At 70.5% G+C, this 57671-nt stretch carries 45 protein-coding genes and 3 pseudogenes (2 of these 48 running past the window's edge); 31 read left to right on the top strand and 17 right to left on the bottom strand.

Annotation, left to right across the window (positions count from 1 at the left end; genetic code table 11):
* The 3 genes from AC5P1C_RS22890 to AC5P1C_RS22880 form a co-directional block, all read right to left on the bottom strand.
* Window positions 1-947, bottom strand: partial view of a LacI family DNA-binding transcriptional regulator gene (locus tag AC5P1C_RS22890; protein WP_493867764.1) — the 5' portion only. It extends 73 nt beyond the left edge of the window; only the first 947 of its 1020 coding nucleotides appear in the window; the start codon lies at window positions 945-947; its stop codon lies beyond the left edge, outside the window.
* A gap of 85 nt (window positions 948-1032) precedes the next feature.
* Window positions 1033-2634 carry a GMC family oxidoreductase gene (locus AC5P1C_RS22885; RefSeq protein WP_493867763.1) on the bottom strand — a complete coding sequence of 534 codons (1602 nt, stop codon included), beginning with the start codon at window positions 2632-2634 and terminating at the stop codon, window positions 1033-1035.
* A gap of 312 nt (window positions 2635-2946) precedes the next feature.
* The gene (locus tag AC5P1C_RS22880) at window positions 2947-4011 is read right to left on the bottom strand and encodes a multicopper oxidase domain-containing protein (protein ID WP_493867762.1); all 1065 of its coding nucleotides are present in this window, start codon (window positions 4009-4011) and stop codon (window positions 2947-2949) included.
* Window positions 4012-4286: 275 nt separating this feature from the next.
* Here AC5P1C_RS22880 and AC5P1C_RS22875 point away from each other — a divergent pair, with 275 nt between their 5' ends.
* Both AC5P1C_RS22875 and AC5P1C_RS22870 read left to right on the top strand, forming a co-directional pair.
* A complete protein-coding gene (locus AC5P1C_RS22875) occupies window positions 4287-6776 on the top strand; it encodes a ThuA domain-containing protein (RefSeq protein ID WP_493867761.1) in 2490 nt (829 codons plus the stop codon).
* Window positions 6773-8980, top strand: coding sequence for an OmpL47-type beta-barrel domain-containing protein (locus tag AC5P1C_RS22870; RefSeq protein WP_493867760.1), 2208 nt, complete (start codon window positions 6773-6775; stop codon window positions 8978-8980). The genes AC5P1C_RS22875 and AC5P1C_RS22870 overlap by 4 nt, the downstream gene beginning before the upstream one ends.
* Before the next feature lie 96 nt (window positions 8981-9076).
* On the opposite strand, the gene AC5P1C_RS22865 is transcribed toward AC5P1C_RS22870, so the two are convergent.
* Entirely contained in the window at window positions 9077-9358 is a 282-nt protein-coding gene (locus tag AC5P1C_RS22865; protein ID WP_493867759.1) for a DUF6183 family protein, read from the bottom strand.
* Window positions 9359-9560: 202 nt separating this feature from the next.
* On the bottom strand, window positions 9561-10574 hold the full coding sequence (ligD, locus tag AC5P1C_RS22860; RefSeq protein ID WP_493867758.1) for a non-homologous end-joining DNA ligase: 1014 nt from the start codon (window positions 10572-10574) through the stop codon (window positions 9561-9563).
* Window positions 10575-10647: 73 nt separating this feature from the next.
* On the opposite strand from ligD, the gene AC5P1C_RS22855 reads away from it, so the two are divergent.
* The 7 genes and pseudogenes from AC5P1C_RS22855 to AC5P1C_RS22825 all read left to right on the top strand — a co-directional run bounded on the left by AC5P1C_RS22855 (window position 10648) and on the right by AC5P1C_RS22825 (window position 18126).
* Window positions 10648-11730, top strand: a complete 1083-nt coding sequence (locus tag AC5P1C_RS22855) for an ATP-dependent DNA ligase (protein ID WP_493867757.1) — start codon at window positions 10648-10650, stop codon at window positions 11728-11730.
* Between the two features lie 375 nt (window positions 11731-12105).
* Window positions 12106-12659, top strand: a pseudogene (locus tag AC5P1C_RS22850) (DUF6879 family protein).
* A gap of 769 nt (window positions 12660-13428) precedes the next feature.
* Window positions 13429-13695: pseudogene (locus AC5P1C_RS22845) on the top strand (SH3 domain-containing protein); the annotation flags it as partial.
* Between the two features lie 138 nt (window positions 13696-13833).
* Window positions 13834-14682, top strand: coding sequence for a collagen-like domain-containing protein (locus tag AC5P1C_RS22840; protein WP_493867837.1), 849 nt, complete (start codon window positions 13834-13836; stop codon window positions 14680-14682).
* A 189-nt stretch (window positions 14683-14871) separates the two neighbouring features.
* A pseudogene (locus tag AC5P1C_RS22835) lies at window positions 14872-15018 on the top strand (ATP-dependent DNA ligase); the annotation flags it as partial.
* A gap of 301 nt (window positions 15019-15319) precedes the next feature.
* Window positions 15320-17113, top strand: coding sequence for a hydroxysqualene dehydroxylase (locus tag AC5P1C_RS22830; protein ID WP_493867756.1), 1794 nt, complete (start codon window positions 15320-15322; stop codon window positions 17111-17113).
* 95 nt (window positions 17114-17208) lie between these two features.
* Window positions 17209-18126 (top strand): DUF3048 domain-containing protein, encoded by a 918-nt coding sequence (locus AC5P1C_RS22825; protein ID WP_493867755.1) that lies wholly within the window; start codon window positions 17209-17211, stop codon window positions 18124-18126.
* Window position 18127: 1 nt separating this feature from the next.
* On the opposite strand, the gene AC5P1C_RS22820 is transcribed toward AC5P1C_RS22825, so the two are convergent.
* Entirely contained in the window at window positions 18128-18595 is a 468-nt protein-coding gene (locus AC5P1C_RS22820; RefSeq protein WP_493867833.1) for a MarR family winged helix-turn-helix transcriptional regulator, read from the bottom strand.
* 168 nt (window positions 18596-18763) lie between these two features.
* Here AC5P1C_RS22820 and AC5P1C_RS22815 point away from each other — a divergent pair, with 168 nt between their 5' ends.
* The 8 genes from AC5P1C_RS22815 (at window position 18764) to AC5P1C_RS22780 (ending at window position 27125) form a co-directional block, all read left to right on the top strand.
* A complete protein-coding gene (locus AC5P1C_RS22815) occupies window positions 18764-19546 on the top strand; it encodes a CoA transferase subunit A (protein ID WP_493867754.1) in 783 nt (260 codons plus the stop codon).
* Window positions 19546-20190 carry a CoA transferase subunit B gene (locus AC5P1C_RS22810; protein WP_493867753.1) on the top strand — a complete coding sequence of 215 codons (645 nt, stop codon included), beginning with the start codon at window positions 19546-19548 and terminating at the stop codon, window positions 20188-20190. Before AC5P1C_RS22815 ends, AC5P1C_RS22810 begins: the two co-directional genes overlap by 1 nt.
* Window positions 20187-21389 carry a thiolase family protein gene (locus AC5P1C_RS22805; RefSeq protein ID WP_493867752.1) on the top strand — a complete coding sequence of 401 codons (1203 nt, stop codon included), beginning with the start codon at window positions 20187-20189 and terminating at the stop codon, window positions 21387-21389. The genes AC5P1C_RS22810 and AC5P1C_RS22805 overlap by 4 nt, the downstream gene beginning before the upstream one ends.
* Before the next feature lie 61 nt (window positions 21390-21450).
* Window positions 21451-22221: a protocatechuate 3,4-dioxygenase subunit beta gene (gene pcaH / locus AC5P1C_RS22800; protein ID WP_493867751.1), complete on the top strand. Its 771-nt coding sequence runs from the start codon at window positions 21451-21453 to the stop codon at window positions 22219-22221.
* On the top strand, window positions 22221-22775 hold the full coding sequence (pcaG, locus tag AC5P1C_RS22795; protein ID WP_493867750.1) for a protocatechuate 3,4-dioxygenase subunit alpha: 555 nt from the start codon (window positions 22221-22223) through the stop codon (window positions 22773-22775). Before pcaH ends, pcaG begins: the two co-directional genes overlap by 1 nt.
* 32 nt (window positions 22776-22807) lie before the next feature.
* Window positions 22808-24163 carry a 3-carboxy-cis,cis-muconate cycloisomerase gene (gene pcaB / locus AC5P1C_RS22790; protein ID WP_493867749.1) on the top strand — a complete coding sequence of 452 codons (1356 nt, stop codon included), beginning with the start codon at window positions 22808-22810 and terminating at the stop codon, window positions 24161-24163.
* Window positions 24160-25287, top strand: coding sequence for a bifunctional 3-oxoadipate enol-lactonase/4-carboxymuconolactone decarboxylase PcaDC (gene pcaDC / locus AC5P1C_RS22785; protein WP_493867748.1), 1128 nt, complete (start codon window positions 24160-24162; stop codon window positions 25285-25287). Before pcaB ends, pcaDC begins: the two co-directional genes overlap by 4 nt.
* Window positions 25288-25370: 83 nt before the next feature.
* A complete protein-coding gene (locus tag AC5P1C_RS22780; protein WP_493867747.1) occupies window positions 25371-27125 on the top strand; it encodes a serine/threonine-protein kinase in 1755 nt (584 codons plus the stop codon).
* 57 nt (window positions 27126-27182) lie between these two features.
* On the opposite strand, the gene AC5P1C_RS22775 is transcribed toward AC5P1C_RS22780, so the two are convergent.
* Window positions 27183-28199 (bottom strand): alpha/beta fold hydrolase, encoded by a 1017-nt coding sequence (locus tag AC5P1C_RS22775; protein ID WP_493867746.1) that lies wholly within the window; start codon window positions 28197-28199, stop codon window positions 27183-27185.
* Between the two features lie 261 nt (window positions 28200-28460).
* Between AC5P1C_RS22775 and AC5P1C_RS22770 the strand changes: the two genes are divergently transcribed.
* Window positions 28461-28835 carry a hypothetical protein gene (locus tag AC5P1C_RS22770; RefSeq protein WP_493867745.1) on the top strand — a complete coding sequence of 125 codons (375 nt, stop codon included), beginning with the start codon at window positions 28461-28463 and terminating at the stop codon, window positions 28833-28835.
* Window positions 28836-28956: 121 nt separating this feature from the next.
* On the top strand, window positions 28957-30459 hold the full coding sequence (locus AC5P1C_RS22765; RefSeq protein ID WP_493867744.1) for a SulP family inorganic anion transporter: 1503 nt from the start codon (window positions 28957-28959) through the stop codon (window positions 30457-30459).
* Window positions 30460-30595: 136 nt separating this feature from the next.
* Here AC5P1C_RS22765 and AC5P1C_RS22760 read toward each other — a convergent pair whose 3' ends face one another.
* Window positions 30596-31528, bottom strand: a complete 933-nt coding sequence (locus tag AC5P1C_RS22760; protein WP_493867743.1) for an SDR family oxidoreductase — start codon at window positions 31526-31528, stop codon at window positions 30596-30598.
* 149 nt (window positions 31529-31677) lie between these two features.
* Here AC5P1C_RS22760 and AC5P1C_RS22755 point away from each other — a divergent pair, with 149 nt between their 5' ends.
* From AC5P1C_RS22755 to AC5P1C_RS22740, 4 genes are read left to right on the top strand one after another with little or no spacing between them, the layout of a single operon-like run.
* Complete coding sequence (locus tag AC5P1C_RS22755; RefSeq protein WP_493867742.1) at window positions 31678-32445, top strand: enoyl-CoA hydratase family protein; 768 nt, start codon at window positions 31678-31680, stop codon at window positions 32443-32445.
* Window positions 32442-33305: a CoA transferase subunit A gene (locus tag AC5P1C_RS22750; protein WP_493867741.1), complete on the top strand. Its 864-nt coding sequence runs from the start codon at window positions 32442-32444 to the stop codon at window positions 33303-33305. The genes AC5P1C_RS22755 and AC5P1C_RS22750 overlap by 4 nt, the downstream gene beginning before the upstream one ends.
* Window positions 33302-34102, top strand: a complete 801-nt coding sequence (locus tag AC5P1C_RS22745; RefSeq protein ID WP_493867740.1) for a CoA-transferase subunit beta — start codon at window positions 33302-33304, stop codon at window positions 34100-34102. The genes AC5P1C_RS22750 and AC5P1C_RS22745 overlap by 4 nt, the downstream gene beginning before the upstream one ends.
* Entirely contained in the window at window positions 34099-35160 is a 1062-nt protein-coding gene (locus AC5P1C_RS22740) for an NAD(P)H-dependent flavin oxidoreductase (RefSeq protein ID WP_493867739.1), read from the top strand. Before AC5P1C_RS22745 ends, AC5P1C_RS22740 begins: the two co-directional genes overlap by 4 nt.
* A gap of 550 nt (window positions 35161-35710) precedes the next feature.
* On the opposite strand, the gene AC5P1C_RS22735 is transcribed toward AC5P1C_RS22740, so the two are convergent.
* The 4 genes from AC5P1C_RS22735 to AC5P1C_RS22720 form a co-directional block, all read right to left on the bottom strand.
* The gene (locus tag AC5P1C_RS22735; protein WP_493867738.1) at window positions 35711-38302 is read right to left on the bottom strand and encodes an ATP-binding protein; all 2592 of its coding nucleotides are present in this window, start codon (window positions 38300-38302) and stop codon (window positions 35711-35713) included.
* Window positions 38303-38431: 129 nt separating this feature from the next.
* Window positions 38432-39589 carry an acetyl-CoA C-acetyltransferase gene (locus AC5P1C_RS22730; protein WP_493867737.1) on the bottom strand — a complete coding sequence of 386 codons (1158 nt, stop codon included), beginning with the start codon at window positions 39587-39589 and terminating at the stop codon, window positions 38432-38434.
* 60 nt (window positions 39590-39649) lie between these two features.
* On the bottom strand, window positions 39650-40234 hold the full coding sequence (locus AC5P1C_RS22725) for a TetR/AcrR family transcriptional regulator (RefSeq protein WP_493867832.1): 585 nt from the start codon (window positions 40232-40234) through the stop codon (window positions 39650-39652).
* 99 nt (window positions 40235-40333) lie between these two features.
* On the bottom strand, window positions 40334-41116 hold the full coding sequence (locus AC5P1C_RS22720) for an SDR family oxidoreductase (RefSeq protein WP_493867736.1): 783 nt from the start codon (window positions 41114-41116) through the stop codon (window positions 40334-40336).
* 118 nt (window positions 41117-41234) lie between these two features.
* Here AC5P1C_RS22720 and AC5P1C_RS22715 point away from each other — a divergent pair, with 118 nt between their 5' ends.
* Both AC5P1C_RS22715 and AC5P1C_RS22710 read left to right on the top strand, forming a co-directional pair.
* A complete protein-coding gene (locus AC5P1C_RS22715) occupies window positions 41235-42467 on the top strand; it encodes an acyl-CoA dehydrogenase family protein (RefSeq protein ID WP_493867735.1) in 1233 nt (410 codons plus the stop codon).
* Window positions 42467-43462, top strand: coding sequence for an acyl-CoA dehydrogenase family protein (locus AC5P1C_RS22710; protein WP_493867734.1), 996 nt, complete (start codon window positions 42467-42469; stop codon window positions 43460-43462). The genes AC5P1C_RS22715 and AC5P1C_RS22710 overlap by 1 nt, the downstream gene beginning before the upstream one ends.
* A 28-nt stretch (window positions 43463-43490) precedes the next feature.
* Here the strand turns inward: AC5P1C_RS22710 and AC5P1C_RS22705 are convergent, their stop codons facing one another.
* Window positions 43491-43901 (bottom strand): hypothetical protein, encoded by a 411-nt coding sequence (locus tag AC5P1C_RS22705; RefSeq protein WP_493867733.1) that lies wholly within the window; start codon window positions 43899-43901, stop codon window positions 43491-43493.
* Between the two features lie 119 nt (window positions 43902-44020).
* On the opposite strand from AC5P1C_RS22705, the gene AC5P1C_RS22700 reads away from it, so the two are divergent.
* Window positions 44021-45190, top strand: a complete 1170-nt coding sequence (locus AC5P1C_RS22700) for an anhydro-N-acetylmuramic acid kinase (protein WP_493867732.1) — start codon at window positions 44021-44023, stop codon at window positions 45188-45190.
* A gap of 152 nt (window positions 45191-45342) precedes the next feature.
* The gene (locus tag AC5P1C_RS22695; protein ID WP_493867731.1) at window positions 45343-46323 is read left to right on the top strand and encodes a DUF2510 domain-containing protein; all 981 of its coding nucleotides are present in this window, start codon (window positions 45343-45345) and stop codon (window positions 46321-46323) included.
* 162 nt (window positions 46324-46485) lie between these two features.
* Here the strand turns inward: AC5P1C_RS22695 and AC5P1C_RS22690 are convergent, their stop codons facing one another.
* Window positions 46486-47133, bottom strand: coding sequence for a TetR/AcrR family transcriptional regulator (locus tag AC5P1C_RS22690; RefSeq protein ID WP_493867730.1), 648 nt, complete (start codon window positions 47131-47133; stop codon window positions 46486-46488).
* 189 nt (window positions 47134-47322) lie between these two features.
* Between AC5P1C_RS22690 and AC5P1C_RS22685 the strand changes: the two genes are divergently transcribed.
* Together AC5P1C_RS22685 and AC5P1C_RS22680 are read left to right on the top strand one after the other, a co-directional pair.
* Window positions 47323-48135, top strand: a complete 813-nt coding sequence (locus tag AC5P1C_RS22685; RefSeq protein WP_493867729.1) for a phosphatase PAP2 family protein — start codon at window positions 47323-47325, stop codon at window positions 48133-48135.
* Window positions 48132-49097 (top strand): DMT family transporter, encoded by a 966-nt coding sequence (locus tag AC5P1C_RS22680; RefSeq protein ID WP_493867728.1) that lies wholly within the window; start codon window positions 48132-48134, stop codon window positions 49095-49097. Before AC5P1C_RS22685 ends, AC5P1C_RS22680 begins: the two co-directional genes overlap by 4 nt.
* Before the next feature lie 23 nt (window positions 49098-49120).
* On the opposite strand, the gene AC5P1C_RS22675 is transcribed toward AC5P1C_RS22680, so the two are convergent.
* The gene (locus AC5P1C_RS22675; protein WP_493867727.1) at window positions 49121-50080 is read right to left on the bottom strand and encodes an LURP-one-related family protein; all 960 of its coding nucleotides are present in this window, start codon (window positions 50078-50080) and stop codon (window positions 49121-49123) included.
* Window positions 50081-50103: 23 nt separating this feature from the next.
* Here AC5P1C_RS22675 and AC5P1C_RS22670 point away from each other — a divergent pair, with 23 nt between their 5' ends.
* Entirely contained in the window at window positions 50104-50409 is a 306-nt protein-coding gene (locus tag AC5P1C_RS22670; protein WP_493867726.1) for a hypothetical protein, read from the top strand.
* Here the strand turns inward: AC5P1C_RS22670 and AC5P1C_RS22665 are convergent.
* Window positions 50396-52453 carry a phosphocholine-specific phospholipase C gene (locus tag AC5P1C_RS22665; RefSeq protein ID WP_493867725.1) on the bottom strand — a complete coding sequence of 686 codons (2058 nt, stop codon included), beginning with the start codon at window positions 52451-52453 and terminating at the stop codon, window positions 50396-50398. The genes AC5P1C_RS22670 and AC5P1C_RS22665 overlap by 14 nt on opposite strands.
* A gap of 489 nt (window positions 52454-52942) precedes the next feature.
* Here AC5P1C_RS22665 and mgtA point away from each other — a divergent pair, with 489 nt between their 5' ends.
* The gene (mgtA, locus tag AC5P1C_RS22660; protein ID WP_493867724.1) at window positions 52943-55654 is read left to right on the top strand and encodes a magnesium-translocating P-type ATPase; all 2712 of its coding nucleotides are present in this window, start codon (window positions 52943-52945) and stop codon (window positions 55652-55654) included.
* Window positions 55655-55706: 52 nt separating this feature from the next.
* Here the strand turns inward: mgtA and helR are convergent, their stop codons facing one another.
* Window positions 55707-57671 carry the 3' portion of an RNA polymerase recycling motor ATPase HelR gene (gene helR, locus AC5P1C_RS22655; RefSeq protein WP_493867723.1) on the bottom strand. Its footprint extends 201 nt past the window's final position, so the window shows 1965 of its 2166 coding nt (coding positions 202-2166); the start codon falls outside the window, past its right edge — the gene reads right to left on this strand; it ends in the stop codon at window positions 55707-55709.

Genomic DNA, 57671 nt, shown 5'->3' with positions numbered 1-57671 from the left:
AGCATCCTTGCCATCAACCGGCCCATCTCCTCGATGTCCTGACGCACTGTCGTCAGCGGTGGCTCCACCTGTTCCGCCACCGCCAGCATGTCGTCGAAGCCCACCACCGCCACGTCCTCCGGTACCCGCTTCCCCCGCTCCCGGAGCACCCGCAGCGCCCCCGACGCCGTCAGGTCGTTCGCGGCGAAGACCGCGTCCACCTCCGGTACGCGGTCGAGGAGTTCACGCATCGCGCGCTCGCCGCCCGCCGGGGTGAAGTCTCCCTGCGCGACGAACCTCTCTCCCGCATCCGGCAGGACGTCACGGAAGCCGTCAAGGCGGTCCACCGCCGACGTCTGGTCGAGCGCGCCGGTGATGTGCGCGATGTTGGTGCGGCCCAGGGAGACCAGATGGCGCACCGCGTCCCGCGCGCCGCCGCGGTTGTCGCAGTCGACGTACGGAGACGTCACCGTCCCGTCCTGCCACCCGGGACGGCCTCCGAACACCGTCGGCACCCCCGCGCCCTGGATGATGCCGGGCAGTGGGTCGTCCAGGTGCAGGGAGAAGACGAGGGCGCCGTCCACATGGCCGCCGGCCAGGTAGCGGCCGACCCGCTCGTGATCGTCACGCCCCTCCGTGAGCAGCAGTACGAGCTGCACATCACGTGACGTCAACTCCTTGCTGATGCCCCGCAGTTGCAGAGCGAAGAACGGGTCGGCGAAGACCCGCGTCTCCGGCTCGGCGATCACCACGGCGACCGCGTCGTGGCGGCGGGTCACCAGGCTGCGGGCGGCGCGGTTCGGCACGTAGCCGAGTTCGTCGACCGCCTGTCTGACCTTCTCGGCGAGCACCTCGCGCACGCCCGCGTCGCCGTTGACGACTCGGGACACCGTGGCCCGGGAGACTCCGGCGCGGGCAGCCACGGCCTCCAGGGTAGGGCGCGGGGCGGCGCTCGGCGGCTCGGTCACGTGGAGCTCCTCAGGGGCGTCTTGCGGGTGTGCGCCGGTCAGGATACGACCGGCGGGCGGGGCGGGGGCACACCCCCGCCCCGCGTCACCTCCGCGCGTCCGCCCTGATCAGCTCGGCCGCCTTCTCCGCGAGCGCCACCGTGGGAGCGTGCGTGTGGCCGCGCGTGATCCGCGGCATGACCGAGGCGTCCACGACCCGCAGGGCCGTCGTGCCCCGCACCCGCAGCGTCGGGTCGGTGACCGACCCCTCGTCGCTGCCCATCCGGCAGGTGCCGACCGGGTGGTAGAGCGTCTCCGCCGCCCCCCGGATCGTCCGGGCCAGGGTCGCGTCGTCGACCGTGCCCGGATGGGGTTCCAGCGGACCACCCGACGCGTACGGGGCGAGGGCGCGGCCCGCGAGCAGTTCCTCCGCACGGCGTACCCCGGCGACGAGCGTGCGGATGTCGGCCTCCGCCGTCAGATAGCCGGGATCGATCAGGGGCGCGGAGCCGACCCCCGGGCCTCTCGGCGTGATCCGGCCCTCGCTCTCCGGCTGGAGCAGCACCACGCCGACCGTGATGCCGTGTTCGGTGGGCGGGGTCAGACCGTGGTTGATGAACGGAACAGGGGCGTAGATCAACTCGATGTCGGGAGCGGTGAGTTCGGGACGTGTCTTGATGAAGGCGACGGCCTCGGCGACGTTCGACGTGAGCGGGCCGCGCCCGGCGAGCAGGAACCGGCCGACGTTGGCGAGGGAGTCCGCTCCGGTCAGCGTGATGGGCTGTGGGCAGCGCATGGTGACCGCGTACGCGAGATGGTCCTGGAGGTTGCGGCCCACGCCCGGGGACGCGACGCGCGTCACGATGCCGGCCTTCGAGAGGTCGTCCGGGTCGCCGACGCCGGAGGCCTGAAGGAGCTGCGGAGAGCCGATGGCGCCCGCACTGAGGATCACCTCGCGTCGGGCGATCAGCTTCCCGGGGACGCCGTCGGCGATGACACCGGCCACGCGTGTCCCGTCGAACTCCAGCCTGCGGACGCGGGCTTCGGTGAGGACGTGCAGGTTGCGGCGGCGCCTGGCCGGCTTCAGATAGCCGTCGGCCGCGCTCCAGCGGCGGCCGCGGCGCTGGTTGACCGGAGTGAGCGCGAAGCCGCTGTGGTCGGGCTCGTTCAGTTCCGTCAGTTCGCGCAGGCCCGCGTCGCGGCAGGCGTCGAGGAACGCGGTGGTGGTCGGGTTGAGGGCGCGAGGCGGGGAGATCCACAGCGGTCCGTCGTTCCCGTAGACACTGTCCGCGCCTGCCCCGCCCGCCGCGCCCGTCCACCGCTCCGCGCGCCGGAAGTAGCGTTCGAACGCTTCGTAGGACCACTCGGGCCCCGCGGCCTCGCCCCAGGCGTCGTAGTCGTCGCGGTGGCCGCGTACCCACATCATGGCGTTCATCGAGGACGATCCGCCCAGAGTGTGACCGCGCGGCCAGTACAGTTGGCGGCCGTCGAGCGCGGCCTGCTTCGCGGTGGAATAGTCCCAGTCGTAGGGCGTCTTGAACAGCTTCGGGAAGGCCGCCGGGATGCGGATCTCGGGCTTCCTGTCGCGCGGTCCCGACTCGACGAGCGCGACCCGTATCGCGGGATCCTCGGAGAGCCGAGCGGCGAGGACGCATCCCGCGGAACCGGCTCCGACGATGACGTAGTCGTACACGCTGTCCTTGCTCAACTCGGCTCCCTTGGCTGGCGGTTCGCGTGGGGCTGCGCACCGGGGGCGTACGGGTGTGACGCATGGGTGAGGCGTACAAGGAGTACACCCAAAGCGGACCTCTGGGTAAAGGGATGGCACCAGGATCAGCCAGTCCTGCACGATCTCCCCATGACGGCCAGAAATGGCCGATGCCGAGCACAGAACCGCAGCCGCCGCCCCAGCACACGGCCCCGCACGCATCCCCGCCGCCGGAAGGCTCCCGCAACGCGCCAACGCCCCGGCCGAAGCCAGGGCGTTGGTGGCGGTCAGCGCGAGATCCCTCACGCGGTCCTAGCCGTGATCGTGACCGGAGTCCCCGGAATCACCGGACCCGTCTGACCCTTCTGACCCGCCTGAGTCCGCGGAGTCCCCGGAGCCGCCGGACTTCTTGGCCGCCCCGGAGGCATGGTGCGGCTCGTAGTCCGGGATCGTCCCGTCCGCCTTCTTCACCAGGAAGAGGCCCGCCATCCCCATGTCGGAGTGGCTCTGCACATGGCAGTGGTACATCCAGGCGCCCGCCCCGACCCCTTCCCCCGCGATGACCTGGAAGCCGAACGAGTCCCCCGGTCCGGTGATCTTGTCGTCGAGGACCTGGCTCGGGTCGTCGGGGCCGGTCAGCATGCCCGTGCGGTTGTCCGCCCAGCGGTGACCGTGCACATGGAACGTGTGGTAGTACTCGCCGTGCGTGATGGAGACGAACTCGACCCGATCCCCCACCGTGGCCTCGAAGTTGGGGCTGTCGTGACCGGCCTTGTTGTTGATCGTCATGTCGTTGAAGACGATCGTGAAGGTCTTGTCGGGCAGCAGGTCGCCCTTGCGTCTCACGATCAGCGGACCGTAGAGCCCCTTGCGTACGCCGCCGGTGCCGTGATCGGTGCCGACCACATGGTCGTGGTAGTGCCAGTAGCCCGCGGTGCCGGGACGCCAGGTGCCGTCCTTGCGTCGGCCAGGCGCGTGCGTGCGCCAGGTGTAGGTCCGCTTGCCGCCCGGCTCGACGTCGCTCTTCGTGTGCTTGGTGCCGTCGCTGGATATCTCGTAGTCCGTGCCGTGGACGTGCAGGCTGGCGTGCACGTCCATCAGGTTCTCGAACTCGATGTGCAGGGTGTCGCCCTCGTTCAACTCGATGAGTGGGCCGGGGATGGACGCCTTGCCCTTCTCCAGGCCGTATCCCATCTGCCCGTCCGCCAGCTTCTCGGCGTACATCTTGATGCGGCGCACCTCACCGCCGGCCGGCGCGGTCTTGGGCCCCTCTGCCGTGCTCGCCTCGGGCGCGGCGGCCAGCGACAACGATGTCACGCCGGCCGTCGCGGCCACCCCACCCACGAGCATCCGCCGGTTGAAGCTCCGTCGATCCATGCCGAACTCCCCACTGCGGTACGGAGACTGACGGGGCGCAGGTGGCCCCCGAGACGGCCACACGGTATCCGGGGGATCTTCGTTTATCCACACGCAGGACAAAGTTCGCGGAATTCCGGTGTTACCTATTGGCGAGTGGCAAAAAGAGGTCTAGCTTCATCCGCGCCTGTTGCTGTGACCGACGAGGGGTGGGTGTACTCATGCGGCTCACACCGCATCAAGAGCCCTTGGCTGTACGAGGGTTGAGCAGAACCAGACGCAGATCGAACCGCCAGATGCGCAAGCGGGACCAGCAACGGAACCGGGTCGGCTCGCGCCGCGCCTGGGCCGCGGCCCTGCTCTCCGGGGCCATGGTCACCGGCGCGCTCTCCACACAGGCCGCCACCGCGCGGCCCTATCCCGAACCGCCGTTGACAACGATGTCCCTGCCGTCGCCGCCCGGCCAGGCGAACGTGCGCGTGCTCGTCTTCCACGGATCGGCCGCCGGCGGCGACGAATCACCTGTCGTGAACGCCGGCATCGAGGCCATCGAGAAGATCGGCCAATCGGGCCCGGCCGCCCAACGGTTCAGGATCGAGGCGACCGACGACCCGGCGGTCTTCACGAACGAGGCCAAGCTCGGCAAGTTCAACGCGGTCGCCTTCCTGACCGGCGGCGGCGACGTCCTCGACCCCGAGCAGGAAGCGGGTCTGGAGACATACATGGAGGCGGGCGGCGGTTTCCTCGGCATCCATGACGCGGCCCGCGCCGAGCCGTACTCGAACTGGTTCACCGGCCTGATCGGCGCCCGCCCGGCCGACTCGAGCCCGACGAACGTGCAGCGCGCCACCGTCGAGGTCGGCGACCGGGAGAATCCGGCCACCAAGGACCTGCCCCTGCAGTGGAAGCGCCCCGACCAGTGGCTGAACTGGACCAAGAACCCGTCCGGCGAGGTCCACACCGTGGCCCGCGTGCGTGAGTCGACGTACCAGCCGGGCGCGAGCAAGAACGGCGCGGACCACCCGGTCTCCTGGTGCCGTGACTACGACGGCGGGCGCTCCTTCTACACCGGCATGGGCGGTACGGCGGCCTCGTACGACGAGACGGACTTCCGCTCGCACCTGCGCGGCGCCCTGCTGTGGACGACCCGCATCGCGCGCGCCGACTGCAAGGCGACGATCAACGCCAACTACAAGGCGGAGCGCCTGACCCAGGCCAACCAGCCGGGCCAGAACGACCAGATCGGCGAGCCGCACGGCCTGGTCACCGCGCCCGACGGACGGATCTTCTACATCGGCCGCGGTGGCGCCGACTCCTCGCAGCCGGTCATCACCGACTGGAACAACCCCGACATCGGCAAGGGCAAGGGCGAGATCCACGTCTACGACCCCAAGACGAAGAAGTCGACGCTCGCCGGAGCGCTCACCATCTTCGGCAACAAGGGTGGCGGCGATGAGCTGATCAAGGTCGAAGAAGGCTTGCTCGGCATCGAGTTGGACCCGGAGTTCGAGCAGAACGGCTGGGTGTATCTGCACTACACACCCCACTCGAAGATCAACCGTGAGACGCACATGGCCGAGCGCTACGTCTCGCGCTTCACGCTCGACCAGGCCACCAACAAGCTGGACCTCGCGAGCGAGAAGGTCCTGCTCAAATGGCCGGTGCAGATCCACAGTTGCTGCCACGCGGGCGGCGGGATGGCCTGGGACTCCAAGGGCAATCTGTACATCGCGACGGGTGACAACAACTCCTCGGGCTTCACCAACGGCTACTCGGGCAACAACCCGCAGCCCAATTTCAAGGGCGTCTCCTTCGCCGACGCACGCCGCACGGCGGGCAACACCAACAACCTCAACGGCAAGATCCTGCGCATCCACCCGGAGGACGACGGAACGTACACGCTTCCCGAAGGCAACCTCTTCACCGGCAAGGAGCCGGACGAGGGCGGCGGCAAGACGCGCGGCGAGATCTATGTGATGGGCGTCAGGAACCCGGCGCGCATCTCCATCGACAAGCAGACCGACACGCTCTACGCGGGCTGGGTCGGTCCGGACGCCGGTGAGCCGTCGACGACGTGGGGCCCGGCGAAGTACGACACGTTCGCCGCCATCACGCACGCGTCCAACCGCGGCTGGCCGTACTGCATGGGCAACAACCAGCCCTACCGCGACCGCAATCTGCCGGACCCGACGAAGCCGCTCGGCTGGTACGACTGCAAGAACCTCAAGAACGAGTCGCCCAACAACGACGGCCTGGTGAACATCCCGCCGGCCGAGCCGAACAACATCTGGTACTCGCCGCAGGGCGGCGGCGTCGACTACCCGCGTGACGCGAACGGCATCCCGAGCTACAAGACGTCGGAGCAGAAGATCCTCCTGCCGTGGCTCAAGGGCGGCGGCCAGGCCACGATGAACGGTCCGGTCTACCGCTTCGACAAGGCCAACACCAGCGCGGACAAGTGGCCTTCGTACTGGGACGGCAAGTGGTTCGTCGGTGACTTCTACGACGCCGACCAGCCACGGCACGCGGTGCTCACCGACCCGAAGACGGTCGGCAGCGGCGGCCTGCCCACGCACGCCGAATCCCTGAAGAAGATCATCCCGATCGGCAACGACGGCATCAAGAACCTCATGGACTGGAAGTTCGCCCCCGACGGCTCGCTGTACGTCCTCGACTACGGCCGCGGGTTCTTCACCTCGGACTCCAAGTCGGCGCTGTGGCGCGTCACTTACTCGGGCGGCGAGGCCACACCGGCCGCCAAGGACCTGGCAAGGAGGGCGGGATGACCGTGCCCGCGGTAAGCAAGCGAAGACTCTGGACGGCGCTTCTCGCGTCGCTCCTCATGGTGCTCGGCCTGACGTCGACGGCGGCGAGCCAGCCCGACAACCCGGGCCCGGCGGCGGCACAGACGCTGACCTGGACCGCCGACAACAACATCGACAAGTACGCCTCCGCGCCCACCACGGCGGTCGCGGGCCCGACGACGATCGTCTTCGAGAACAGTGAGGCGACCGGCAACAACACCGGCATGCCGCACACGCTGACGTTCGACGTGTCCGACCCCGAGTACAACAACGACGTACCGCTGAACATCCTGGCCAACCCGAACGACGACCAGGGCGGCAAGCACACGGCGGAGGTCACCCTCTCGCCCGGCCGATACCGCTACCACTGCACGATCCCCGGCCACGGGGCGATGCAGGGCATTCTCGTGGTGACCGAGGGCGGCGGCGAGGACACGACCGCTCCCGAGACGGCGGCCAAGGTCGAGGGACAGACCAACTCCGATGGTGCGTACGTCGGTTCCGCCACCGTGTCGGTGACGGCGACCGACGAAGGTTCGGGCGTCGACAAGACGGAGTTCGCGGTCGGGGCCGACGGCGCCTGGCAGCCGTATACGGCGCCCGTGGTCGTCGACCAGGTCGGCACCCACAAGATCCGCTATCGCGCGAGCGACAAGGCGGGCAATGTGGCGGCGGAGAAAGCCGTCGACTTCACGGTGGTCCCACCCTCGTCCGACGACAAGACACCACCGGAGACCTCGGCCACGGTGACGGGCGAGAAGAACGACAAGGGCGAGTACATCGGGATGGCGACCGTCACCGTGACGGCGTCCGACACCGGCTCCGGCGTCAACAAGATCGAGTACGCGGTCGGTGACGGCGGCGAGTGGACGGCGTACACCGCGCCGGTCATGGTCCACGCGGCGGGCGCGCACAAGATCCGCTACCGCGCGTCGGACAAGGCGGGGAACCAGGCGGCGGAGAAGTCCGTCGAGTTCACCGTGGTCACGCCGCCGGTCGAGGACAAGACGCCGCCGGAGACCGCCGCGAAGGTCGAGGGCGACAAGAACTCGGACGGCGCGTACATCGGCAAGGCGAAGGTGACGGTCACCGCGACCGACGCCGACTCCGGTGTCGACAAGGTCGAGTACTCGCTCGACGGCGGTCCGTACCTCGCGTACGCCGATCCGGTCGTCGTCGACCGCGTGGGCCGGCACACGGTGGCGTACCGCGCGAGCGACAAGGCGGGCAACACCGCCGAGGCCAAGGACGTCTCCTTCACGGTCACGGATGGCGGCGGGGTCCCGTCGCCCAACTGCGCCGAGTTCGACGAGCGGTTGACGGTCATCGTCGGCACGGTCGACACGGGCATCCCGAACCGCGTCACCAACAACCGGTGCCGCATCAACGAGCTGATCGAGGACGAGAAGGAGTGGACGTCCCACGCGCTCTTCCTGAAGCACGTCAAGAGCGTCACGGACAGGCTCCTGAAGGCCGGTGAAATCGACCAGCGCGAGTACAACAAGATCAATCGTGCCGCCAAGCAGTCCGGCATCGGCAAGCCCGGCCAGACCGAGGGCTACCGCAAGATCTTCGACGGCACCCAGGAGTCCCTGGACAAGTGGGAGCAGGTCGGCGGCGGCAAGTTCGGCCTGAACCCCGACGGTTCGATCACCAGCAGCACCACCGTCGAGGGCATGGGCATGCTGTGGTTCCCGCAGCGCAAGTACGGCGACTTCTCGCTGAAGCTCCAGTGGCGTGACGACGCGCCGGGCAACGGCAACGCCAACGGCGGTGCCTTCGTCCGCTTCCCGCAGGTCCACGACCACCCGGAGGAGTCGCGTCCGGAGTGGGTCGCCATCAAGTACGGGCACGAGGTGCAGATGCTCGACCGGCCTGACGGCGACATGTACAAGACGGGGTCGATCTACGGCTTCGACCGGGTAGGCCTCGGCGGCGCCGGGGTCACCCCGAAGGGCACGTGGAACGACTACGAGATCAAGGTGGTGGACCAGCACTATTCGATCTACCGCAACGGAGTCCTGATCAACGAGTTCGACAACACCGGCGGCCAGGTCTTCACACCGCCGCGTGGCGACGACCCGGGCACGGACGGACGGCGCTACTCGTCCGGCTACGTCGGTCTCCAGGTCCACGGGGTCACGGATGTGATCTCGTACCGGGACATCAGGGTCAAGGAGCTGTAGTCACCGCGGACCACCACGGCTGACCGCATCCCACTGCGGCGCCCTCGCCCCTGTCCGGGGCGGGGGCGCCGTTGCGTGTGGCGGGGCGGGGCGGCTTCAGTCGTCGGTGTCGGTGTCAGTGGCCGCCAGAACGGCCACCCGCGTACGGGACGGATCGAGCACCGCGAAGCCCACGTCGGCCGTGTCGTGGTGGAACCACCGCGTGAACGCCATGAAGCGCAGCCACCGGCAGTCGGCGGCATACCGCACGGCGTCGAGGAATGGCGTACCGGCGGACAGACCGAGCATCGCGTACAGCCCGCGCCAGGCGTGCAGTCGGGCGTATGCCCCGTGCTGGGGGGAGCCGTTGACGCCTCCGTTGAACGACGCCGAGTACAACGCGCGTCTACGACGGCACCCTGGTGCGCAGGTCGGGCCACATCACGTACGTCCACGATGGGCCAGGACAGCCACATCCACCGCTTCGACTACGGCAGCCCCGTCGGGGCAACGGCAGTGGCAGGGTGACCAACGAGGTCGAGGTGGTCGTCCGCGACGGGAACATCCACACGGCGTACCCGATCTGAGCCCGCCCGCCGCGCTACTCCTCGTGCTTGGCCCGGCTCGGCTGGACCCGCTTCGGTTCGCCCGGCATCTTCGGATACTCGGGCGGATAGGGCAGATTGCCGAGTCCGTGCTCCCGCTCGTCCCGTTCGGCGAGTTCGAGGAGGGGCTCCAGGGAGAAGGCGTGTTTCTCCATCTCGGCGTGCACGTCGCCGAGTCGGGCGAACCGCTCCGGCATCGTGCCGACGTCGAAGTCCTCCGGCACCGCGTCGTCGACCTCGTCCCAGGTCAGCGGCGCCGACACGGGGGCGTTCGGCCGGGGCCGCACCGAGTAGGCGGAGGCGATGGTGCGGTCACGGGCGGTCTGGTTGTAGTCGACGAAGATCCGCTCGCCCCGCTCCTCCTTCCACCACGCGGTCGTGACGGCGTCGGGCATACGGCGCTCCAGCTCGCGCCCGCAGGCGATCGCGGCCCGTCGTACGCCGGTGAAGTCCCACCTCGGTTCGATGGGCACGAAGACGTGCATGCCCCGCCCGCCGGAGGTCTTGGGCCAGCCCTGAAGTCCGTACGCGTCGAGAACCGCACGCAGCTCGTGCGCGGCGCGCACCGCGTCGGCGTAGTCCGTGCCGGGCTGCGGGTCCAGGTCGATGCGGAGTTCGTCGGGGTGGTCGGTGTCCTCGCGCCGGACCGGCCAGGGGTGGAAGGTCAGCGTGTTGAACTGGGCGGCCCAGATGACGGCCGCGACTTCCGTGGGGCACATCTCCTCGGCGGTGCGGCCGCTGGGAAAGGCGATGGTGGCCGTGGGGATCCACTCGGGGTGGTTCTTGGGGACGCGCTTCTGGTAGAAGAACTCGCCGGTGACCCCGTCCTGGAAGCGCTGGAGCGTCGTGGGCCGGTCGTGCAGGGCGCGGACGATCCCGTCGCCGACCGCGAGGAAGTAGTTGGCGACGTCCAGCTTGGTGAAGCCGCGCTCCGGAAAGACGACCTTGTCGGGACTGGAGAGCCGCACCGTCCGCCCGCCCGCGTCGAGCTCGACCGATTTACCACCCATGCGGCCACGCTAGGCGCAATGAGCGAGAGGCGCATACCGGGCGGAGTGTGGCGTATGGGGACAGAATCGAGGCATGGATCTGCCGGTGATGCCCCCCGTCAAGCCCATGCTCGCCAAACCCGTGGCGAGGATCCCGCCGGGCATGCAGTACGAGGCCAAGTGGGACGGCTTCCGCGCGATCGTCTTCCGGGACGGCGCTGACCTGGAGATCGGCAGCCGTACGGGCAAGCCGCTGACCCGGTATTTCCCTGAGCTGGCCGAGGCCCTGCTGGAGCGCCTTCCCGCACGTTGCGTCCTCGACGGCGAGATCGTGATCGCCCAAGGCGGGCGGCTCGACTTCGACGCGCTCACGGAGCGCATCCACCCCGCCGCGTCCCGGGTGCGGACGCTGGCCGAGCGGACCCCGGCCTCGTTCGTGGCCTTCGATCTGCTCGCCCTGGGAGATCAGGGGCACCTCGACACACCTCTCACCGAGCGGCGGGGCCTTCTCACCGAGGCCCTGGAAGGCGTGAGTGCCCCCGTCCACCTCGCGCCCGCCACCATGGACCCGGAACTCGCCCAGGAGTGGTTCGAGCAGTACGAGGGCGCGGGCCTTGACGGCGTCATCGCCAAGCCGCTCGATCTGCGCTACCGGCAGAACGAACGCCTCATGTTCAAGATCAAGCACGAGCGCACCGCGGACTGCGTGGTCGCGGGCTACCGCTTCCACAAGAGCGGCCCCATCGTCGGCTCGCTCCTCCTCGGCCTGTACGACGACGAGGGCACCCTGCAACACGTCGGTGTCTGCGCGGCCTTCTCCATGGGGCGGCGCGCGGAGCTCGTCGACGAGTTGGAGCCGCTGCGGATGGAGTCGGCCGAAGGCCACCCCTGGGCGGCCTGGGCCGACGAGTCCGCGCACGAGACGTCCCGGATGCCGGGCGCACCGAGCCGCTGGTCGGGCAAGAAGGACCTGTCCTGGATGCCGCTGCGCCCCGAGCGCGTCTGCGAGGTGGCGTACGACACCCTTTCCAACAGGTTAAACGAACCCGCCCGCTTCCGGCACACAGCACGCTGGCGACGGTGGAGGACCGACCGCACGCCGACAAGCTGCACCTACGGACAACTCGAAGAGCCCGTGTACAACCTCGCCGACCTGTTGCCCGGAGTACCAGGCTAGGACTCGCTCCGGGGTGCGAGACCGACTCTCCAACGTTGCCTTGCTAGTTGACCTGTCCAGGAGCCGGACGTACGGCCCATGTCTCCGCCCGTACCTCCCGGCCCGCTTGACCAGCCGTATCCGGAGGAGTGACGCTCTGCAACGCAGCGCAACAACCTCAGGGAGGGCGCGAAGCATGAGCTACACATTCATTGGCAAAGATCCAGAGTCGGACGTGAACGGTTGCCCCAGCAATCTGGGTGGACGACGAGAAGCGCTTAGTCGTCCAGGGCAAGACGGCGCACGCTGACCTCGGTCACGACTCGCCCCGCGCAGACGACGAGTCAACGATCGTCCTTGAACCGAGGATGATCCCGCTCCTCAAGGAGGCAATCCGTGTCGCAGAGTCTCGCTGAGTTCGCCACGCTGCTCAGGCAGTGCGAGCGCTCAGCCGTGCACCTTGAGACCCGCGACTCGTACGCGTCCCCGGCAAACACCCCGCCTTTGACGCCTGGCTGGCAGGCGAACGCAAGGACTGGTCCGACCGTTCATCGTGGTGGCGGGACGATTGGCACGGTCTCATCCAAGACATGACCGCCCAAGGGGTCACCGTGCGCCGAGCCCGCGTCATCGGGGAACCCGCCTCCGACTACATCAGGTGGGAGCACGACGTCACGTACGGGAACGTGGCCTGCGGCGAACAGGTCCGGTGGCTGCCCCGGCGTGAGGCATCCGAACTGGCCCTACCTGGCAATGACTTCTGGTTGTTCGATGACCGGCTCGTTCAGTTCAACGTCTTTGACGGTGACGGAACTTGGGTCCACACCGACTACAACATCCTCCCTCCCCAACCTTCCGCGTACACAGACTGGTTTCGCACCGCAGGAGAGCCGTATAGCGAGGGTTGGTGGCCACGTGGTGACGCAGAAACCACAGAGCTACGGGCTTAGCGAGCTGCCCCCGGAACCCCGTGCAAAGCCAGGTTGCAAGACGTGCCTGAGCATCTGCACTCACCGCGAGAACGCCCGGTCGACGGGCAATTACAGCGGCGTCAGTGACAGCAACGTGGAGCTGCGCGACCACCACCAAGCCGATCACGCGAAGGCGTGATGGCAGTGGATATGCAGACGTGGCGGGACAGTCTCCACAAGGCCAGTGACGCCAGCAGCGCACTGCACGAAGTTGGCACTGCTCGGCCTCCCCGAGTCGGCCTATGAAGGTGTCAGGCCCATGGTGGGGCGACGCCAGGGACACGCGTACGTGCAAGTTCCGGCGCTCAGGGCTGAGCACGTCGAGCAGATAGCGGAAGCAATTCGTATCGCTGCCGCGACTACTGCCAAAAGGTGACCCGATGGAATGCCCCGACTGCCGCAGTACCCATGTCGGCTCTCAGCAGCTACTGACAGGCCGGTGGAAGTGTGAGGACTGCGGTCACGTCTTCGACCGCGACCAACAAGCCCATGCCGTCCAGCCAGGCCCCGTCGTACACCCCATGTGCTTCCCCCGCAGCACACGGCGTGCGGCGGGGCTTTCAACTGCCCTGGAGCCCAGGGCGAGTTCACTTTGCGTGCTGGCCGGCTCACACAGGCTGCAACAACAACGGAAGCCCCCGAGCGCCAAGACCGTTCGCCTGCTCTCCCTGACCTTTGGATACGCCAATCGTAGGACTCTCGCTGTGCCCTACAAGCATCCAATATGGCAGCCACCTAGCGTGCCCGCATGAACCCAACCAAAAGAGCCGCAGCCGTAGTGCTTCTCACCGGCCTCACAGTCGCTGTAGCTCCCGTAGCGGAAGCAGCCGCAGCAACCGGCACCGTTGTGGCCCGCACAGCTCTGCACGCGCGTGCGAAGGCAACCACGGCTTCTACCGTCACCGACACTTTCCGACGCGGAACTGTCCTACAGATCACGTGCAAGACCAATGGACAGAACGTCGCCGGAAACCGGCTCTGGTACCGCCTCACCAGCAAGACCGGTTGGGTATCCGCCCGCTACACGAAGAACAACAGCTACGTGAAGTGGTGCACCAACGAGTCAGGTGGCCGAGTCGGTCCTCCTGGCCCTCCCGGACCGCAGGGCCCCAAGGGGGACCAGGGCGAGACAGGCGAGCAAGGACCACAGGGTGTGGCAGGCGCTGACGGTCCAGCAGGACCGCGCGGCGAGAAGGGCGAAGCCGGCGCTACAGGCGCCGCAGGCCCTAAGGGCGACAAGGGCGAGCCCGGTAAGGATGGAACCAACACCAACGGCAGCAAGGGTGACAAGGGGGAGAAGGGTGACACAGGCAAGACGGGACCTGTAGGCCCTACCGGACCTAAGGGAGACCCCGGAAAGCCAGGCAAGGACGGCAAGGACGGGACCTCAACCGACGGAGTCAAGGGCGACAAGGGAGACACGGGCCCTCAAGGGCCCAAGGGAGAGAAGGGCGATCCTGGAAAGGACGGCACTTCAACCAACGGTGTGAAGGGCGACAAGGGTGATGTAGGTCCCGCAGGACCCAAGGGCGACGACGGAGCTAAGGGCGACACAGGAGAGACCGGTAAGACCGGACCCCAGGGGGAGCCTGGCACTGACGGCCAGGACGGGAAGCAGGGAGCCAAGGGAGAGACGGGGGCGCAAGGGACACCCGGAAAGGACGGGGCCGCAGGCGCACCGGGTAAGGCAGGCAAGGACGGTGCCGATGGTGCCAAGGGGGAAAAGGGAGACCCAGGCCCAACCAAGGCGCCTACCATCCTCAGCGCAAGGCACACCGTAGGTGGGAACCTTCAGCGCAGGTACGACAGCCCCACGTGCCCCGCAGGCACCGAGGTGGCAAGCGGAGGATACGAGGACGCGAGCGACGGCTCCAACTTCGCCGACATCGTCAGCAGCTACCCCAACAAGGCAGACAAGGTCTGGACTGTCGTAGTCGACAACAAGAGCAGCGACGAGCAGATCCTCACCGTCCACGTCGTATGCCAACACGTCAGCGAGTGAGCCGGCCGGTGGTGTAGGTCACAACCGGTCCCGTCCCCGGCTGATTCCACACCAGGAGTCATGTTGGGGACTCCGGATCGACCCCGCCTGCAACGCTCCCAGTAGGCGCACCTGACTCATGAGTGGATCTTCCCTCCGGCCGCGAGTCCCCGCCTGTCGAAGGACCCGTTGGGAGGTGCCTGGTACGCGGTGGCGTACGACCACATGGAGAACGGGCAGCGCTTCCGGCACACGGCACGGTTCCGCACCTGGCGACCGGACCGTACCCCTGACAGCTGTACGTTCGCCCAGCTGGAGGAGCCGGTCCGGTACGACCTGGCGGACGTGCTGCGCTAGCGCCGGCCGGCGTACCGGCGCGCGGGACGGGACAGTCCGCGCCGCGCACGGTGGGCTGTTCGCGGTCGGTGATGTCGAGGATCACTGGGAACCGGCTGCCGTCGCCGAACCTCTGATGCGCGGTGAACACCGCATCGCTCTACCGGGAACTGCCGGACGGCGCTGAACCACCCGTGCCCCCTGGGGAACGCATTCTCGCCAATGTTCGGGCCCGCGCCCGCACGCCGCTTCCACGTCACGGACACCGACCGTAAGCTCCTGCGCCTGATGCGGGAGTTACCTACGGTAAGGGGGCCGGTTCATGGGGTGCTCGGGAGCTGCGGGCAGTACGAGACGGACGTTCGTCGCGGGGGCCGCCGCGGCGGGCGGCGCGGTGGCGCTGGGCGCGGGAGCGCTGCCGGCGGCGGCCGACGACCGCGCCCCGCAGGCGGATCCGGCGCTGCGGAACGTGGCCGTGCTCGGCGGTGGCGTCGCGGGCCTGACCGCCGCCCATGAGCTGGCCGAGCGCGGTTTCGCCGTCACGGTCTACGAACGCAGGGCGCTTGGCGGCAAGGCCCGCAGCATGGACGTACCGAACAGCGCGAAGGGCAACCGCAGGCCGCTGCCCGGCGAGCACGGTTTCCGCTTCATCCCGGGGATCTACCACAACCTCCCGGACACGATGCGCCGCATCCCCTTCCCCGGGAACGCGAACGGCGTCTGGGACAACCTGGCCGCTCCGCGCGAGATGTCGTTCGCGCGCACCGGGCGCGAGGACATCCGGATGCCGATCCCGTGGCCGGGCAGCGAGCCGGAGAAGCTCACCCTGGACGACATCGCGCGGGCGCTCACCGCGCTCCTGGACACCGCCTTCAACCTGCCCGCGCACGAGGCCGCGTACTTCGTGAACCGCGCACTGGTCTTCCTCACCAGCTGCGACGAACGCCGCGACGACACCTGGGAGTCGACGCCCTGGTGGGAGTTCGTGCGCGCCGCGGAGATGTCGAAGGACTACCAGCGCATCCTCGCGATCGGCGTGACCCGCAACATCGTCGCCACCAAGGCCGAGGAGGCGAGCACCCGCACCGTCGGCACGCTCGGCGAGGCCTTCGTCTTCAACGTGCTGGGCCAGGGCGCGGACGGCCCGCCCGACCGACTGCTCAACGCGCCGACGAACGAGGCGTGGATCGACCCGTGGGTGACCCATCTGAAGTCGCTCGGCGTGGAGTTCCGCGTCGGCTGGGACGTGCGTCAACTGGGGTTCGCGGACGGGCACATCACGAAGGCCGTCGTCGAGGATCCGGACGGCGTACGCCGTGACGTCACCGCCGACCACTACGTCCAGGCCATGCCGGTGGAGCACGCGCGCAGGACGTGGAGCGCGGAACTGAAGGCGGCAGACCCGCAGTTGGGTCGCTGCGACAAGCTGGAGACGGACTGGATGACGGGCATCCAGTTCTATCTGACGGAGCGTCCGCCGGTGGTGAAGGGCCACTTCAACCTCATCGACTCGCCCTGGTCGCTCACCGGCATCGCGCAGGCGGGCCACTGGCCGGACCGTGACTTTCCCGCGGACTACGGAGACGGCGTCGCGGTCGACTGCCTCTCCGTGGACATCTCCGAGTGGGACAAGCCGGGGATCCTCTACGGCAAGACGGCCAAGGAGTGTACGCGCGACGAGGTCGCCAAGGAGGTGTGGGCGCAGCTCAAGGCCGCGCTCAACGACACCGGCAAGGTCGTCCTGAGCGACGGCAAACTGCACTCGTGGTTCCTGGACCCGGGTGTCGACGGCATCGGGACGCCGAACCCGACCAACGAGGACGAGCTCCTCATCCATCCGGTCGGCACCCTCCACAACCGCCCGTCGGCCACCACGAAGATCCCCAACCTCTATCTGGCGGGCGACTACGTGGCCGTGCCGATCGACCTAGCGACGATGGAGGGTGCCAACACGTCGGCACGACAGGCGGTGAACGCCATCCTGAAGCGGGTCGGCTCGGACGCCGCACCGTGCACGGTGACCCCCTTGTTCCGCGCCCCCGCGATCGAGCTCCTCAAGCGCCACGACCGCACCCGCTACCGGCTCGGCCTGCGCAACGCCCTCGATCTGGGCTGAGGGGCCGCGGAACGGGAGAGCGGGGGCGTACGGGGTAGGAAGTCCGTATGGGAACGGGAGCGGGAACGCGATCGCGGGTACGGACACGACGCGCCATGGTGGCGGCGGTGGCGGCCGCCGTCACCATGGGCCTGGCGCCCGGCTGCACCCTGAGCGACACGAGTGGGGCCGACGGGAAAGCACCCGGCGGCGACGATGGACGCGTACTCGCCGTGAAGATCGACAACGTACGACCGGCACGCCCGCAGACGGGCCTGGAAGCGGCCGACGTCGTGTACGCGGAGCAGGTCGAGGCGGGCCTGAGCCGCCTGATGGCGGTGTACGCGGGACGACTGCCGCCCGTGATCGGACCGGTACGGAGCGCTCGGGAGACGGATCTTGATCTGCTCCGGCAGTTCGACGATCCGGTTCTCGCGTTCTCCGGGGCACAGTCGAAGCTCCTCCCGCTGATCTCGGCGGCTCCCCTGCGACCGCTGTCCCCGGGCAAGGCGCCGGGCGACGCCTACTTCCGCGGCGGCGGCAAGGTGGCTCCGCACAACCTCTTCGTACGCCCCGAAGCGCTGAACGCGGATCCGCGCGAGTCGGGCCTGGAGAGCACGGGCTTCAGCTTCGGCCCGCGCCCGAAGGGCGGCACCCCGGAACACGAGCGCACCGTGCGCTTCCCCGCGGCGCGCTTCACCTTCAGCTGGTCGGCCGAGCAGGATCGCTGGCTGGTCTCCATGGACGGCGAGCAGGCCCGCACCACCGCGGGCAAGACCCTGGCCGCGTCGACGGTCGTCGTGCAGTACGTGAAGGTGCGCGAGTCCCGCTTCCACGACCGCTCGGGCAACAACACGCCGTTCACCGAGACCGTCGGCTCGGGGAAGGCGCGGGTCCTGCGGGACGGCCGGGCCTACGAGGCGCGCTGGGAGCGCCCGTCCCCGGAGGACGGCACGGAGTTCACGACGGCGGACGGCGGGGAGCAACTGCCGTTCGCGAAGGGCCAGGTGTGGGTGGTGTACGCGAAGGCCTGAGTCAGGTCCTGCCGGTGGCGAGGGGCTCTGCGGGATTGCGCAGCCCCTCCGCCGCTTCCGAGACCCGCTGGATCAGGTCGAAGAACACGGTCTGCTCGTCCGCCGAGAGCGGCCCGAGGAAGACCTGGTTCATCCGGGCCGTCCGCACGGTCAGTTTGCGGTGCGTGCGCCTGCCCTCGTCCGTGAGGTGCAGGAGATACCGGCGGCCGTCCTGCGGGTCGCGCACCTTGTCGAGCAGTTCGCGCCGGATGAGGCGGCTGATGACCTCGGCGATGGTGGACCGGTCGAGGCCGACCCGCTCGCCGACGGTGCGCTGGTCGAGGCCGGGCTCGGCCACGAGCGCGTTCAGGACGGCGAACTGGGGCGAGGTGATCTCCTCGGAGACCATCGTGTTCCACAGCAGATAGTGCGCCTGCTGCAGACGCCGGGCCAGGTGCCCGGGGTGGGTGGTCAGGTCCACCGCGGCCATGAGGTCCTCCACGAGATTTCCGTAGGTGCACTGAACAGTAGGCGCCACAGTACTCGCCCTTGACGGCCCAGGGAACGAGTGGCAGCGTAAGTTCCATCTCGTAGAAATAGTCAGTGCCCTGATTAATTGGCAGGGCATCGACGGCCTGGAAGAGATGGGGCTCGACGGATGGACAAGGTGGTGGCCTCGGCCGCCGACGCGGTGGCCGAGGTGCCGGACGGCGCGTCGCTCGCGGTGGGCGGTTTCGGCTTGAGCGGTGTGCCCGGCGTGCTGATCGGGGCGCTGTACGAGGCCGGGGTTTCGGGCCTGCGGGTGGTGTCCAACAACTGCGGGGCGATGGAGTCGGGGCTCGCGGTGCTGCTCTCGGCGGGCCGGATCGCGCGGGTGACCGGGTCGTATATCGGGGCGAACAAGGAGTTCGCCCGTCAGTATCTGGGCGGTGAGCTGGAGGTCGAGATGATCCCGCAGGGCACGCTCGCCGAGCGGCTGCGGGCCGGGGGGTGCGGGATTCCCGCGTTCTACACGCCCGCCGGGGTGGGCACGCAGGTCGCCGACGGCGGCCTTCCGTGGCGCTACGACGGCTCGGGCGGGGTGGCGCTCGCGTCACCGGCCAAGGAGGTGCGGGAGTTCGACGGGCAGGAGTACGTCCTGGAGCGCGGCATCCGCACCGACTTCGCGCTGGTGCGGGCCGCCCGGGGTGACCGGCACGGGAACCTCGTGTTCAACAAGTCCACCCGCAACTTCAACCCCCTGGCCGCGATGGCCGGGCGGGTCACGATCGCCGAGGTGGAGGAGCTCGTCGAGCCGGGCGACATCGACCCCGACGCGGTACACCTGCCGGGGATCTACGTCCAGCGGGTCGTCGAACTGACCCCGGAGCAGGCGGCGGACAAGGGCATCGAGCGGCGCACGATATCCGCGCCTCCGGCACGGGGGACGGTGAACAGCTGATGGCCTGGACCCGTGAGCAGATGGCGGCCCGCGCCGCCCGCGAACTGCGCGACGGTCAGTACGTGAACCTGGGCATCGGGCTGCCCACGCTGATCCCCAACCACCTCCCCGAGGGCGTTGAGGTGGTCCTGGAGTCCGAGAACGGCATCCTGGGCGTGGGCCCGTATCCCACGGACGCCGAGGTGGACCCGGATCTGATCAACGCGGGCAAGGAGACGGTCACCGTCCTGCCCGGCGCCTCCTACTTCGACTCCGCGCTCTCCTTCGGGATGATCCGCGGCGGGCACATCGATGTCGCGGTGCTCGGCGCCATGCAGGTGTCCGCGCGCGGGGACCTGGCCAACTGGGCGATCCCCGGCAAGATGATCACCGGGATCGGCGGGGCGATGGACCTGGTGCACGGGGCGCGCACGGTGATCGTGGCGATGTCGCACACCGCCAAGGACGGCTCCCCGAAGATCCTCCAGGAGTGTGTGCTGCCGCTGACCGGCCGGGCCTGCGTGAACCGGATCATCACCGACCTCGGCGTCCTGGACGTCACCGAAACCGGCCTGGAACTCGTCGAGTTGGCCCCGGGGGTCACCGCGGACGAGATCGTCTCCAAGACCGCCGCCGAGGTGCACACGTCGGAGGCCATGTCATGAGGGACGTCTACATCGTCGACGCGGTCCGTACGCCCTTCGGCAAGTACAACGGGGGGCTCGCGGGGGTCCGCCCCGACGACCTCGGCGCCCACGCCATCCGTGAACTCCTCGCCCGTACACCGGACTTGGACCCCTCCCGGATCGGCGACGTCTACTTCGGCAACGCGAACGGCGCGGGCGAGGAGAACCGCAACGTCGGCCGCATGGCAGCCCTGCTCGCGGGATTGCCCGTGACGGTGCCGGGCGTGACCGTCAACCGGCTGTGCGCCTCCGGGCTCGAAGCCGTCATCCAGGCCGCGCGAGCCATCGCCTGCGGAGACCTCCACATCGCCCTGGCCGGCGGAGTGGAGTCGATGACCCGCGCCCCCTACGTCCTGCCCAAGAACGACAAGCCGTTCCCCGCCGGGCACACCGAGCTGTACTCCACCACCCTGGGCTGGCGCATGGTCAACCCGAAGATGGACCCACAGTGGACGATCCCGCTGGGCGAGAGCGCCGAACTCATCGCGGACAAGCACGGCATCACCCGCGAGCAGCAGGACGCCTACGCCCTGGCATCACACCGCAAGGCGGCCCAGGCCTGGACGGACGGCCGCTTCGACGCGGAGGTCGCACCGCTCGCCGTACCGCAGCGCAAGGGCGAGCCCGTCCTCGCCGAGCGCGACGAATGCGTACGCCCCGACGCCTCCCCGCAAGCGATGGCCACGCTCAAGCCGTCCTTCCGCACCACGGAGGGCACGGTCACGCCCGGCAACGCGTCGCCGCTCAACGACGGCGCCGCCGCGCTGCTCCTGGTCGACGAGGAGGGCCTGAAGGCGACGGGCCGCGAGCCGCTCGCCCGCGTGTCGGCGTCCGCCGTCTCCGCGACCGAACCGCACTACTTCGGTCTCGCCCCGGTCGAGGCCGTCGACCGGGCGCTCGCGAAGGCGGGCAGGTCCTTCGGTGATCTGAGCACGCTGGAGCTCAACGAGGCTTTCGCGGCACAGGTGTTGGGGTGCGTCGCCGAATGGCCGGACCTCGACCCGGCCGTCCTGAACCCCCTCGGCGGCGCCATCGCGCTGGGCCACCCCCTCGGCGCCTCGGGCGCCCGCCTGGCCGGGACCGTCGCCCGTCAACTGGCCCGCAAAGGCACAGGAGTCGGCGTCGCCACCCTCTGCATCGGCGTCGGTCAGGGCCTGGCCCTGGTCCTCGAACGCTGAGCCGCCCCGTTCCGCCCTCACCGACCACCAGCAGCACGCCGTACCCACGGAGCCGAGAGACATGACCCTCACCGAACCCCTGCCCGACGGGCTGAGCCAGCAGGAGATAGACGCGGAGGTCGCCAGGGCGCAGGCGTCGCCCGCGCCCGCCGACCACCCGCCGCGCGACTATCCCCCGTACCGCAGCAGCCACTTCCGCCACCCCAAGCAGTCCCTGATCCCGCTGCGCGACCCGGAGGCCGTGGAGCTGAGCGGTCCCGCGTTCGGCGTCACCGACATCACGGCGCTCGATCGCGACCTGACGCGCCAGCATCTGGGCGAGCCGCTCGGCGAGCGGATCACCGTGGCCGGCCGCGTCCTGGACCGCGAAGGGCGGCCCGTGCGCGGCCAGTTGGTCGAGCTGTGGCAGGCCAACGCGTCCGGCAGGTACGCCCACCAGCTCGACCAGCACCCGGCGCCGCTCGACCCGAACTTCACGGGCTTCGGCCGCTGCCTGACCGACGACGAGGGAACGTACTCCTTCACGACGATCAAGCCGGGCGCGTACCCGTGGCGCAACCACGTCAACGCGTGGCGCCCCGCGCACATCCACTTCTCGCTCTTCGGCACGGCGTTCACGCAGCGCCTGGTGACGCAGATGTACTTCCCGGGCGACCCGCTGTTCGCCCACGACCCGGTGCTGCGCTCGGTCACCGACGAGTCCGCGCGAGCGCGCCTCGTCTCCGCCTACGACCACGATCTCTCCACCCCCGAGTGGTCGCTCGGCTACCGCTGGGACATCGTCCTCGACGGCCCCTCCGCGACGCTCTTCGAGGAAGGCGACAACCACTGATGTCGTACGCCCCGACTCCCTCCCAGACGGTCGGCCCGTTCTACGGCTACGCGCTGCCCTTCCCGCGCGGCGGCGAGGTCGCGCCGACCGGCCACCCGGACACGATCACCCTGCACGGGTACGTGTACGACGGCGCGGGGAACCCCGTCCCCGACGCCCTCATCGAGACCTGGCAGCCCGCGCCCGACGGCTCACGGACAGGCTCACCGGGATCGCTGCGGCACGACCCGGTGACGGGCGAGGTCATCGGCCGCGACGGTCTCGTCTTCACGGGCTTCGGCCGCGTCCCGACGGACGCGGACGGCCACTGGACGGTCCGTACTCTCCCGCCGGGCGGGGTCTCGTACATCGCGGTCGCCGTCTTCGCGCGCGGTCTGCTCCACCACCTGTACACGCGCGCCTACCTGGTCGACGAGCCCGGCGACACCCTCCTCGGCTCGCTCGACCCGGCGCGGCGCGCGACGCTGATCACCCGCCCCGGGGCGAGCCACACGTACCGTTTCGACATCCGCCTTCAGGGCGAGGGCGAAACGGTGTTCCTGGAGTTCCAGTGAGTCTTCTTCCCCCCGGTCATGAAGGTACCGACGTGGGCCTGCTCGCTCCCGGGCGAGCGGGCTCCCCCGCCGATGCCGCGACGGACGACACCGCCTTCCTCCAGGCGATGCTGGACGCGGAGGCAGCACTGACGCGGGCCCAGGCGACGGTGGGGCTGGCCCCGGCGGAGGCTGCGGAGGCGGTGACCGAAGCGGCCCGCGCCGACCGCTTCGACGTACGCGACATCGCGCTCCGCGCACGGGCCGGCGGCAATCCGGTGATCCCGCTGGTCGCGGACCTGACGGCGGCGGTGCCTGCGGAGGCGGCGCCCTACGTCCACCGGGGCGCGACGAGCCAGGACATCATGGACTCGGCGACGATGCTCGTCGCACGGCACACGCTGGACCTGATCCTGACGGACCTGACCCGTGCAGAGACAGCGCTCGCCCGCCTGGCGGCGGAACACCGGGACACGGTGATGCCGGGCCGCACTCTGACCCAGCACGCGGTCCCGACGACGTTCGGCCTCAAGGCGGCGGGCTGGCGCGCACTGGCGCTCGACGCCCGGGACAGACTGAGGACGGTACGGGCCACGCTTCCGGCTCAACTGGGGGGCGCGGCAGGCACGTTGGCGGCCTTCGGGGCGTACGCAGGCGAATCGCCGTCAGTGGCGGTCCCGGATGCGGGCGGGCCCGGGGAAGGGCTCGTCGCGGCCTACGCCCGTCAGCTCCGGCTGGCCGAGCCCGTCCTGCCCTGGCACACCCTCCGCACTCCCGTCGCCGACCTGGGCGCGGCCCTCGCCTTCACCGCGGGAGCCCTCGGCAAGGTGGCCGTGGACGTCCTCACCCTCACCCGTACCGAGCTCGCCGAACTCACCGAGGGCGCGGGGGGCGGCTCGTCCGCCATGCCGCACAAGGCGAACCCCGTCCGCTCCACCCTCATCGCGTCCGCCGCCCGCCGCGCCCCCGCCCTCGCGGCGGCGCTCCACGCGTCGATGGCCGCCGAGGACGAGCGCCCGGCAGGCGCCTGGCACGCGGAGTGGGAACCCCTCCGTGACCTGCTCCGCACGGTCGGCGGCGCGAGCCACCAGGCGGTGGAGCTCGCCGAGAACCTCCGGGTCCACCCGGACGCGATGCGCGAACACCTCGGCCTCACCCACGGGTTGATCGTCTCCGAGCGCCTCACGGCCGAGCTGACACCCCTCCTGGGCCGGGCCCGCGCGAAGGAGCTCCTCACATCGGCGGCCCGCCGCACCCTCGACGAGGGCACGTCCCTCGCGGACGTCCTCTCGGAGGTCCTCGCCGAGGAGCCCGGCCTCGCGGCCGTCGACCTCACCGAACTCACCGACCCCGCCCGTTACACCGGCTCCGCCGGAGCCCTCACGGACCGAGCCCTGGAGCGACGATGACCGGCGAACTGCCGCACCACACCACCGAGGGCGCCCCGACCGCGCCCCCTCTCCTGCTCGGCCCCTCGCTCGGCACCTCCACCGCCCTGTGGGACGCCGTGGCGCCCGAACTCTCCACCACCCACCGGGTCCTGCGCTGGGACCTGCCTGGCCACGGCACGTCCCCCGCCGCCCTCATCGGCCCGGGAGCCACCGTCGCGGACCTGGCATCGCTCGTCCTCGCGCTCGCCGATTCCCTGGGCATCGAGCGCTTCGCGTACGCGGGCGTCTCTCTCGGCGGCGCCGTCGGCCTGCACCTGGCCGCGCACCACCCGGAGCGGGTGGAGAGCCTCGCCGTGATCTGCTCGTCGGCGCACTTCGGCGGCAGCGCACGCTGGGCGGAGCGCGCGGCACTCGTGCGCCGCGAGGGCCTCGCCGACCTCGCACAGAGCGCGCCCGGCCGGTGGTTCACGCCCGGGTTCACGGTCCCCGGCCTGGTGGACGACCACCGGAACACCGACCCCGACGCGTACGCCGCGTGCTGCGATGCGCTGGCGGCGTACGACATCAGGGAGTCGCTGGCGACGATCACCGCGCCCACGCTCGTCGTCGCGGGCCGCGAGGACCCTGCGACGCCGCCCGCCCACGCCCGCGAGATCGCCGACGCCGTGCCGGGCGCATCCCTCACGGAGCTTGCGGGCGCCTCGCATCTGGCGCCCGCCGAGCGCCCGGAGGCCGTGACCGCCGCCCTGCGCACGCACCTGACGGGCGCCGCCGCGAGCGGAATGGCGGTCCGGCGGGCGGTCCTGGGTGACGCGCACGTGGACCGTGCGCAAGGGAACACCACGCCCTTCACGGCCCGCTTCCAGGACTTCATCTCCCGCTACGCCTGGGGCGAGATCTGGACCGACCCCACCCTCGCGCACCGCGAACGCAGCATGATCACCATGACCGCCCTGGTCGCACACGGGCACTACGACGAGCTGGCCATGCACGTCCGGGCGGCCCGCCGCATTGGCCTCACCCCCGAGGAGATCGGCGCGGTACTGCTCCAGACGGCGGTCTACTGCGGTGTTCCCGCGGCCAATTCGGCGTTCGCGGTGGCACAGCGGGTCCTCGCGGAGCGCGCGGAGGAGGAGCGGTAGGGCCGGGCTCAGGAGGGCGGTCTCCAGGCACCCTTTAGGCTGCTGCTGATCAGGGGATCTGGGGAGCAGGGGGACGAGGGCCGATGAACGACGTGCCTGAGGTGTTCAAGCCATTGCAGGCGGACGATCCGCCCGTGGTGGCCGGATACCGTCTCGCCGCCCGGCTCGGCGCCGGTGGCATGGGCCGGGTCTACCTGTCGCACACGCAGGGCGGGCGCCCTCTCGCGATCAAGGTGGTACGTCCGGAACTGGCCGACGACCCGGCCTTCCGGCGGCGGTTCGGCCGGGAGATCAAGGCGGCCCAGCGGGTCCGCGGCGCGTACACGGCCGAGCTGATCGATGCCGACGCGAACGGCGCACCGCCCTGGCTGGCCACGCTGTACGTACCCGGCCCCTCCCTGTCGGACGCCGTCGCCCGGCGTGGTCCGCTGCCGGTGCCCGCGGTCCTCTGGCTCATGGCGGGGGTGGCCGAGGCACTGCAGGCCATCCATGCCGCGGGCATCGTGCACCGGGACCTGAAGCCGTCGAACGTGCTGCTGGCCTCGGACGGGCCGCGCGTCATCGATTTCGGCATCTCGCTGACCTCCGGCGCCACGTCCGCGTACACGGCCACGGGTTCCGTCGTCGGCACGCCCCAGTTCATGGCGCCCGAGCAGGCGTCCGTGGGCGAGGTCACGGCGGCCACCGACGTCTTCGCGCTCGGCCAGACAGCCGCGTTCGCGGCGCTGGGCGAACCGCTGTACGGGGACGGTCCCTCGGTCAGCGTGCTGTACCGGATCGTGCACTCGCAGCCCGATCTGTCCCTGCTGCCCGCGCAGCTCCGGCCGTTGTTCGCCCGGTGCCTGGCCGCGGATCCGGCGGAGCGGGCGACTCTGGCGGAGATCGTCGACTGGTGCCGGCAGCGACTCGGCGGGGACGCCGACGCGGGCGGAGGGCCCGCCGTCTGGCGCGAGGTCACGGGCCCGGAGGTGGCGGTTCCGGCTCCGGTCCCGCACCCCACCCCGGTCCATCAGTTGCAGCAGGTCCATCAGACGCATCAGGTGCCTCCGGTGCCTCCCGTGAACACGGCGCACACTGTGCCGTTGTTCGCGCCACCGCAGTCGCAACCCGCGGGGCCTCAGGCGCGGCGGCGGACCCGCCGAAGACGCGTCGCGCTCATCACGGCCGGTGTGACGGCGGGCGCGCTGCTGCTCGCGGGCCTGACGTGGACGGTCATGGACGTGACGGACCGGCTCCGCGAGCGCGACGGGTCCTCGCGGTCCGGTGCGGAGGCGTCCGGACGGTCGTCGGGGTCCACGTCGGGATCCGGGACGACCTCGGGCTCCGGGACCGGTGAGAAGTCGGGGACCGGTGAGAGTTCAGAGTCCGGTGGGACCTCACGGACGGCCGGTGACAAGAGCGGCGACAAGAGCGGCCGGGCTCCGGATGTGTCACGCCCCTCCTCGACGGCGTCCACGCAGCCGCGAGCCGTCGCGTACCCCCAGCAGTGGCTGGACGAGAAGAACTCACTGAGCCTCAAGGAGCCGGTCAGCCGCAAGGACCGCAAGGGCGACATCCGCTTCGTCTGCGGGGACAGCTGCGCGCTGGAGAGCGACAAGAGCGTGATCACCATGCTGTACGGCAAACCGGGGGCCACCCTCGATTCCTGCCGTCTCCTCCTCAAGGGCGCCGACAGTCACAACCTCCCGCTGGCAGCGGCCGCGGCCGGCAGCGAGATCTGCGTGAAGTCCCCCTCCGGAGACATCGCGCTGCTCGTGGTCCAGGTGAAGTCGACCGCGCTGCCGAAGGGCGGGTTCAGCTTCCTGACCGCGGACATGACGGTCTGGCGCAAGCCCTAGGCGCAAGCCCTGGGCGCCCGCTGGGGCGCCCAGGGGTGGCGCACCCATGTGGTGCACCTATGTGGCGCTCCGCTCGCTCGCCTCTCGATACCGCCGCTCCATCTCGTCGACGTACGCGTCGTCGCCCGGCGGCCCCGCCCGCAGCAGGCGCCACCACTGGTCGATGCTCCAATTGGCCGGTTCCGTCGCCCCGATGAACTCCTCCAGGAGCGCGAGGAAGCGCACGGGATCGGCGTGAAAGGGGAAGTGCCCGGCCCCCGGGAAGATTTCGAGGCGGCTGCCGGGCATCGCCTCGTGCGCGGTGAACGCGTGGTCGACCGACAGGACGCCGTCGCGGTCGCCCCAGACCAGGAGCGTGGGCATGCCCTGGGCGAGGTAGCAGCGGTCCAGCATGGTGACCACCTGGCCGCGCCAGTCGACGACGGACCGCAGCGTGCGGATGAACGCGGCCCGCGCCCACACGTCCGGCAGCGCGTCGACCAGGCCCAGCAACTCCGGCGCGTCCTGCCCGAGACCGGTGTCGAGCAGCCGGAGCAGCGCGACGACCGCCCGCACCGGCAGATCGGCACCGGGCAGCCCGAGCAGGGAGAGCAGCAGCGCGGCGCCGGGCAGGGAGACGCCCCGCAGCACTGGGGTGACCTGGGGGCCGACGCCTCCCGTGCTCACCAGGACGAGCCGGTCGACGCGCTCGGGGAACTGGTAGGCGAACTGCATCGCCACTCCGCCGCCGAACGAGTGCCCGACGAGGGTGACCCGCTCGATGCCGAGCGCGCCGAGCAGGTCCCGCACTCCATTGGCGTACGCGGCCACCGAGTAATCGGCCCGCGGCTTCTCGGAAGCGCCGTGACCGAGCAGGTCAGGGGCGATGACCAGGTGGGTACGCGCGAGTTGGGGGATCAGCGGGGACCAGGTCGCCGAAGAGTCGCCGATGCCGTGGATCAGCAGGATCGCTGGTCCCTCACCCGCTGTGCGGTACGCGCGCCGGTAGCCGTGCACGGTGCGGAACCGCAGGGCGGCCCCGCTCTCGTCACCGGTGGGGAGTCCCCTGGGCTGGAAGGGCAGGATCCGCGCCATGGGCCGGAGTGTAGGTGGGCGGTTCGGTGGGGTGGTTTCGGTGGGGTTTCGGGTGGCGCAATACGGGCGTACCGCGGCAGAGCCATGCCGGCGCGCAGTACACACCCCAAAACACCCGGCCCGCGCAAACGCGCCACGTACGCGTGATCGAAGGGTGGCTATCGCGCCATGTGAGCGTCCGGTCACACAGGTGACACAACTGGCGGGTTAAGTTACTTGGTGACCATGCGAGTTACGCAGCCACGTGAGGACTTTGCCACCGTGACGGGAGCCGTAGTGCGCGGGCGGGTGCTGCCCGCGGCGCTGCTCGCCGTGCTCCTGGTTGTCGTCCAGTGCTTCGCCCACGGGGTCAACGAGCCCGCGTACGGCACGGAATCGCGCACTCCGCCTGCCACCGCGCCGTACGCGCAGTGCGGCGACGACACACACCCCGGAGAGACCTCCGAACGCTTCCGGGCCCGCGGTCGCCCGAACTGCCGCGACCTCGCTCCCGACACGACCCCACCCCTCCAGGCCCGCACGGTCTCCACCGTGGACGACGGCACGCGCGTGTACCGCCCCGTCACCGTCGCCCACCGCGAGTCGAGACCAGCCGGCCGCGAACTACCCGCCCTGCTGCAGGTCTTCCGCTGCTGATCGGCCCATCCGGCTCGGCCGTGCCGTCAGGCCCGCACGCCTGACGCGTCCGTCGGCCGGACCCGAACACCGGTCCACGTCACACCGATGCGCCCCCCACGGCGCTCAGGAGTCAACCGACATGCAGCCTTCCCCTGCCTCCCTGCCCGATCGCGCCCGCTCACTGTTCAGGGCGCCCGCTGACGCGCGGCACGACGTCGCCGCCTCCGTAGTCGTCTTCCTCGTCGCCCTGCCCTTGTGCCTGGGCGTGGCCGTCGCCTCCGGGGTGCCCGCCGAACTCGGCCTGATCACCGGCATCGTCGGCGGTCTCGTCACCGGTCTGCTGCCCGGCAGCAGCCTCCAGGTCAGCGGTCCCGCCGCCGGACTCACCGTCCTCGTCTACGAAGCCGTGCGGGAGTACGGTCTCGCGGCGCTCGGCGCCCTCGTGCTCGCCGCCGGGCTTCTCCAGCTGGGCATGGGCGCAATGCGGCTCGGCCGTTTCTTCCGCGCCATCTCCGTGGCCGTCGTCGAAGGCATGCTCGCCGGGATCGGGCTCGTCCTGATCGCCGGGCAGTTGTACGCCATGGCGGACCGGGAAGCCCCCGCGAGCGGCCTCGACAAGATCGCCGGGCTGCCGGGGATGCTCATCGGCGTGGTCGGCTCGGAGCGTGCGCTGACCGCCTGCGGGCTCGGCCTGGGCACCATCGCCGTGCTCGTCCTCTGGCACAGGCTCCCCGCGAAGGTCCGCGTCGTGCCCGCGCCGCTCGCCGCCGTGGCGCTCGCCTCGGGTGCCACGCTGCTCTTCTCGCTTCCGGTGGCCACGGTCGAGGTGCAGGGGCTCATCGAGGCGGTGCGGATGCCGGACGCCGCCGCCTTCGGTGATCTGCTGAGTCTCGGCGCCGTCGGCACCGTCCTCGCGTTCGCCCTGATCGCGTCGGCGGAGAGCCTGTTCAGCGCGGCCGCGGTGGACCGGCTGCACGATGGTCCGCGTACGTCGTACAACAAGGAGCTCATGGCGCAGGGCGCGGGCAACACCGTGTGCGGGCTGCTCGGCGCCCTGCCGATGACTGCCGTCATCGTCCGCAGTTCGGCCAACGTGCGGGCGGGCGCGCGGACGAAGGCGTCCCGCGTCCTGCACGGCGTCTGGCTGCTCCTCTTCGCGGCCCTGCTGCCCAACGCGCTCGGCCTGATCCCGGTCGCGGCGCTCGCGGGTGTCCTCGTGCACGCGGGCTGCAAGCTCGTCCCCGTGCGGCAGTTGGCGGTGCTGTGGCGCGAACACCGCGGTGAGGCGGTCGTCCTGGTCGTCACGGCGGGGGCGATCGTCACAGTCAGCATGTTCGAGGGCGTCCTCATCGGTCTCGTCCTCGCGGTGATAAAGACCGCGTGGGAGACGTCGCACGTGCAGGTGGAGGTCGTCGACAAGGGTGCGGGCCCGATCCGCGTCCTCTTGTCGGGCAACGCCACCTTCCTACGCCTCCCCAAGATGCTCGACGCGCTCGAGGCACTGCCCCAGGACCGCCCGATCGAGCTCGACCTCGCGGGGCTGCGCCACCTGGACCACGCATGCCGTACGTCGCTGGAGAACTGGGCGGAGCGGCACAGCGCGGAAGGCACGGAACCGGTGCGGGTGGCGTCCGGGGTCTGACGGCCGCCTGCATGCCGCAGAACGGGCTCCAATGGAGCCTCGGGAGCGCGTCCTGAGGGTCTGTGAAGCCTCGGGAGCGCATCCTGAGGCTCTGTTGAAGCCTCTGGAGCCCGTCCGGCGGCCACTTCGTCACGCCCTACCTGAGGCCGTAGACCGGCTGCGGTGCCTCCGCGCCGGCCAGCAGCTGCATCGCCGCGTCACCCGCCTCCGCCGGGGTCCAGCGCGCCCCCTTGTCGGCCGTCGGCCCCCGACGCCAGCCCTCCATGACGGTGATGCGTCCCGCTTCGGCCTCGAAGACACGGCCGGTGACACCGGCGGAGGCCTCGGAGCCGAGCCACACCACGACCGGCGACACGTTCTCCGGAGCCATCGCGTCGAAGCCTGCGTCCTCAGGGGCAGCCATGGTGTCCGCGAAGGTCTGCTCCGTCATGCGCGTCCGCGCGGCGGGCGCGATCGCGTTGACCCGCACTCCGTACGAGCCGAATTCGGCGGATGCGACCATGGTGAGCCCGAGGATCCCGGCTTTGGCCGCGCTGTAGTTGCCCTGCCCGACGCTGCCCAACAGCCCCGCGCCGGAGCTGGTGTTGACCACGCACGCGTGCCTGGCACGGCCTGCCTTCGCCTCGCCGCGCCAGTAGCCTGCCGCGTGCTTGAGCGGCAGGAAGTGCCCCTTCAGATGGACGCGCATCACAGCGTCCCAGTCGTCCTCCTCGAGGTTGACCAGCATCCGGTCCCGCAGGAATCCCGCGTTGTTGACGAGGGTGTCGAGGTGCCCGTACGTGTCGAGGGCGGCCCTCACCAGAGAGGCGGCGCCCTCGGGCGTGGCGATGTCGCCGCCGTGCGCGACGGCTTCGCCGCCCGCCGCGCGGATCTCGTCGACGACGTCATGCGCGGGCCCACCCGACGCCCCGGAGCCGTCGGGCCCCACACCGAGGTCGTTGACGACGAGCTTGGCGCCCGCGGCTGCGTACGCGCGCGCGTGCGCACGGCCGAGGCCGCGGCCGGCGCCCGTGACGATCACGACGCGTCCGTCACAGATTCCTGCGCCCGGCTTCTTGGCTGAGGTCATGCGGCACTCCTCGGTGATGCGGAACTGGCGGGAAACGTTTCGTGGTTGGCGGGACGACCACCACCTGTCGGGTGTCAGTCATCGCTGCTACCTTTCCAACTAACAAATGTTTGGTTGAAGGGCTTGGTCGAAAGGTAGCGGATCCTCTGATGTCTGTCTCCACCTCCACCCCGGACAAGGGCGTGGCCGTCGTCACCGTCGACTTCCCGCCCGTGAACGCCCTGCCCGTGCAGGGGTGGTTCGACCTCGCGGCCGCGGTGCGCGCGGCGGGCCGCGATCCCGGGACGCGCTGCGTCGTCCTGACCGCCGAGGGCCGCGGTTTCAACGCGGGCGTGGACATCAAGGAGATGCAGCGCGACAGCGGCCACAGCGCGCTGATTGGTGCCAACCGCGGGTGCTATGAGGCGTTTTCGGCGGTGTACGAGTGCGAGGTCCCGGTCGTGGCCGCGGTGAACGGCTTCTGCCTGGGCGGCGGCATCGGCCTGGTGGGCAACGCGGACGCGATCGTGGCGAGCGAGGACGCGACGTTCGGCCTGCCCGAACTGGACCGGGGCGCGCTCGGCGCCGCCACGCACCTCGCCCGCCTCGTGCCGCAGCACTTGATGCGCGCCCTGTACTACACCTCGCGCACGGCCACCGCGGCCGAACTGCATGCGCACGGCTCCGTGTGGCGGGTCGTGCCGCGCGCGGAACTGTTCGATGCGGCGATGGAGTTGGCGCGCGAGATCGCTCAGAAGGACGGGACTCTGCTGCGGTTCGCCAAGGCCGCGATCAACGGCATCGACCCGGTCGACGTGCACCGCAGTTACCGCTTCGAGCAGGGCTTCACCTTCGAGGCGAATTTGAGCGGCCTGGCCGATCGCGTCCGCGAGGGCTTCGGAACAGGCTCCGGAAAGAAGGAGGAGGGCAGGGCATGACGGACAAGACCATGACGCCCGACGCGATCGTGGGGCGTCTGCGGAGCGGGATGACCCTCGGCATCGGCGGCTGGGGGTCGCGCCGCAAGCCGATGGCGCTGGTTCGGGCGCTGCTGCGGTCCGATGTCACGGACCTCACGGTCGTTTCGTACGGCGGCCCGGACGTCGGCCTGCTCGCCGCGGCGGGCAAGATCCGCAAGCTGGTCACGGCGTTCACGACCCTGGACTCGATCCCGCTGGAGCCGCACTTCCGTGCGGCACGCGAGCGTGGCGCCTTCGAACTGGTCGAGCTGGACGAGGCGATGATGATGCAGGGCCTGACGGCCGGCGCGCAGCGGCTGCCGTTCCTGCCGATCCGCGCGGGCCTCGGCTCGGACGTCCTGCGGGTCAACCCCCAGCTGCGTACGGTCACTTCGCCGTACGAGGACGCGGAGGAACTGGTCGCCGCGCCCGCCCTGCGGATGGACGCGGCGCTGGTCCACCTGAACCGCGCCGACCGCCTGGGCAACGCCCAGTATCTGGGCCCTGACCCGTACTTCGACGACCTGTTCTGCGAGGCGGCCGACACGGCGTACGTGTCGTGCGAGCGGATCGTCGGGTCGAGCGAGCTCACCGAGAAGGCGGCACCGCAGACGATGCTGGTGTCCCGGCACGCGGTGACGGGTGTGACCGAGACGCCCAAGGGCGCGCACTTCACGTCGTGCGCGCCGGACTACGCCCGCGACGAGCTCTTCCAGAAGGCGTACGTCACCGCCGCCGGCGTCCCGGAGGCCTGGAAGGAGTTCGAGGAGCGCTTCCTCAGCGGTACGGAAGAGGCCTACCAATCGGCCGTCCAGACCTGGCACAAGGAGCAGCGATGACGCAGACCGACCCGAAGGCGGCGTCCGGAGCACCCGGGACCACGTCCGCCGTCACCCGCGCCGAGTACTGCGTGATCGCATGTGCCGAGGCCTGGCGGGACGCGGGCGAGATCCTGGCGTCGCCGATGGGCACGGTCCCGGCGATCGGCGCCCGCCTGGCCAAGCTGACCTTCTCTCCGGACCTGCTGCTCACGGACGGGGAGGCGCTGCTGGTCGGCGACGTGCCCGCCGTGGGGGCGCCGTCAGCGGTGACGGAGGGCTGGTTGCCGTACCGCAAACACTTGACGATGGCCATGGGCGGCAGGCGTCACGTCATGATGGGCGCGAGCCAGATCGACCGCTTCGGGAACCAGAACATCTCCTGCATCGGCGACTGGGAGCGACCCAAGCGCCAGTTGCTCGGGGTCCGCGGCGCCCCGGTCAACACCCTCAACAATCCGGTGAGTTACTGGATCCCCCGGCACTCGAAGCGGGTCTTCGTCGAGAAGGTCGACATGATCAGCGGGGTCGGCTACGACAGCGCCGCGGCGGCCGGTCCTTCCGCGACGCGCTTCCACGACCTGCGCCGGGTCGTGTCGGACCTCGGCGTCTTCGACTTCGGGGCGGCCGACCACGCGATGCGCCTCATCTCGGTGCATCCGGGCGTGACGGTAGAGCAGGTGCGCGAGGCGACCGGCTTCACGCTCGCGGAGGCGGAGGACGTGCCGCACACCCGCGAGCCGACCGCGGAGGAACTGCGGCTGATCCGGGACGTGGTGGACCCGCGCGGTCTGCGCGAGCGCGAGGTGCGCTCGTGACGTCGGCCCCCGCGGGCATGGAGACGGCGCTGACCAAGCTGGTCGGCGTCCGGTACCCGATCGTGCAGACCGGCATGGGCTGGGTGGCGGGCCCCCGCCTGGTCTCCGCGACGGCGAACGCGGGCGCCCTGGGCATCCTGGCCTCCGCGACGATGACCGTTGACCAGCTGCGCTCGGCCGTCCGGGAGGTCAAGTCCCGTACGGACGAGCCCTTCGGGGTCAACCTCCGTGCGGACGCGGGCGACGCGCGCGAGCGGGTGCGGGTCATCGTCGACGAGGGCGTGCGGGTCGCGTCCTTCGCGCTCGCCCCCTCCCAGGAGCTGATCGCGGAGCTGAAGGATGCCGGGGTGGTCGTCATCCCGTCCATCGGCGCGCGGCGTCATGCGGAGAAGGTCGCGGCGTGGGGCGCGGACGCCGTCGTCGTACAGGGCGGCGAGGGCGGCGGGCACACGGGTGAAGTCGCAACGACCGTGCTGCTGCCGCAGGTCGTGGACGCGGTGGACATTCCGGTGATCGCGGCGGGCGGCTTCTTCGACGGGCGCGGCCTCGTCGCCGCGCTCGCTTATGGCGCGGCGGGGGTCGCGATGGGCACCCGCTTCCTTCTGACATCGGACTCGACGGTGCCGGACGCGGTCAAGGCACGCTATCTGGCCGCCTCGGTCAAGGACATCACGGTGACCACACGGGTGGACGGCCTCCCCCATCGGATGCTGCGCACGGATCTGGTCGCTTCCCTGGAGAGCTCGGGCCGGGCGACTTCCCTCGCACGGGCCGTACGGCACGCGGCGGCGTTCCGGAAGTTGTCAGGGATGGGCTGGGGGGAAATGGTCCGGGACGGACTCGCGATGCGGCACGGCAAGGGCATGACATGGAGTCAGGTGCTGCTGGCGGCGAACACGCCGATGATGCTGAAGTCGGCGATGGTGGACGGGGTGCCGGAGACGGGAGCCATGGCTTCGGGCCAAGTGGCGGGGGTGATCGACGACTTGCCGTCGTGTGCGGAGCTGGTGGAGCGGGTCATGGGGGAGGCGCGGGAGGTGGTGGGACGGTTGGGCTGAGGCACGCCGGGCCGGGGGCTGGGGCGTGGGCGGCTCGCGTGGGGGCCGGAGCGTGGGCGGCTCGCGCGGAAGCCGAGGGCGTGGGCGGCTCGTGTCGGGGCCGGGGCCACGGACACCCCCCGGCTGCGGCTGAGGCACACCTGGGTCACCGCCTTGGGCGCGCACGGGCCGGTGCTCATGCACACCTGGTGCGGGGCATGGGCGCGCCAGGGAGCCGAAGTTCGGGCGCACACCTGGGAGCCGAGGCTTCGGGCGGCACGCCGAAGTGGCCGGCCTGGACCTGCTTCAGCCGGGGGTAATGGGGCCGCCTGGGAGTGGAGTCTCGGGCGCCACGCCTGGACCGAGGCCAAGGTCGGCGTGCCTGGCCGGGGCTAATGCCCGCCTGGGCTCAGGATGAGGCACACCCCGGGCCGGGGTCATGGGCCCGCCTGGGCCGGGGGCTTCGGAGCCGTCGGGCACCGGCTTTGCCGTGTTCGTTCCGGGCGGCCTGCCCTCACACCCCCGCCACCTCCAACGACGCCCGCGCCCGCGCGACCAACCCGTCCGCCCCTCAGGATTCGGCCAGGGCAAGGCCCCGCGCCAGCTCGCTCGCGCAGCCCGCCGCGATTCCGTACTCGACCCGTGCGGCCGCGTGTTCGTAGGCGCACGGTGATGCCTCCAGGCAGGCCACGGCTCGCGCGTACAGCGCTACCGCGCGCTGACCGCTCTCCAGGGACGCCGCGCAGCGCAGTGCCTCGCCGATCGCCGTCTCCGTGCCGAAGAGCTCTGCCTGGACCCGTGCGTCCGCGGCCAGCTCGGCGGCGCGCCGCGGGTCCTGCGCGGCCAGTGCGCGGGCGAGGTCGTGTGCCCAGGGGGCGACGATCGTGTTGTAGCGGCCGCGTGCGTTCGAAGCCTTCGCGGCCACCTCCAATTCGTTGATGCCTTCCGTGAGTTGACCCGTGGCGATCAGCAGGCGGCCCCGCACGGAGTGGATGTCGGGAACGAAGATCGTGGACGGGTAGGGCGGCGCGATGCCGTAGTGGTCGGCGACCTCGCGGGCCTCCTCGATCTTGCCGCGGGCGAGCAGCGTGTCGATGAGCATGCACGCGGCGTCCCAGTGCATCGGGAGCCCGCTGCCGACGCGGTCGGCGAGGCGCAGGCTCTCCCGCAGCGAGGCCTCCGCCTCGGTGAGCCGCCCGCGCCTGCGGTGGACGAGACCGGCCCAGGCCTTGGCGAGCGCCAGATGGCCGCCGCTCCAGCCCGCGGTCTCGTAGGCGCGGACCGCCTCGGCGAAGAGGCTCTCTGCGCGGTCCAGGCGGTCGGTGAAGATGTAGGCGCTGCCCAGCATCATCAGGAGCTCGAAGCCCCACTCCGTGTCGGTCCAGCCGAGCCCCGGCGCGAGGCGGCCGTTGACGAGGGAGCGGTCGCAGAGCTCGATGATCTCCTCCGCGTTCTCCCCACGGGTCATGGCGTCGAAGGCGCGCAGGATCAGCAGCGCACGCTCGGAGTTGTCGCGCCCCCGCAGCGGTCCGGCGAGCGCAGCGAGCCGCCGCGAACGGCCCTGCGCGTCCTCCTCGCCCGCGTGGATGCCCTCCCACATGTAGTGGACGCCCTGCAGTCGCATCCGGTCGGGCCCCGGTTCGAGACGGGCGGCCTCGGCATCCACGACACGCAGGGCCTCCTCCAACTGGTCGTTGTGCACCAGGGCTTGGGAGAGGCGGCAGACGGCGTCCACGCGCAGCCCGCGGTCGAGACCCGGGGTGTGGAGGGCCTCGCGCAGGTGGCCGATGGTCGTGACGGGCGAGGTGAGGAGCGTGGCGCAGCCCAGTTCGTAGAGCACGCGCGCCTGGATCTCGGGCAGCGGCGGCTCCCGCAGGGCGCGTTCGAGGCAGCGGCGGGCCGCGTCCGGCGCGCCGACCGCGAGGTGCTCGGCCGCCGCCTCGCGCAACTGGTCGACCAGTTCGGGGTCGTCGTCCGGATGGACCTCGAGGAGGTGCCGGGACGCCGCCGCCGGACCACGTCCGGACAGCGTGACGGCCCAGGCCGCCTGGCCGTGCATCGCGGTGCGGGTGGCGGGCGGGATGGAGCGGTAGACGGTCGTGGCGATCAGTGGATGGACGAACTCCAGGCCCTCTTCGCCGCCGAGCAGGATGCGCGCCGTACTCAGCCGCTCCGCACACCGCTGGGCCGTCTCGCGGGTCAGGCCGGCGAGCGAGGCGGCGAGGTCGAGCGAGATGGCGGTGCCCAGGATCGCCGCCGCCCACGCGAACCGCGTGACGTCCGTGCCGAGTCCTTCGAGGCGGGCGACGAGTCCGCGGCCACGTGCCGAGCGGTTCAGGGCGCGCAGTTCGGCGGCGGAACTCTCCACAGGATCGAGCCCGCTGTCCTGCACCTTGGCGAGCAGTTCCACGGATTCGTAGGGATTGCCGCCGGTCACCGCCCATACCTCGCGGCAGAACGGGGCGTCCGCGTGCTCGCCGAGCGTGGCGCGGGTGAGTCCGGCCGCCGCTTCCGGCGTGAGCGCCCGCAGCGGGGGCGAGGTGCGGGCCAGCGCGCCGACCGCGTCGAGGTGGCGTGCGCTGTCCCCGAGCGCTTCGTCCGGGCGGTGGGCGACCACCACGAGGACGGGCAGCTCGTCCAGGCGCTGGGCGAATGCGGACAGCCAGTGCAGGGTCTCCTGGTCGGCCCAGTGCGCGTCGTCGATGAGCAGGACGAGCGGCCAGTGCAGCCCGGAAAGGCGGGCGACCGCCTCGACCAGGCCGTCGCACACGCCCTGCGGGTCGGCCTGGAGACCGGCCGGCTCGACTATGCCGAGAGCCGGGCCCGCGATCTCGTACCAGTCGCCGAGGTACTCCCGCGCCTCCTCGGGCGAGAGCGCGACGAGAGCCGGTTGCAGCAACTGGCGTACGACATTGAAGGGGACGGAGGTGACGGTCTCGCCGCCCCGCGCGGACCACACGATGGCCCGCCCCTGTGCGATGCGGCGCACCTCGGACAGCAGCGCCGTCTTGCCGATGCCCGCCTCGCCGCGGAAGACGAGCAGCCCGCCCGCCGTCGTCGCGTCGGAGCACAGCGCGTCGACGGCACGCGTCGCCTCGGCGAGCTCCGCGTCGCGCTCCCACAGTGGGGCCCAGATGGCACCTCCGGGCCGTCCCTGCGTCATCGCGCTACCTCCCGAGGTCGCTCAATCGACGTACAGACATCGAGACTAGCTGGGGAGAGGGCCCAGCGGTGCCCGGTCGGGTCAGCAACTGCCGCAAGGAGTGAGGAAGCAGCCCGGAACTGGACGCGGTCAGATGCGCTCGATGATGGTCACGTTCGCCTGGCCGCCACCTTCGCACATGGTCTGGAGGCCGAACCGGCCGCCTGTACGCTCCAGTTCGTGCAGGAGCGTCGTCATCAGTTTGACGCCGGTCGCGCCGAGGGGGTGGCCGAGGGCTATCGCGCCGCCGTTGACGTTGACCTTCTCCGGGTCCGCTCCCGTCTCCTTCAACCAGGCGAGGGCGACCGGCGCGAACGCTTCGTTGATCTCGACGAGGTCGATGTCGCCGATGCTCATGCCGGTCTTCTTCAGCGCGTACGCCGTGGCGGGGATCGGCGCGGACAGCATCCGGATCGGGTCCTCACCGCGCACCGAGAGGTGGTGGATGCGGGCGCGGGGCGTCAACCCGTGTTCCCGCACGGCCCGTTCGCTCGCGATGAGCATGGCGGCCGCTCCGTCCGAGACCTGCGAGGAGCAGGCGGCGGTGATGGTGCCCTCGTCCAGGACGGGCTCCAGACCCGCCATCTTCTCCAGGGTCGTGTCGCGGCGCGGGCCCTCGTCGGTGGTCACGTCCCCATAGGGGGTGAGTTCGCGGTCGAAGCGGCCCTCGTCGATCGCGTGGACGGCCCGCTGGTGCGAGCGGAGGGCGAACTCCTCCATGTCGCGGCGGGATATGCCCCACTTCTCGGCGATCAGCTGGGCGCCGTGGAACTGGTTGACGGGCAGGTCCCCATAGCGGGCGCGCCAGCCCTCGCTGCCCGCGTACGGACCTTCGGTGAGGCCGAGCGGTTCGGCGGCCTGCCGGGAGGCGAAGGCGATGGGGATCATCGACATGTTCTGTGTGCCGCCGGCGACGACGAGGTCCTGGGTGCCGGACAGGACGCCCTGCGCGGCGAAGTGCACGGCCTGCTGCGAGGATCCGCACTGCCGGTCGATCGTCACGCCGGGCACCTCTTCGGGCAGGCCGGCCGCCAGCCAGGAGGTGCGTGCGATGTCCCCGGCCTGCGGTCCGACCGTGTCCAGGCAGCCGAAGACGACGTCCTCGACGGCGGCGGGGTCGACGCCGGTGCGCTCGACGAGTGTCTTCAGGACATGCGCTCCCAGGTCGGCGGGGTGGACGGCCGAGAGGCCGCCCTTGCGCCTGCCGACGGGGGTGCGGACCGCTTCGACGATGTAGGCCTCGGCCATGACTGCGTACTCCTCGTGCTCCTCGGGCGGTGCGCTGTCGCCGGGGTGACGACGCGCGCTCTACGTGCGTACGGCGATGCCGTCCAGGACCATCGAGAGGTACTGGCGGGCGATCTCCTCGGGGCTGTGGCCTCCCCCGGGGCGGTACCAGGACGCGGCGACCCAGACCGTGTCGCGCACGAAGCGGTAGGCGAGCCGGATGTCCAGGTCGTCGCGGAAGACGCCCTCCTCGACGCCGCGCTCCAGCGTCGTCAGCCACGTCTTCTCGAAGCGCTGCTGCGAGTCGGTCAGGTACTGGAAGCGCGCCTGCGCGACCAGGTGCTTGGACTCCTTCTGGTAGATGGCGACGGCGGAGCGGTGCCGGTCGATCTCCCGGAAGGATTCGGTGACGAGCGCCTCCAGGGTCTCGCGGGGGCCGAGGCGGGACTGGAGCACGGTGTCGTACCCGTCCCACAGCTCGGCGAGGAAGGTGGAGAGGATCTCTTCGAGCATCGACTCCTTGGAGTCGAAGTGGTAGTAGAGGCTGCCGGCGAGCATGCCGGCGGCGTCCGCGATCTTGCGGACCGTGGTCGCGTTGTACCCCTGCTCGGCGAAGACGTCGGCCGCGATGGCGAGGAGTTCGCCGCGGCGCTCGGGCGAGCTCACCGGGGCCTTCTTCTTCGTGGTGCCCTCGTTCTTGGTCGTGCTGCTCTGGTTCGTCGTGGTGCTGCTCTGCTTCGGTTTCGACACACGGTCATTCTCCGCCTAGGCGTGCTGGTTGCTGACCGAGACCGTCTCCCCCGTCATGTACGAGGAGTAGTCACTGGCCAGGAAGACGATGACGTTGGCTATCTCCCAGGGCTCGGCATACCGCCCGAACGCCTCGCGTGCGGTGAGCTCGTCGAGGAGCTCCGGCGAGGTGACCTTCGCGAGGTGCGGGTGCATGGCGAGGCTGGGCGAGACCGCGTTGATCCGGATGCCGTGGGGTGCCGCCTCGACGGCGGCGCAGCGCGTGAGGGCCATGACGCCCGCCTTCGCCGCGGCGTAGTGCGCCTGGCCCTCCTGCGCTCGCCAGCCGAGCACCGAGGCGTTGTTCACGATCACGCCGCCCCGGTCGGCGGCCCGCATGCGGCGCAGGGCGGCTCTGGTGGAGCGGAACGTGCCGTTCAGCGTCACGTCGATGACTCTGTCCCACTGCTCGTCGGTCATCTCGGTGAGTTCGGCGGTGCCACCGAGTCCCGCGTTGTTCACGACCACGTCCAGGCCGCCGTGGCGCTGCTCCGCCAAGTCGTACAGAGCCCGCACCTGGGCTTCGTCCGTCACGTCGCACGGCGTCCCGTCGATCCGGTCGGCGCCGAACTCGCCGGCCAGCGCCTCCACCGTCTCCTTCGTGCGGCGCGGGTGGGCGTCGCCGATGACTATGCGCGCACCCTCTTCCAGGAACCGGCGGGCGGTGGCGCCGCCGATGCCCGCTCCGGCCGCGGCGGTGATGACGGCGGTGCGGCCCGCGAGCAGACCGTGCCCCGGCACATACGTGGGTGCGTCCATGCTCGGCCCCCTTCAGCTTCGACTGGCTCTCGACGACTGGCTCGACCTCAGGGTAATCTACCAAACACTTGTTAGGGAAGACCGCTGGAGAAGAACCGATCGAAGAGGTGGGCCACTGATGGACCTCGACTTCACCGCCGGCGAACGGGAGTTCAGGCAGCGGGCGCGCGACTGGCTCGCCGGGCATGTGCCCGCCGGGCCGCTGCCGTCACTGGAGACCCGGGAGGGGTTCGCGGCCCACCGCGCCTGGGAGGGCGAGCTCGCGGCCGACCGCTGGTCGGTGGTGTCCTGGCCCGAGGAGTACGGCGGGCAGGGCGTCGACATCGTCAAGTGGCTGGTGTTCGAGGAGGAGTACTTCGCGGCGGGCGGCCCCGGCCGCGTCTCTCAGAACGGCATCAACCTCCTCGCGCCGACCCTCTTCGACTTCGGGACCGACGAGCAGCGGGCTCGGGTGCTGCCTCCGATGGCGAGCGGCGAGGTGGTCTGGGCGCAGGCCTGGTCCGAGCCGGAGTCGGGATCGGACCTGGCGTCGCTGCGCTCCACCGCGCGCCGCACGGACGGCGGCTGGCTGATCAGCGGGCAGAAGACCTGGTCGTCGCGGGCGGCGTTCGCCGACCGCGCGTTCGGCCTGTTCCGCAGCGATCCGGCCGTCGACTCCGCCAAGCCGCACCGGGGCCTGACGTACCTGATGTTCCCGCTCGACGCGGTGGGAGTGACCGTCCGGCCCATCGGGCGTCTGGACGGCAAGCCCGCGTTCGCCGAGCTCTTCCTCGACGACGTCTTCGTGCCGGACGCGGACGTCATCGGCGAGCCGGGCCAGGGCTGGCGCATCGCCATGTCGACGACGGGGAACGAACGGGGCCTGACGCTGCGCTCCCCCGGCCGCTTCGTCGCCGCGGCCGACCGCCTGGTGCGGCAGTGGCGCGCGCACGGCGACCCCGCGGACACCGCACTGCGCGACCGCGTGGCCGACGCGGTGATCGGGGCCCGCGCGTATCAGCTGTTCACGTGGGCCAACGCGTCGCGCTTCGCGGCGGGCGAGACGATCGGCGCGGAGTCGAGCCTGAACAAGGTCTTCTGGTCCGAGTACGACATCGCGCTGCATGAGACCGCGCTGGATCTCCTGGGCGCACAGGGCGAGTTGGTGGCCGACTCGCCGGACGATTCGGCGGGCGAGTCGACGGACGAGTCGACGGACGAGTCGACGGACGACGGAGAGCGATCGGGGACCGGCGAATGGGCGGAGGGGTACGTCTTTTCTCTGGCCGGTCCGATCTACGCGGGCACGAACGAAATCCAGCGCGACATCATCGCCGAGCGACTGCTCGGCCTGCCGAAGGGACGCCGCTGATGAGGTTCCTCCTCGACGCCGAGCAGCGCGAGTTCGCGCGCTCGCTCGACGCCATGCTGACGGCGGCCGACACCCCGGCGGCCGCGAGAGCCTGGGCCGCCGGAGACCACGCACCGGGGCGCGCCCTGTGGGGACGTCTCGCGGAGGCGGACACGTTCGCCCTGGCCGTCCCCGAGGAGTACGAGGGAATGGGGCTGCTGCCGGTCGAAGCAGCCGTCGCCTTCGTGGAGTTGGGGCGCCACGCGGTGCCGGGGCCGGTGGTCGAGACGGTGGCGGCGGGCGCGCTGCTCGCCCGCCTCGCCGAGCTGGGCGATGCGGCCCCCGCCAAGCGGTTCCTTCCGTCCCTGGCCTCCGGGGAGGGTGTCACGACGCTCGCTCTCCCCGAAGGGGGACCGTTCGCGCTGGACGCGGACGCGGCGGCGCTGCGGCTGACCGCCACGAACGGCGAGCTGCGCCTGGCCTCGGGGCACGCGCGCGTGGAGCGGTCCTTGGACCCCGTACGGCGCCTGGCCCGGCTCAAGCCGGGCGGCGAACTCCTCGCATCGGGCCCCTCGGTGACGGAGGCTTCGCGGTACGCGGCCGACTGGGCAGCTCTCGCGACGGCCGCGCAGGCGTTGGGGATCGGGCTCGCACTGCTCGACAAGACGGTCGCGTACGTGAAGCAGCGCACGCAGTTCGGCACGCCGATCGGCGGCTTCCAGGCGGTCAAGCACCGCCTCGCGGACGTCCTGATAGGCCTGGAGTTCGCCCGGCCCCTGCTGTACGGAGCGGCGCTGACCCTGGAGACAGCAGATGTGGCGGCGGCGAAGGCGGCGGCGAGCGAAGCGGCATACGGCGCTGCAAGGGCGGCGCTGCAACTCCACGGGGCGATCGGCTACACGGCGGAGTACGACCTGTCGCTGTGGCTGACGAAGGCGCGGGCGCTGCGCACCGCGTGGGGCAGCCCCGGGGAGTGCCGACGCCTTGTGTTGTCCGGAGGCCGCGGGGAGGGCTGAAGGGCGGCCCGGCCTTTCCTGCCTACAGTCACGCGGGGCCCGGCCTCCCCTGCCCACGGTCCATGGCGTACCTCACCCGTACTCCCACCGGGCCGTCGGGGGACGCTGCGAGGAGCGTCGCGAAGTGGTGGGCCCACTGCTGCGGGGAGCCCGCGACGTCACGGGCCATGTGCGCGCGCAAGGGTAGGACGAGGGGGCGGTAGCGGCCGGTCCTGTGGAAGTCGACTCCGTAGCGGTCCGGGTCCACCAGGGCGAGGAGCAGCGGGTCCGCGGCGGCTCCCTGTGTCAGGAGCAGACGGTTTCCGGCGGTCCACAGGCACAGGCCGGGCCGTGGCCGTTCGCGCTCCTCCAGGAGCAGGCCGCTCCAGGTGCCGTCGGTTCGGGTGAGGTTCGTGCGCCGCGTCCCCGCGCGGGGACCGGCCGATCCCGTGGTGGACATGGACAAGTCGTCCCTCCGCTGCCTCAATGGCCTGAACTGGATCGTACGTGCGAGTGCACACGCCCCGTCATCGCTGCGATGATCAAACGCACTGGTGAGGAGAGCGAGAGGGGCAGCACGTGCGTGTGATCGGGCTGATGTCGGGGACTTCGTACGACGCGATCGACGCGGCGGCGGCCGACCTGACGATCGACGGCGACCGACTGCTGCTCTCCCCGCTGGGTCTGATCACCCGCGGGTACGACGAGGCGCTGCGCGACGCGCTCGGCGCCGCACTGCCGCCCGCCGCCACCACACTGGCGGACGTCTGCCGCCTCGACACCCGGATCGGCCAGGCCTTCGCCGCGGCGGCGGCCGAGGCGGATCGCGAACTATGCGATGGACAGGCCGAGTTGGTCGCGTCGCACGGCCAGACGGTCTACCACTGGGTGGAGGACGGCCGGGTGCACGGCACGCTGCAGATCGGGCAGCCCGCGTGGATCGCCGAGCGGACGGGGCTCCCGGTGGTCGCCGACTTCCGCCCCCGCGACATCGCCGCGGGAGGTCAGGGCGCGCCCCTGGTCAGCATCGTCGACCGGATGTGGCTGCGCGGCAGGCCCGGCGCCCCCGCCGCGCTGAACCTCGGAGGCATCGCCAACATCACCGCCCCGGACGGCACCGCCTTCGACACGGGCCCCGCCAACGCCCTCCTCGACGCCGCCGTACGCGAACTGACGCGGGAGCGGCTCGCGTACGACCTCGACGGCGCGATGGCCGCCCGCGGCACGGTCGACGAAGGGCTGCTCACGGCCCTTCTGTCCGAGCCCTATTACGCGCGCCCCGCGCCGAAGACCACCGGCAAGGAGCTCTTCCATCTGCCCTACCTGCGAACGGCACTCACCGACTACGAGGACCTCGCCCCCGAGGACGTCGTCGCCACGCTGACCCGGCTGACCGCCCGTACGGTCGCCGACGCCGTCAGGGCAGTCGGCGCTTCCGAGGTCATCGCGTCCGGCGGGGGCACGCGCAATCCGACGCTGATGGCGTTCCTGCGGGCCGAGTTGGGGGAGAAGGTCCCGGTGCGCACCTCCGACGAGCTCGGGCTGCCGTCCGCGGCGAAGGAGGCGTACGCCTTCGCGGTCCTCGGCTTCCTGACGGCGCACGGGCTGCCGGGGACGGTGCCGCAGAGCACGGGGGCCCGGCATGCGAGCGTGCTGGGGTCGATCACTCCGGGGCGGTCCGGGATCCGGGTGCCCGCGCCTGAGGGCGGCGGCCCCGTGCGGTTGGTGGTGGACGGGCACGGGAGGTGAGCGAGCTCCTCCCCGGGGGCAGGAGCTCGCTCCAGCCCCCGGGGCAATAGGTGAACTCGCCCCTCCCCCAGGCGAAGAGAGTGGCCGAACGGTGACTCCGGTACGGCCCCCCTCTCATCCCACTTTCACCGAATGCTCATACGCTGACGCCCATGACCCAGGTAACCCCTCCCGGCTGGTACCCCGACCCCGGCCAGACAACTGACGGCCCCCGTACCGAGCGCTGGTGGGACGGGAACGTATGGACGGACCAGGTCCGCGCGGTGGGATCGCCGGCCTATCCGCCCGCCGCCCCGACCGGTGCCCCGCAAGGCGCCCCTGGCGCATACCCGGGCTATCCCTCCTATCCGGGACAGCCCACCGCCTCCAGGCGCGGCCTGCGCACGGGCATAGCCGTGGGCGTGGCCCTCGTGGTGCTCGCCGGGATAGGCGGCGGCGTCTACTTCCTGACCGCCGACGACGACGGCGACGACGACAGCGCCGCCAAGCCCCCCGCGTCCTCCGCGCCGTCGAGGCCCGGCGCGCCCCAGGACCCGCAGGACCCCGAGCAGTCCCAGCCTCCGGGCGACGGCCCCTCCGCCCCGCCGAGCGAGGAGGGGTTCGCCACCGACGTACTGAGCGGCATCAGCCTCCCCGTGCCGGACGGCTGGACCGGTGCGAGCGGCGAGTCTGGCGGCGCCTCGGTGACCACGGGCCCCTATCCCTGCCCGAGGGAAACCTCCAAGACCTGCTCCCGCGGCGGCGCCTACTCCGGACCCGCCAAGGGTTTCAAGGTCGACGCCAAGACGGCGGAGGCGGCCGCCAAGGCCGACATCGCCGTCAACGCCAAGGAGTCCTACGGCGGGAAGACCTACGGCAAGATCACGTCGCACAAGGAGCTTGAGTCCAAGGCGGTCACCGTCGCGGGCCAGAAGGGCTACCTCGTCCGCTGGAAGGCCGTCACGGAGAAGAGCGACGACGGCTACGTCCAGTCGCTGGCCTTCCCCTCGCCCACCGTGAAGTCCGAGCTGGTCATCGTCCGCTTCGGCATAGACGTCAACGACAAGTCCCCGAAGGTGTCCGTGATGGACGAGATCACCAAGGGGATCAAGGCCGCGGCGGGCGGCGGAGGCGGCAACGGCAAGGAGGTCTGACGGGACGTCGCGCGGCTCCACCCGGAACGTCAGAGCCGGGCGGGCCGGAGCCACGAAGGTTCCGGCCCGCCCGGCCGAGGGCGGCCACGCCACCCCCGTCCCCACGGTGCGGCGCGGCGCAGGCAGATCGGGGTCCGTCATCCATCGGGCCCCGGTCCACGATCAGGTGGGTCTGGTCAGACCCCGGGTCAGACCCAGTGCGGGCAGCACGCACGCCTCCACGAAGTCGGACAGGTACTCCTCGTCCGCGTTCTTGCCCTCCAGGACCGGGCGGGCCCGGACCACGCCCATGAGCTGAGCCGTGATGAACCGCGTGGCCGGATGGTCCGCGGCGATCTCGCCCCGGGCCACTCCCCGCTCGACCAGGTCGTCGAGGGCCCGGGTCTCCGGCTCCACCAGCGCTTCGCGCAGCGCACTGCGCAGGTCCTCGTCCTGAAGGACCGCGTGGCTCAGCGCCTGGACCAGCATGCTGTCCCGCGTCGACCACTCCCCCGCGGTCCGCGCCGCCTCGCGCAGGTCACCCGCGAGCGTGCCGGTGTCGATGCCCGCGAAGCGCACACAGCGGTTGGCGCGCAGCGCGGCGGCGACGAACTGGGGCTTCGTCTTCCACTGGCGGTAGAGCGTGGACTTGCTGCAGCGGGTCGTCGCGGCCACGCCCTCCATGGTCACGGCGTCGTACCCGCACTCGCGGAGCTGGTCGAGCACGGCGTCGTAGAACTCCTGCTCGCGTTCGGGCGTGATCTTGGAGCGGCGCGACGAGCACACGGGATCCGCTGTCGCTGTGTCTGCTGCCCGGTCCGGCGACGTCATGACTCTTCTCCTCGGTACGGCGACTTCGACCGACCCTATCGATACGCCAGTGTACCGGTACGCTTCCGTATCGGTACACTGGCGTATCGATGAGCGGGGCGCTCCCCTAGTGGGGCACTCCCCCTCGAGCGGGGCACTCCCCCCACTCACTACCCGCACCACCCAGTCATCACGTAAAGGGGCCGGGGGATGGAATCCCGAACCGAGCCTGCCGAAAGGGAACCGGACATAGCCGTCCGGGAGCCGGACACATCTGCCCGACCGCCCCTCGTCCGCGAGCTCCTCCTCGTCGTAGGACTCTTCCTCGTCTACAAATTCGGCAGGCAGCTGGCCAACGGCCACACCGGTGAGGCCTTCCGCAACGCCCACCACGTGTGGGACGCCGAACGCACCCTGGGCCTGCCGGGCGAGGGCGCCGTCCAGGACGCGCTGCTCGGCAGCGACACCCTGGTGCACATCGCGAACACGTACTACGCGACCGTGCACTTCCCGGCCACCGCACTGTTCCTGAGCTGGCTCTACCTGCGCAGGCCCCGGCACTACGTATGGAGCCGGCGGGTGCTCGCCGCGCTGACCGCGGCGGCCCTCGTACTGCACCTGGCCTTCCCGCTGGCGCCGCCCCGGCTCCTGGACGCGACGGGGCTCGTGGACACCGGGCAGGTGTACGGGCCGACGGTCTACGGCGCCACCCCGCAGACGGACTCGATGGCCAACCAGTTCGCCGCTATGCCGTCCCTGCACGTCGGGTGGGCGCTGATGCTCGCCGTCGGCCTCATCGCCGCGACCTCGTCGCGGTGGCGTTGGCTGTGGCTGCTGCATCCGCTGATCACCCTGCTCGTGGTGGTCGGGACCGCCAACCACTACTGGCTCGACGCCATCGCGGTGACCGCGCTGCTCGGCATCGCACTCGCCGTGATCAAGCTGCCGGATCCCGCACGCTCGCGCGTCGTGCGGCGCCACACACCCGCGCCCGAACTCGCCGCCCCGGGGGTCCGGCGATGAACGCCACCCTCCTCGCCGTCGCGCTCTCGCTCGTGTCCGCCGCCGCGTACGCCTGTGCCGCCGTGGCCCAGGAACGCCTCGCCGCCCGCATCACGGGCCCCGGCAACGGCTTCCTGCGGCTGCTCGGCAGCGGAGCCTGGTGGTCGTCCGTCGGGCTCAACGCGTCCGCGGCACTGCTGCACGTGGCGGCCCTGAAGTACGGGCCGCTCACCCTGGTCCAGCCGCTGGGCGCGCTCACCCTGGTCGCCGCCGTGCCGCTGGGCGCGCGGCTCGCGGGGCGGCGGGTCACGCCGCTGGAGTGGCGCGGCACGGGGCTCACGCTCATCGGCCTCGGCGCCCTGCTCCTCACCGCTTCCGGGCCCGCGCCCGACGACACGCTGACCCTCACGGAGGCGCTGACCGTCGCGGGCTTCACGATGGCCGTGATCGGCGTCCTCTCCCGACCGGGTACGCGGCCGGGGCTGCGTCACGCGACGGCTTCCGGCTTCGCTTCGGGCGTCGCGTCCGCGCTCACGCAGACCGTGACGGTCGCCGCGACGGACCGCTCGGGTCCGCTGCTCGACCCGCAGGTGATCGTCGTGGCCCTGCTCGTCGCCGCGTTCGCCGCGGCCGGCCTCCTCCTGTCCCAGACCGCGTACCGCGGGGGTCTCGGGGCGCCGCTGGCCGTCGTCACCCTGGCCAACCCGGTGGCCGCCGCGGCCATCGGCCTGTCCCTGCTCGGGGAGCGGATACAGGGAGGCGTGGCCGGTCTCTTCCTGGCGGCGGGGGGTGCGGCGGTCGCGGCGTACGGGGTGGTGGTCCTCACCAAGTCGCCGCGGGACGAAGTGCCTGCGGGGGCGCCTTCGGAGCCGTCTCCGGAGGACTTCCCAGCGGAGGGCTTCCCTTCGGAGGGTTTCCCTTCCGATGGCTTCCTGCCGACCATCCCGAGCCAGGCGGAGCCGGCGGCACTGCGCCTGCCGTAGCCCCGCCAGGGGCCGGAGAGAACTCAGCCGAAGCCGCGCGAGTCCTGCTTCAGGGCCGTGTCGACCGTCAGGGCCGTCGCCACGACGAGGCTCAGGAGCGGCTCGGGCAGTTGGTAGTGGATCTGCAGGACGTAATTGTCCGCCGTCGTGAACATCGTCTTGGCGAGGCCTTCCCAGGTCTTCGTGATCCGGGCCACCTCGTTGTCCGCGTGGTCGACGATCGAGAAGTTCCAGGCGCGCCAGTTCTCGGCCTTGATCGCGCCGGCCTGCCGACCGTCGACCATGATCGCGAAGTTGATCTTCCCGATCATGTTCTGCTGGACGATCTCACCGATCGGCTGGCCGTCCGCGCGCTCGACGATGACCCGCGACTTCATGAACTTGCGCGGGCGGGTCAGCTGGAGCACCGGCTGGCCGTACGCGTCGCGGATCTCGAGCTTGTGGGTCATGAACTGGTCGATGCTGGAGACGAAGCGCGCGACCTTCTTCAGCGTGCTCTGACCGACCTGGACGACCGAGCCGAGCACGTTGCCCGACTGGTCCATGACGCTGTACTCGTTCGTCAGCTCGATGAGCTTGGCCTTCTGGTTCACCACCAGGACCGGCTCGGTGAAGAGCGTGCCGCCGCCCTGCGCGGCGGGCGTGACGCCCGCCTGCTGCTGGACCTGGCGCTGCACCTTGGCCGGGTCGGCCTGCTGGTACTGGCCGGGGGCCTGCTGGTACTGGCCGGCGGCCTGCTGCTGAGCTTGTGGCTGGCCGAACTGCCCCTGCTGCTGGCCATACTGAGCCTGCTGCTGGCCGTGCGCGGCCTGCGCCTGCTGCGGCTGGGCGGGTTGGGCCTGCTGCGGGACCTGCTGGGCCTGCTGCTGATCCGCCGGGTTGGTGTGCTCGGTCCACTGGGAACCGTCCCACCAGCGCAGCAGCTGGGGCGCGCCCTGGGGGTCCGGATACCAGCCTGCAGGAGTGTTCGAATGCGTCGTCACCCGGGCACACTACCCCGCGGGCGGTGGCGGTCCGCCAGCCCTTCGGGGACCCGGCTGCCGGACAGACTGATCGGACGGCCCGCAGCGTCACGTGGGCTATGGGCGGGCACGGCATCCGGATGGCGGCCAACGGCGGTCAGGGGAAGGCCGAGTGGCAGCACGACGCCCGGCCGTCGATCGGCGATGTGGGCGTCGACGACCACGACGACAGCGTCGAGTCGCTCCTGGTCTGGTCGCCGACGGGCCAGGTCAACCGCAAGGAGAGCGTGGGGGCCACCGCCGGAGCTGTAGTTCCGACGGCGGCCCGGCAGCTGCTCAGGCGGAGATGATCGCCGGGTCGCTGACGCCCGTCTGACCGTTCTCCACGTGCCCGGCGAAGCGCCGCAGGAAGGTGCCGTCCGCGTCGGACTTTACCGTCACGTCGTACCAGCGCTTGCTCGCGCGCAGGTCGACGGTGTGCTCGACGCTGCCGCCCGCCTTCACCTTGAACGTCTCGGCCACGCCGCCGTAGGCGTTGGAGACGCTGAGGTTCACGTCGGCGGTGCCCGCGTTCTTCAGGGTCAGCTTGAGGTTCCCTGTCACCTTGTCGTGGCGGGCGGTGACCTCGGGGCCCGTGGTCTTACCGGGTCCCTTGAAGACGCGCACGAAGCCGTTCGGGCCGAACACCGACAGGTCGTACTCGTCCTTCGAGTACACCGTGTTCCAGGTGTCGGAGATCTCCTTGCCGGCCTCGGTGGTGTAGGTCCAGGGGCCGTCCGTGCGGTTGTCCGAGCGCACGTGGAAGCAGGCGCCCGCCGCATCGCCGCCGCTGAAGGTGAGGGTGAACTTGCCGTCTGCGGGCGCTGCCGCCCCGTCGACCAGCGGTGCGTACGGCAGCGGGCGCGCGGGCCGGGAGCCGGACTCCTGCTTGGGCAGGGTCCCCTTCGCGGGGGCCTTGGGAAGGTAGTCGGGGTGACGCTCATTGTCCGGCGGCTCATAGGCGGCGGTGTCCGGCAGCTTCGCGGGGTCGGTGTCCTTGCCCGCGAAGTCGAAGGCGGAGGTCAGGTCACCGCAGATGGCGCGCCGCCAGGGCGAGATGTTCGGCTCTTCCACACCGAAGCGCTTCTCCATGAACCGGATGATCGACGTGTGGTCGAAGACCTCGGAGTTCACGTAGCCGCCGGTGCTCCACGGCGAGACGACGACCATCGGGACGCGCTGGCCGAGGCCGTAGTGCCCCGCGGCGTACTGCGCGTCGCCCGGGAAGTAGTCGAGCGCCGTGTCCACGGTCGACTTGCCTTGGTTGGCGTCCTTCGGGGTGTACGGCGGGACGACGTGGTCGAAGTAGCCGTCGTTCTCGTCGTAGGTGATGAACAGCGCCGTCTTCGCCCACACCTCGGGGTTGGAGGTGAGTGCGTCCAGGACCTGCGCGATGTACCAGGCGCCGTAGTTCACCGGCCAGTTGGGGTGCTCGCAGAAGGCCTCGGGGGCGGCGATGTAGGAGACCTGCGGGAGCTTGTCGGCCTTGACGTCGGCCTTCAGGAGGTCGAAGTAGCCGTCGCCCGCCTTGACGTTGGTGCCGGTGCGTGCCTTGTCGTAGAGGGGGTCGCCGGGCTTGGCGTTGCGGTACTTGTTGAAGTAGAGCAGCGAGTTGTCGCCGTAGTTCCCGCGGTAGGCATCGTCTATCCAGCCCCATTTTCCGGCCGCGTCCAGACCGTCGCCGATGTCCTGGTAGACCTTCCAGGAGACCCCGGCCTGCTCCAGGCGCTCGGCGTACGTCGTCCAGTCGTAGCCGGCCTCCTGGTTGCCGAGGACGGGGCCGCCGCCCTTGCCGTCGTTGCCGACGTGGCCCGTGAGCATGTAATAGCGGTTGGGGTCGGTGGCCCCTATGAACGAACAGTGGTAGTCGTCGCAGACGGTGAACGCGTCGGCGAGTGCGTAGTGGAACGGAATGTCGTCGCGCGTCAGATAGGCCATCGTCCGCTCGGACTTGGCGGCGATCCAGTTGTCGTACGTGCCGTTGCCGAACGCGCTGTGGCCGCCGGCCCAGTCGTGGTCGAGGCCCGCGATGAACTGCATCCCGAGGTCCTCGGCGTCAGGGTGGAAGGGCAGCACTTCCTTGCCGCCGCCCGACTGGTTCCAGACGGGCTTTCCGCTGGGGAGCGTGACGGGGCGCGGGTCGCCGAAGCCCCGTACGCCCTTCATCGTGCCGAAATAGTGGTCGAATGACCGGTTCTCCTGCATCAGGACGACGACATGCTCGACGTCCTCGATGGAGCCGGATCGGCGCTGTGCCGGCAGGGCGGCCGCGCGGGCGATGCTCTGCGAGAGCGTCGCGTAGGTCGCGGTGCCGCCGGCGATCTGCATGAACCGGCGCCGGTTGAGTTCTGGCATGAGTGGATTCGACCTCGTGGTGTGGGGTGTGGGGGACATGAGCGGGTGCAGTGTTTCAAGGGGAGCAAGGATCAGGGAAGGGGCTGTGACCTGGATGTGAAGAGAAGTCCAACCCTTGGCGGGTGGGACACAAGTCCCGACCTTATGGGGACCAAAGTCCCGTATTTGACATATGTGTAGCGACATGCCTGACTTAGCCCCGCACCGCTCGATGGTGCGTTCTTCCGTGTCCCGCGATCGCTTGGAGGTGTTCGGGATGAGTCCCGAAGGAAGTCCTTGCGTCCGCGCCACGTCTCACTGAAGCGGTTCCGCCTTCCCGGCCGAGGTCCGCTCTCCCCGCTGAGGCGTCATGCCGCCCAGCCCCCTTTCCGTCACGCGGTAGTACACCCGCGGCGATACGCCGTGCCCGCTGACTGACGGCATCCATCACATCTACGTCCCTGTGCACGGGCCTGCTTCGCCACGCCCCCGCACGGAGGGAGGTCTGCCATGAACAAGCTGATTCCCCAGGTACGCCCGGCGACGCCGGGCGCGAACCCCGTGAACAACCGCGAGCGCAAGGCCGCCGAGCTCGACGCCCGCACCCGCGAAGTCGGCGTACGACTGGCCGAGTTGAGCGCCGAGCCCGCCCGCGACGTCCTGCGGGACCTCGGCACGGGCACCCGCGGACTGCGCCAGGACCAGGTCCTCGAGCGCCTGGAGCGGTACGGCCAGAACGTCGTCGCCCGGGAGCGTGCGCCGCACTGGACGGCGCAGCTCGCCACGTCCTTCTGCAACCCCTTCATCGGCGTGCTCGTCGTGCTCGCCGCGGTCATGTACTGGCAGGACCCGGCCGACCCCGGCGTCTGGATCCTCACCTCGATGGTGCTGATCAGCGGACTGCTGCGGTTCTGGCAGGAGTTCCGCTCCACCAGGTCGGCCGAGGCGCTGAAAGCCCTGGTCACCACCTCCTGCGCGGTCCAGCGCCGGTGGAGCGAGCAGCCCGGCACCGAAGAGATCCCCATGGAACAGGTCGTCCCCGGCGACCTCGTGAAACTCGCCGCGGGCGACATGGTCCCGGCCGATCTGCGGCTGCTCACCGCCAAGGACCTGATGGTCAGCCAGGCCGCCCTGTCGGGCGAGTCGCTGCCGGCCGCCAAGGCGGACACGCGCTCCCCCGACCTCGGCCGGCATGCGTCCACCGACCCCGTCGAGGCCGACAACATCTGCCTGATGGGTACGTCGGTGACCTCGGGCACGGCGACCGGCGTGGTCGTCGCCACCGGCGCGGACACCTACTTCGGTTCGATGGCGGGCGCCCTGGTCGGCGACCGCCCGCAGACCGCCTTCGACCTCGGGGTGCGTCGGGTCAGCTTCCTGCTCATCCGCTTCATGCTGGTGATGGTCCCGATCGTCTTCGCGATCAACGGCTTCACCAAGGGCGACTGGGACCAGGCGCTGCTGTTCTCCCTCTCCGTGGCGGTCGGGCTCACGCCCGAGATGCTGCCGATGGTGGTCTCGGCGAACCTTGCGCGCGGCGCGGTCGCGATGTCGAAGCACAAGGTCGTCGTCAAGCAGCTGGGCGCGATCCAGAACCTGGGCGCGATGGACGTGCTGTGCACCGACAAGACGGGCACGCTCACCGAGGACCGCGTCGTCCTGGACCGCTGCCTCGACGCGCACGGTCACGAGGACCGTGAGGTGCTCGAATACGCCTACCTCAACGCGCACTTCCAGACGGGGCTGCGGGGCCTCATGGACCAGGCGGTCATCGACCGCATCGACGAGGCCGAGGAGGTTGTCGTCGACCGGCTCTTCACGGTGGTCGACGAGATCCCCTTCGACTTCGCCCGGCGGCGGATGTCCGTCGTGCTGCGCCGCGACGAACTGTCCGGACCGGCCGACGAGCACACGATCGTCACCAAAGGAGCCGTCGAGGAGGTCGTCGAGCTGTGTGGCCACGTCATGGACCGCGGCGAGCGCGTCGAACTCACCCCTCAACTGCGAACCCGCGTAAAGGACATCAGCGAGCACCACAACCGTGAGGGCCTGCGCGTCCTGGCTGTCGCGACACGCAGCATGCCGGCCGATCGCGACACGTACACGGCGGCGGACGAGTCGGACCTGACCCTCGTCGGGTTCCTTGCCTTCCTCGACCCCCCGAAGCAGGACGCCGCCGACGCCCTGCGCGCACTCGCCGAGAACGGCGTCGCGGTCAAGGTCGTCACCGGCGACAACGAACTGGTCGCCGCACGGGTCTGCGCGGACGTCGGCCTCGACGTCAGCGAGCTGATCACGGGCGCCACGATCGACCTGGTCGACGACGCGGAGCTGACGCGTCTCGCCCGTACGACCACGGTGTTCGCGAAGGTCAACCCGGTCCAGAAGGCACGGATCGTACGGGCCCTGAAGGCCGACGGGCACACGGTGGGCTTCCTCGGGGACGGCATCAATGACGCGGCGGCGCTGCGCGAGGCCGATGTGGGCGTGTCGGTCGACACGGCCGTCGACATCGCCAAGGAGTCCGCCGACGTCATCCTCCTGGAAAAGGACCTGATGGTCCTGGAGCAGGGCGTGTTGATGGGCCGTCAGACCTTCGGCAATACCATCAAGTACATCAAGATGACGGCGTCTTCGAACTTCGGGAACGTCTTCTCGGTCCTGGTCGCGTCGGCGTTCCTCCCCTTCCAGCCGATGCTCGCCATCCACCTCCTGGTGCAGAACCTCTGCTACGACATCAGCCAGTTGTCGATCCCCTGGGACCGGATGGACAAGGAATACCTGCGTGAGCCGCGCACGTGGGACGCGAAGGGCATCGGCCGGTTCATGATCCGGATCGGTCCGCTCAGCTCGATCTTCGACATCACCACCTTCCTGGTGATGTGGTACGTCTTCCAGGCCGACTCGCCCGCGCAGCAGACCCTCTTCCAGACGGGCTGGTTCGTGGAGGGCCTGCTGTCGCAGACGCTGATCGTGCACATGATCCGTACGCGCAGGATCCCGTTCATCCAGTCCCGTGCGTCACTGCCGGTGCTGCTCATGACGGGCGCGGTGATGGTCTTCGGCCTCTGGCTGCCGTTCTCGCCGCTGGCATCGGCCCTGTCGATGGAGCCGCTGCCGATGAGCTACTTCCCGTGGCTGATCGGGACGCTGCTCGCGTACTGCACGCTCACCCAGGTGGTGAAGGTCTTGTACATCCGGCGCTACGGCAGCTGGCTCTGAGCCCGTTGGTTCCGGGGCTGCCTACCCCGGAGCTGCCGGCACCGGTGCCGCATCAGCTCGTGAGGACGACGAGTTGCTGGGTAGCCCGGGTCATCGCTACATAGCGGTCGACCGCGCCTTCGATCCCCTCCCCGAAGTTCTCGGGGTCGATGAGGACGACCAGGTCGAATTCGAGTCCCTTCGACAGCTCCGGGGTCAGTGACCGGACGCGGGACGTCGCGCGGAAGGCGGGGTCGCCGATGACACAGGCGATCCCGTCGCCGTGCGCGGCGAGCCAGGTGTCGAGTACCGATTCGAGATCCGCGACGGAACCATGGACGACGGGGACACCGCTGCTGCGGATGGAGGTCGGCACGTTGGCGTCCGGGAGCGCGGCCCGGATGACCGGCTCGGCCTCCGTCATGACCTCTTCCGGCGTCCGGTAGTTGACGCTCAGGGACTCCACGGTGACGCGGTCGAGCCCGATCCGCTCAAGCCGTTCCTGCCACGACTCCGTGAAGCCGTGCCTGGCCTGCGCGCGGTCCCCGACGATGGTGAAGCTCCGGGACGGGCAGCGCAGCAGCAGCATCTGCCACTGAGCGTCCGTCAGCTCCTGTGCCTCGTCCACGACGACGTGCGCGAACGGTCCCGCGAGCCGGTCCGGATCGGCGGGCGGCAGCTCGGACTCGTCGACCAGGCTGACCTTGGCGTCCTGACCGCGCAGCATCCGCACCAGGCCCACACCGTCGTCCCCGTCGGCGCCGGACGCGGTCGCGGCGTCGATCAGGTTGTCGACGACCTGGGCCATCTGCTCGCGCTGGGCGGCGAGCACGGCCTCGTGGCGACGCTTTTTCCGGGCCGCCTCCGGGTCGCCGAGCCGCTGGCGTGCCGCGTCCAGGAGCGGCAGGTCGGACACCGTCCAGGCCTGGGGCGCCTCCTTGCGCCGCAGCTTGCGCACCTCGTCCTGGGCGAGCCAGGGCGCGCACATCCGCAGATAGGCGGAGTTCGACCACAGGTCTCCGACCAGGTCCGCCGCTTCGAGCAGCGGCCACGCGCTGTTCAGAGTGGTGACCAGCTCCTCGTCGTGCCGCAGGGACCTCTCGAAGAGCTCACCGGGAACGTCGCCGTCGAGCTTGTCCAGGAGGATCGCGACCAGCTCCTCCCAGACCTGCTCGCGCGCCTCGTTGTGCGGGGCGCCGCGTCCGGGTGCGTCGAACGCCTCGGCCCAGTCGTCGGCGCTCAGCCAGACGTCGGCCCAGTCGGTCGAGACCGTCATCCCCTTGGTGGGCGGCTCCTCGTAGAACCTGACGGCCTTCTCGATCGCCTTCACCATGTCCGCGGACGACTTCAGGCGGGCCACCTCCGGGTCGGTCTCGGCCTCCGCCGCCGCTCCCTCGGCGACGAGGTCCTCCAGGACGCAGGTCTGCACGCCCTCCTCGCCGAGGCTGGGCAGGACGTCCGAGACGTAGTTCAGGTAGGGCCGGTGCGGGCCGACGAAGAGCACGCCGCCCCTGCTGTGACCGAGACGGGGGTCGGAGTAGAGGAGGTAGGCGGAGCGGTGCAGGGCGACGACGGTCTTGCCCGTGCCCGGACCGCCGTCGACGACGAGAGCACCACGGGAGCCCGCCCGGATGATGGCGTCCTGGTCTGACTGGATGGTGGCGAGCACGTCCCGCATCCGGGCCGAGCGGTTGCTGCCCAGGCTGGCGATGAAGGCGGACTGGTCGTCGAGCGCGGCATGGCCCTCGAGACCGTCCGCGGTGAACACCTCCTCCCAGTAGTCGCTGATCCGGCCGTCGGTCCAGCGGTACCTGCGGCGGCTTGCCAGGCCCATCGGGTCGGCGTGGGTCGCCGCGAAGAACGGCTCGGCAGCGGGGGCGCGCCAGTCGAGAAGCAGCCGACGCCCGTCGCTGTCGGTGAGGCCGAGCCGCCCGATGTACACGGGCTCGGGATCGTCCGCGGTGACGACGTGTCCGAGGCACAGGTCGAGACCGAAGCGGCTCAGGGCACGCAGGCGCCCGGTCAGGCGGTGGATCTC

The organism is Streptomyces sp. A18, assembly GCF_059026065.1.
Note: the sequence above shows the minus strand (reverse complement) of the source record. Positions and strands in the feature narration are given on the sequence as shown.

What these genes read in the sequence shown, in the direction of transcription:
- AC5P1C_RS22880 (WP_493867762.1), bottom strand. Translation starts at nt 4,011, where the DNA reads ATGGATCGACGGAGCTTCAACCGGCGGATGCTCGTGGGTGGGGTGGCC.
- AC5P1C_RS22875 (WP_493867761.1), top strand. Translation starts at nt 4,287, where the DNA reads ATGCGCAAGCGGGACCAGCAACGGAACCGGGTCGGCTCGCGCCGCGCC.
- AC5P1C_RS22870 (WP_493867760.1), top strand. Translation starts at nt 6,773, where the DNA reads ATGACCGTGCCCGCGGTAAGCAAGCGAAGACTCTGGACGGCGCTTCTC.
- ligD (WP_493867758.1), bottom strand. Translation starts at nt 10,574, where the DNA reads ATGGGTGGTAAATCGGTCGAGCTCGACGCGGGCGGGCGGACGGTGCGG.
- AC5P1C_RS22855 (WP_493867757.1), top strand. Translation starts at nt 10,648, where the DNA reads ATGGATCTGCCGGTGATGCCCCCCGTCAAGCCCATGCTCGCCAAACCC.
- AC5P1C_RS22830 (WP_493867756.1), top strand. Translation starts at nt 15,320, where the DNA reads ATGGGGTGCTCGGGAGCTGCGGGCAGTACGAGACGGACGTTCGTCGCG.
- AC5P1C_RS22825 (WP_493867755.1), top strand. Translation starts at nt 17,209, where the DNA reads ATGGTGGCGGCGGTGGCGGCCGCCGTCACCATGGGCCTGGCGCCCGGC.
- AC5P1C_RS22820 (WP_493867833.1), bottom strand. Translation starts at nt 18,595, where the DNA reads ATGGCCGCGGTGGACCTGACCACCCACCCCGGGCACCTGGCCCGGCGT.
- AC5P1C_RS22815 (WP_493867754.1), top strand. Translation starts at nt 18,764, where the DNA reads ATGGACAAGGTGGTGGCCTCGGCCGCCGACGCGGTGGCCGAGGTGCCG.
- AC5P1C_RS22810 (WP_493867753.1), top strand. Translation starts at nt 19,546, where the DNA reads ATGGCCTGGACCCGTGAGCAGATGGCGGCCCGCGCCGCCCGCGAACTG.
- AC5P1C_RS22805 (WP_493867752.1), top strand. Translation starts at nt 20,187, where the DNA reads ATGAGGGACGTCTACATCGTCGACGCGGTCCGTACGCCCTTCGGCAAG.
- pcaH (WP_493867751.1), top strand. Translation starts at nt 21,451, where the DNA reads ATGACCCTCACCGAACCCCTGCCCGACGGGCTGAGCCAGCAGGAGATA.
- pcaG (WP_493867750.1), top strand. Translation starts at nt 22,221, where the DNA reads ATGTCGTACGCCCCGACTCCCTCCCAGACGGTCGGCCCGTTCTACGGC.
- pcaDC (WP_493867748.1), top strand. Translation starts at nt 24,160, where the DNA reads ATGACCGGCGAACTGCCGCACCACACCACCGAGGGCGCCCCGACCGCG.
- AC5P1C_RS22780 (WP_493867747.1), top strand. Translation starts at nt 25,371, where the DNA reads ATGAACGACGTGCCTGAGGTGTTCAAGCCATTGCAGGCGGACGATCCG.
- AC5P1C_RS22775 (WP_493867746.1), bottom strand. Translation starts at nt 28,199, where the DNA reads ATGGCGCGGATCCTGCCCTTCCAGCCCAGGGGACTCCCCACCGGTGAC.
- AC5P1C_RS22765 (WP_493867744.1), top strand. Translation starts at nt 28,957, where the DNA reads ATGCAGCCTTCCCCTGCCTCCCTGCCCGATCGCGCCCGCTCACTGTTC.
- AC5P1C_RS22760 (WP_493867743.1), bottom strand. Translation starts at nt 31,528, where the DNA reads ATGACCTCAGCCAAGAAGCCGGGCGCAGGAATCTGTGACGGACGCGTC.
- AC5P1C_RS22755 (WP_493867742.1), top strand. Translation starts at nt 31,678, where the DNA reads ATGTCTGTCTCCACCTCCACCCCGGACAAGGGCGTGGCCGTCGTCACC.
- AC5P1C_RS22750 (WP_493867741.1), top strand. Translation starts at nt 32,442, where the DNA reads ATGACGGACAAGACCATGACGCCCGACGCGATCGTGGGGCGTCTGCGG.
- AC5P1C_RS22745 (WP_493867740.1), top strand. Translation starts at nt 33,302, where the DNA reads ATGACGCAGACCGACCCGAAGGCGGCGTCCGGAGCACCCGGGACCACG.
- AC5P1C_RS22735 (WP_493867738.1), bottom strand. Translation starts at nt 38,302, where the DNA reads ATGACGCAGGGACGGCCCGGAGGTGCCATCTGGGCCCCACTGTGGGAG.
- AC5P1C_RS22730 (WP_493867737.1), bottom strand. Translation starts at nt 39,589, where the DNA reads ATGGCCGAGGCCTACATCGTCGAAGCGGTCCGCACCCCCGTCGGCAGG.
- AC5P1C_RS22720 (WP_493867736.1), bottom strand. Translation starts at nt 41,116, where the DNA reads ATGGACGCACCCACGTATGTGCCGGGGCACGGTCTGCTCGCGGGCCGC.
- AC5P1C_RS22715 (WP_493867735.1), top strand. Translation starts at nt 41,235, where the DNA reads ATGGACCTCGACTTCACCGCCGGCGAACGGGAGTTCAGGCAGCGGGCG.
- AC5P1C_RS22710 (WP_493867734.1), top strand. Translation starts at nt 42,467, where the DNA reads ATGAGGTTCCTCCTCGACGCCGAGCAGCGCGAGTTCGCGCGCTCGCTC.
- AC5P1C_RS22705 (WP_493867733.1), bottom strand. Translation starts at nt 43,901, where the DNA reads ATGTCCACCACGGGATCGGCCGGTCCCCGCGCGGGGACGCGGCGCACG.
- AC5P1C_RS22695 (WP_493867731.1), top strand. Translation starts at nt 45,343, where the DNA reads ATGACCCAGGTAACCCCTCCCGGCTGGTACCCCGACCCCGGCCAGACA.
- AC5P1C_RS22690 (WP_493867730.1), bottom strand. Translation starts at nt 47,133, where the DNA reads ATGACGTCGCCGGACCGGGCAGCAGACACAGCGACAGCGGATCCCGTG.
- AC5P1C_RS22685 (WP_493867729.1), top strand. Translation starts at nt 47,323, where the DNA reads ATGGAATCCCGAACCGAGCCTGCCGAAAGGGAACCGGACATAGCCGTC.
- AC5P1C_RS22680 (WP_493867728.1), top strand. Translation starts at nt 48,132, where the DNA reads ATGAACGCCACCCTCCTCGCCGTCGCGCTCTCGCTCGTGTCCGCCGCC.
- AC5P1C_RS22665 (WP_493867725.1), bottom strand. Translation starts at nt 52,453, where the DNA reads ATGCCAGAACTCAACCGGCGCCGGTTCATGCAGATCGCCGGCGGCACC.
- mgtA (WP_493867724.1), top strand. Translation starts at nt 52,943, where the DNA reads ATGAACAAGCTGATTCCCCAGGTACGCCCGGCGACGCCGGGCGCGAAC.